This window comes from Embleya sp. AB8 (assembly GCF_049739465.1).
Taxonomy (GTDB): Bacteria; Actinomycetota; Actinomycetes; order Streptomycetales; family Streptomycetaceae; genus Embleya.
Window position 1 is genome coordinate 1 of record NZ_JBMHHY010000008.1, and the last position, 57,174, is coordinate 57,174.

Consider the following 57,174-nt stretch of genomic DNA (forward strand, 5'->3'; position numbering starts at 1 on the left):
AGTTTGAGCAGTGACCAGGCGTCCTTGGCGTAGTACGTCTCGTCGAATATCACCGCCTTCGGCTTGCCCAGGTTCCAGAACCGGATGAAGCCGGCCAACAGCGTCACCAGAATGCACGGCAGCCAGCCGCCGCCGGTGTACGCGCTGTTGTCGGTGTACGAGGGCACCAACCGCTCACGCAGCGAGGTCGGCGGCCGGTCCCGATAGCCGAATCGGGCCAGTGACCAGGCCCACCCGCGAGCCTCGGCCTCGGCACGTGTGGCACCGGGGGAGTCGGGGAACTCCGCATTGTTCTGCGGTAGTTGCCCGCGGGTCGGCTGACCGGTCGCCACGTCACTCGTCACCCGAGCATGGTAATGATGTACGAGCCGGCCGATCGTCGCTGCGCGACGTCCTGAACCACAGTTCGCCGAGCAGAGGTGGAACACCATCCGACCCATGCCCCGTGGCCCGATGGCGCATGGCACGCCACCGCCCCGCGACCTCGGTTCGGGGCGCGGGGCGGTGGCGTCGGTCGGGGAAGTACCGAGCGGAACTATTCGGCGGGACTCAGGTCGTCGAGGTACGCCGACGGCGGACCAGGAAGGTACCGGCGCCGAGCACCACGACGCCGGCGGCACCCGCCGGGAGCGCGATGTCGGTTGCCGAGTACCCGTTGTCGTGCGATGCGGCGGCTGTGCCCTGGGTCGACGAGAAGCCGCCCAGCTTGCCGGACTGTTGGTAGGTCGAACCGGCCAACTTGTCGCCGTACCGGCCGTGTACGAGCTTTTGGTACGCGGCCACGGAGACGCCCTTCGCGCCGACCGAGTCGCGTGCCGCCGGGTTCAGCGGCAACACCCGGCCCGCGTGCACGTGGTACCACGCGGCGATCTGCGGTTCGGTGAACACCAGGTCCCCGGCCGCCTGTCGGGCGAAGGTGACCTCGTCGGCGCCGGAAAGCACGTTGGCGATCCGCCAGTTGTGCGATTGCCGATCGCGGACGGTCCACACCGTCGCCTCGACCCCGGCGGCCGACCGGGCCTCGGTGGCCAGATAGGCGAAGTTGGCCACGGGCACGGACGACTTGCCGCGCACGAAGTCCGCGTTCAGCGAGTACACGGGCACCGCGGCACCCACGAGTTGTGGTGCCTGCGCCGCGGCGGCCTCCGGGGCGACCTGCGACTGTGCCACCGCGCCCGGCCCGCCCGCGGTGCGCTGGTCGAGGTGTACGAAGAAGGTGGCCAGGCGGCTGGTGGTCTCCGGGGAGACCAGCGTCTGCTGGGCGGCGCTGCGGTCGGCGGCGGAGGGCGTGTCGCCGCCCGCGAGCGCCGCGTTGTCCGCGGCGGATGCGGTGGGTGCGAGCATGAGCACCGCGCCGATGCCGACGGCGGTGAGTACCCCGGCGCGACGGCCGAGGCGACGGGAACGATCGAGCCGGGAACGGAAGATGTCGGTCATCACTCTCACGCCTCTCCGTACAACGACTCGGCCCACTGGAACTCGCCGTTGCTGACGTACGAGTTGTAATCCATCTCGCCGTAGCGCGGGCTGGCGGGCCACGGGTCGGCGTACATCATGATCCCGGAGTTGGTGTCGTAGCCGTACAGGACGTTCGCGTGGCCGCCGCCCGCGGTCCAGTAGATGCCCACCTCGATGGGGGAGTTGGCGTCGATCGAGGATGCGACGGTGTTGAAGTCCAGGACACCGGTCACCTGACCCGGACTCAGGCCCAGGCTCTGCCAGGCCCGTTGCACATCGCTGAGTTCGCCGGGCTGGTTGGGGCAGGGGGTGCCGGCGGGCAAGCCGCGGGCGTAGTCGCAGAAGGTGTTCTGGTCGGCGCCCTGGCCGTGGCCGAGGTACTCGACCACGGACAGACCGGTACCGGCCCAGCACCACTGGTCCTGGTCCTGGGTCTGCTCGTTGAAGTTGAGCTGCTTGGAGCCGGCCGCGGCGTGCGTGCTGATCGGAGCGGTCTTCAGGGGGGCGGCGACGGAGGGATGCGTGGGGGTCGCCGACGCGCTGCCGGCGAAGGGCACCGCAAGACATACCGCGGCGGTCAGACCGGCGCAGACGGTCTTCCAACGCCGTGACGGAGTGGGCGGTATGTCCGCGGCGCTCCGGGACGTACCGCGATTCCGCAGAATCATCGTGTCTCCTTTTCGTCCGGTGTTTGGGGACGCCGGACGGAGATCGAGGGGGACGCGACCGGCGAGGGCAACACCGCGAACGAAGGGGGAGCACGCGGCACCGGGCATCCCGGACGGTCAGGTGCGAACCGCCGTCCGGGACACGCGGGATGCCCTTCGCTGGTCGGGCGGAGGGAACACGAGCAACGCTGATCCACGACCGGCCGGCGGGGAACCCCCCACCCGAAATGCAGGGGGTTCCCCGGTGGCCCCCTCGGGCGCCGCCCCGAATCGGCGGGGGGTGGGGGTCGCGGCGCGAGCGGGCGTCCGGCCGGGCCCTGGCGGCGACTCGGGCCGATTCGCGGGCGGGACGCGCTTCGGCCCGGCGCCCGCCCCTTGGCACCTGCGGCGGCTTCTCGGGACTGGTGGCGACGCCGGTTCGGCGCCCGGCTCTTGGTGGTGGGGTGGGCGGGTCTTCGGTGTGCCGGCGCCGTCGCTCGGTGCATGGCTCGGCGGTGTCTCCGGCCGCTTCTCGGCGTGGCGCCGCCGCTGTTGCTCGGGCCCGGCTCGTGGTGGTGGGTCGGGCGGCCATTCCGCCTGGTGGTGCGCCCTTGCCCGGTGCCCGGCTCGGCGATGCCGGCGACCGCTCCCTGGCTCGGCCCGGCTCGGGCCGGTTCGGGGGTCGATGCTCGGCCGGGCGGTGCGTGTGATTGCTCGCCGGCCCGGCCGCGCCCCCGGCTGCCGCCGGGCTCGGCTACCTCGCCGTGTCCGGGGCGTTGGTCGGGCCCAGGGACAGTTTGATGAGTTCGGTCCGGGAGCGGATGCCGAGTTTGCGGTACACCCTGGTCAGGGTGGATTCGACGGTCTTGGCGGACAGGAACAGGCGGGTGGCGATCTCGCGGTTGGTCGCGCCCTCGCCGACCAGTTCCGCCACCCGGTGTTCGGCGGGGGTCAGCGCGCGGGCTCGGGACGTGGTCGGCTCGCGGCGCGAACTCCCGTCGTCCACACACGTGATGCGCTCCAACTCGGCCCGAGCCCGATCGCGCCAGGGCCGCCCGGCGGTCGCGGCGAACACCGCCTCGGCCGCGCGCCACGCGGCCAGTGCCGCCGCCGGGTGCCGGCGCCGCAACTCCACCGTGCCCAGCGCCAACAGGTCTCGGCCGTGCTCGATCGGCAGGCCCAACTCGTGGTGCCGCGCGGCGGTTTCCCGCAGGCACGCCGCCGCTCCGGCCAGGTCGCCGGCCTCGCCGCGGACCAGCGAATCGGCCCGGGACAACGACGCCGAGACGCCGTGCCGATCCAACCGGGCCGCCGTGTCCCGTACTTCGCGTACCACCGCTCGCGCCTGGTCGTGATCGCCCACCGCGACCAGCGCCTCGGCCAGATCCACCGCCCACGGAATCGCCGCCGGATCGACGATGCCGCGCCGCGTCGCGATCGCGCGGGCCCGACTCAGACAGCCCACCGCCGCGACCGGATCACCGGTGCGTACCTGGATCTGCCCCAACACGCACAGTGCGAGCGGGAGATAGATCTGGTCCTGCTCGGCCCGCGCCACCCGGACGCTCTCGCGCGCCAACGCCGCGCCCCGGTCCAGGTCCCCGCCGGCCGCCTCCGCGACCGCCGCCGCGTAGTACACCTGGCCGAGGTGGGCCCCCATGTCGCGGGCCAGCCGCAACGCCTCGTGCGCGGCGGCCATCGCCCGATCGCAGTGCCCGGCCCGCACGTCGACGTCGATCTTGCCGCACAACATGAACACCCGTTCCTCGGCATCGTCCGACTCCTTGGCCCGGCGCAACATGCGATCCAACTCGGCGCTCGCGTCGGTGAGTCGGTCGGCGAAGAAGTCCAGCCGGGCCTTGACCCCCCGAGGACCCGCATGGCGCCCGGTCGGCCCGGCGTCCTGCGGGCGGGCCAGCGCGCGGACGAGCGGTTCGCCCGCGTCCGGGCGGCCCTGGAGGGTGCCGACGAACGCCTGCAGGGCCAGCGCGACCTGCTCGGTGGAACGATCCCCGCCCTGCCGGGCCAGCGCCGCGGCGCGGGCCGCCTCGGCCCATGCGATGGCCGAATCGCCGTCGCTGATATGCGCCTTGCAGGCACGCAGGTAGTGCAGCCGGGCCCGCCCGCACGTGTCGTCGCCGACCTGCGCGAACGCCTCGGCGAACACCTCGTCCAGATCGTGCAGCGCCTGGTTGGCCGCGTTGATGATCAGGATGCAGGCGCGGACGCGTTGCGCGGGGGTGGCCCCGAGGGCGAAGACGCGGTCGGCGAGTTCGCGGCACAGCTCGTAGTCGGTGGCCGCGTACGCGTGCCCCGCGGCGTCGAGGCAACGTTCGCAGCGCAGGGCCGCGTGGTCGTCGGGGGTACGCGCGACGGCGAGCCGGGCCAACGCGGCGGCCTCGTCCGGCATGCCGCGCCGCCGGGCCTGCTCGGCGGCGGCCATCAGGGTGCTCGCCACGTGCTCGTCCGGGTCGGGCGAGGCAAGCGCGAGGTGTCGGGCCCGTTCGATCGGCTCGATCGGGAGCTGGGCGAGCGCGGCATGCGCGGCGCGGCGTTCGTCGGTGCTGCCGTCGGCGTACAGCGCGGCGGCGAACAACGGGTGGGTGAACCGGAGTTGGTCCCCGTCCTCGGCAACGTCCAGAATCCCGGCGGCGATCGCCGCGGTGGTGGCGCGACGGGCGAGCTGGTGGTCGGCCCGGTCCACGGTGCCCGTCGCGTCGCCGATCGCCTTGTCGGCCAGGTCGACGGCCGAGCACAGCAGTTCCACGGTCGGCCGGGTGGTGGCACCGGCCAGGAGCAGCAGCCGGCGGGCCTCGGGGGCCAGGCCCTCCAGGCGCGCGGTCAACAACCGGCGCAGCCGATCGGGCACCGGCAGCGGTTGGTCGCGGGCCGGAAGTCGGGGCAACCGGCGCAGCGCGCGGGCGAGTTCGAGCGCGTACATCGGATTGCCCGCGCTCGCCTCGTACACCTGCCCGCCCAACCAGTGCGGCAGTGGTTGTTCGGCGGCGTGTTCCGGATCGCTGCGGTCCTGGTCGAGCAGTTCGCGGGTTTCCGGCAGGCCGAGCGGCGGCAGTTCCAGGTCGGTCGGGGTGCCGGGGCAGAAGCGGGTGCCGTGGATCGGTCCGGCGGGCGGTTCGGTGGTCTCCGCGACGATCACCCGGATCCGGGCGGGGTCCAGGCGCCGGGCGGCGAAGGCCAGCACGTCGGCGCTGGCCGGATCGACCCACTGCGCACCGTCGATCGTGAGGAACACCCGGCCGCGCGCGGACACCGCGCCCAGTACCGCCAGTACGCCCCGGCGCAGCGCGAGCGGATCCGGGCCGTTCGGCTCGGGTGGTTCGCGGCACAACACGATCCGCAGCGCGGACCGTTGCGGTGCGGGCAGGGCGCGCAGCACGTCGTCGGCCACCGGATCGAGCAGGTCGGCGAGCGCGGAGAAGGCCAACTCCCGGTCGGCCGGGGCCGGTTCGGTCCGCAGTACGGCCTCGCCCGGCTCGGCGGCGGCCACCAGGGTACGCAGTACGAAGCTCTTCCCGATGCCGACCGGGCCATGCAACACCACGCCGCCCGAGCCGAGTCGGCGCCGGGTCAGCAGCATGAGGTCGTTGCGGGTGAGGTCGGTGTGCGCCACGATTCTGTCCCTCGCCATGCGCTCGCGCCGGCCCGCACCGGGGGCACGGCCCTTGGGCCGTACCTCGACTGGACCCATGGTCACGGCCCGCACCGCCCGCCGTCAACGGTCGCGAGGCCGGGCCGTTGCGTACGGCCGACGGCCGACGGCCGACCACCGACGGCCGACCACCGACGGCGGACAGCGGACGACGGACGGCGCGCGACGCCGGTCCCCCGACCGTCGGTGCTCGAACTCTCCGGCCGGTCTCCCGCCGGTCTCCTGCCGGCCTGCCGCCGGCCCGGGGCCGGCCCGCCGCCGGCTTCCGCTGATCTCCCGCTACGGGATGTCCTGTTCGGCCCAGACGATCTTTCCGTTCCGGGTCCGACACGAACCCCAGCCCCGGCACAACATGTTGATCAACTGCAGACCCCGGCCGCCCTCGTCGCTCAGCGAGGAGTGTTGGATCTGCGGCAGGTCGGGGCCGGTGTCGGAGACCTCCACCACCAACCGGTCGTGCCGCAGCAGCCGCAACTGCCCCGGCGCCCGCCCGTAGCGCAGCGCGTTCCCGACCAGTTCGCTGACCACCAGTTCGGTGACATCGGAGAGATCGGCCAGGTGCCAGACCTCCAACTGCTCCCGGACCAGCTTGCGCGCCATCCCCGCCGCCGAACCGTCCGCCGGCAGGTCCCAGGTCAGCAAGTCCGTGCCGAGCAGCGGCTGTTGTGAAGCGGCCACCAGCATCACGGCCTCGTCGAACCGGGCCCCGCCGCCGGGCGGGAGATCGCCGAGCGCACCGGCGTCCAACTCGTCGGGGCTCAGGGTGGCGGCCAGCGCCCGCAGCCGGGCCAGCTGTACGTCGATGTCCTCGGTCCGCGACTTGACCAACCCATCGGTGTAGAGCACGAGCCGGCTGCCCGGCGGGATGGTCAGCCGCAGTGGGTCGTAGGGGATGACCCCGGCCCCGATCGGCGCGCCGACCGGCACGTCCAGGAACGAGGTCTTGCCGTCGGGGGTGATCAGCAGAGGTGGCGGATGACCCGCGCTGACCAAGGTGTACGCGCCCTCGGCCGGATCGAAGACCGCACACAGACACGTGGCCACCTGGTCGTCCTCCAGGTCGCGGGCGGCCAAGTCGAGCCGGGCGAGCATGCGTTCCGGCGTCATGTCCTGCGCCATCAGCGTCCGGGCCACCGCGCGCAGGACACCCGTGGTGGCCGCCGCCGCCATCCCGTGGCTCATCACGTCGCCCACCACCAGGGCCGTGCGCCCGCCCGGCAGCGGCGCCACGTCGAACCAGTCGCCGCCCACCCCCAGCGGGTCGGCGGTCGGGATGTACCGGGACGTGGTGAACAGGCCCGGGGTGCGCGGGGTGACCCGGGGGAGCAGGTTGCGCTGGAGCCGGGCCACGTGTTCGCGTTCGCGTCCGTACAGCCGGGCGTTGTCCATGTCGACGGCGGCCTTGGCGGCGAGCTGCATGGCCAGTGCCAGGTCCGCCCGGGTGAAGCCGGGCCGGCCGCCCGCGCGGATGAAGTCCGCCGAGCCGAGCAGCACACCGCGCGCGATCAGCGGCACCATCAGATAGCTGTGTACGCCCGCCTGCCGCAGCTTGGCGGCGGCGGCGGGGGTCGGTGCCAACTCCTCGTAGTCGTTCGGCCCGAAGCTGCCCACGAGCAGCGGCCGACCGTCGGCCAGCGCCCGGGTGAAGCGCGAATCCCGGCCCGGCGGGGACGTGGACAACTCGCCGATCTCGTCGGGCTCCAGATCGGTGAGCCGCTCGATCGAGGCCAGGGCCATCGCCCGGCGCACCGGTTTGCCTCGGCCGCTGGGGCGTTGCCCCTCCTCCCCCTGGAGTACGGATTCGAGCAGATCGACCGCGGCGCCGTCGGCGAACCACGGGACCGCGACGTCGGCGATCTCCTGCGCGGTGGTCTTCAGGTCGAGCGTGGTGCCGATCCGCAGGACCGCCTCGTTGAGCCAATTGAGTTGATCGCGGGTGGCGCGGGTGCGGGGGCTCAGACCCTGGGCCGTGGCCGCTCGGCGGCGACGCACATGTTTCCGCCCGTGTCCGCCGTCCACTCTCCTGCTCACCCGCACCTCTTTCCGTGGGCACCGGATCGTCGCATCCGACTCAACTGTCGTCGCGCCGCCGCAACCACTGTATGAGTGGTTCGGTCGGCCGGCGTGTGGGATGCGACTGTACCCGCGCGGTGTTGCGATTGCATCGACTCGAACCAGGTCGAGGGCACCTGGTTCGATCTCGTCCGATCACCGTGGCGCCGCGACGGTGCCCGGCGGCCGACGTGAGGGCGGGGGCGGATCGGGCGGCGACGGGTTCGGTGGGCCGGGCGGCGGGCCGGCTCGCCCACGACGATCCGGGCCGGAACTCCCGTCCTTCGGTGCGCCGATGCCGGCCCTCGGCACCCGCGCGTGCCGTCGGCCCTCGGACATCCCCGGCACCCCCGCCCTCGGTACCGGGGAACTGCCCGTGCCGCGCCGTCCCGTCGCCGAGTCGGGCGGTACCCGGCCGAGATGTCGCCCGCTCGGAGGCCGCCGATCACGGCCGGGAGCCATCCGGGAGGGGGACGTCCTCGGATCGGGCCGGAGCGTCCGGGGTGATGTCGTGGGATCCGAGCAGGTGCTCGGCCGGCTGGTGCCAGCCGTCCGGACCGGCCAGGCCGGCGGCCTCGGGCGGGCCCCAACTCCCCACCGGGTAGCTGATCGGCGGCTCGTCCGGGTCGAGGATCTCGGCCACGATCCGCCAGTTCTCCTCGATCGCGCGGAAGGACGCGAAACCGCCGGCGTCGCCGATGACGGCGGCGTGCAGGATGTTCTCGTACGGCAGCGCCTGGCGCCCCAGCACCTGCCGGAAGTCGATGCCGATCGGGAACGGTACCGGCGGTTTGCCGGGCGCGGGCTTGCGGGCCATGAGTTCGAACGTGATGCCGGGGTCCGGCTCGATCCGGATGCGGATCAGGTTGGGCGGGATGTCGTGGCCGAGGCGGCGGAACAACTCCGCCGGCGGTCGGCGCAGCTGCAGGACGGCCTCCGTGGCGGAGAGGGCCAGGGACTTCCCGCTGCGGATGTGGAACGGCACACCCGCCCAGCGCCAGTCGTCGATGTACAGGGTCAGGGCCAGGTACGTCTCGGTGGTGGAATTCGGCCGCACGCCGGGGACGTCCAGGTAGCCCTGGTACTGGCCGCGCACCGTGTCGGCGGGTTCGACGGTGCGGACCGCGTGCAGCACGCGCCACTTCTCCAGGGCCTGCGCCTGCGGGTCGGCGGCGTCGGGGGCGTCCATCGCCAGCAGGGCCAGCACCTGGAACAGGTGGTTCTGTACGACGTCGCGCAGACAGCCCACCGGGTCGTAGAAGGAGCCGCGGTCGGCGACGTCGAAGTCCTCGGCGAGGGTGATCTGCACGTTGTCGATGTAGGTGCGATTCCACAGCGGCGCCAGCAGCGTGTTGGCGAACCGGAAGGTCCCCAGGCCCTCGACCGACTCGTCACCGAGGAAGTGGTCGACGCGCAGCAGGTGGTCGCGGTCGAAGTACTTCTCCAGGTCCGCCTCCAACTGCCGGGCCGAGACCAGGTCGTGACCGAACGGTTTCTCCACCACCAGCCGCGCACCGCGGTTCAGCCCGACCCGGGCCAAGCCGGCCGCGACCGTGGCGAACAGGAACGGCGGAATGGCCAGATAGTGCACCGCGAAGCCCTTCCCGGTCACCGCCTCGGCGATCCGGCCGTAGGTCGCCTCGTCCTGGAAGTCACCGGTCACCATGGTCAGACCGGCGGCCAGCCGGGCGAAGACCTGCTCGTCGAGGTCGCTCCCGACCGCGGTGACGATCGCCGCGCGCGCGTGCTCGCGCAGCGCCGCGTCGTCCCAGTCAGAGGCGGCGACCCCGATCACCGGGATGGTGAGCAGGTCCCGTTCGGTGAGCCGGTACAGGGCCGGCAGCAACATCTTCTTGGCCAGATCGCCGGTGATGCCGTAGAGCACCAGGACGTCGGCGCGGTCCAGGTCGGTGGGCATCGAGGTGTCGATCATGCGGAGATCCCTTGCTCGAAGCGGACGGGACGGCGGGCGACCGTCCGACTCTGGGAGTGCGCGAGGCGGCCGACGTCAGCCGGCCGTGATCCCCCACGAACCGGTGTACCCCGTGCCCGGCGCCAGGCGGATGAGGTCGGTGCCGCTGCCGAAGGCGTTCGGGGGAGCGGTCATCGGCTCGACCCCCAGCCCGCGCCGCCGCCGGTCGAGCGGGACGTGGTCGGCGGTGTAGATCTCCAGCCATGGCTGGGCCTCGTCCAGCCACAGCGAGGTTCGGCGGTCGGTGCCGGTCAGGTGGACCCAGGCGCGGCCGTCCGGACCGTACTCGAGCCCGGTGTACGCCACGTCGATCGCCTGGTCGCCCAGCCGCCGGCCGGCGCGCAGGTCGTATTCGCCGCCGTCGACGGCCAGTTGCGGCCCGGAGGGGATCATCCGGCGGTCGACCGGCTGGTATCGGCTGCCCGGGACCCGGACCGTGCAGCCGTCGATCGGCTCGCCGACGGTGAGGTACGGATGGGCGCCGTGGGCGTAGGGCAGGGGCCGGGAGCCCCTGTTGGTCGCCGCGACGGTGACGGTCAGCCCGGCCTCGGCGTCGAGCCGGTACTCCACCTCGACGTCGAGGCGGAACGGATATCCGGTGGAGCCGTGCACGGCACACGCCATCCGTACCCGGTCGGCGGCGCGCTCGACCGGTCGCCAGGTCGCCCAGCGGACCAACCCGTGGATGGCGTTGCCGAGTTCGGGCTCGGAGACGTCCAGTTGGTAGGTCTCGCCCTCGAAGGTGTACCGACCCCGGTCCACCCGGTTCGGCCACGGGATCAACACCTGGCCGAACGCGGCCGGCGCGGGTTCGTCGGCGGTATACGACAACACGAGAGGCTGCTGCTCGCGCGTCAGCTCCCGGAGACCGGCCCCCACCTCGGTGATCGTCGACCAATAGGGCCCGGCCGTGATCTCGAACTGCTCTCCGGTCACGAAATCAGACATGCGTCCTTCGTAACCCGGGATGCGCGGGGTCCGTCCCGGACGCGCCGATCCATGCACCCGATCGGATGGCGAGACTCAGTCGGTCGGCTGCCGGCGCGACCCGACCGCATGCGGTGCGGCCCTTTGCCGACACGGCGAGCCCACCCCGGAACGTCGATCGCTCGGCTACGCCAGGTCGCGGGCGCGTTGGGCCCGGTCGCCGTGGATGACGCTGTCGAGCAGCCCGGGGAACAGCGCGTCGAGGTCCTCGTAGCGGAGCCGACTGACCCGGGCGGTCCCGCGCTTGTGCTGGCTGATCACGCCCGCCTCGCGCAACACCCGGAAGTGATGGGTGGCGGTGGACTTGCTCACCGGCAGGTGGAACGAGATGCACGACATGTCGCTGCGGCCGACGGCCAGGTCCCGCACGATGCCCATCCGGACCGGGTCGGCGAACGCGTGCAACACGGTTTCGAGGCGGATCTGCTCGCGGGCGGGCTGGTCCAGCAGATTCGGATCGGCGATCGGGATGCTGCTCCGCGTACTCATGGAGCCATCGTACGACACACGTCGTAGTTCGAGAGAATTCGTTGTACGAGACCTGACGTAGTTTGACGATCCACGTAGTACGAGATCTATAGTACGAAGGCGCCTCGGGCTCATCGGCCCGATCCCGCGCGCCCATGAACAGCAAACAGGCGGGACGCGCGACCCGCGTCCCGTCCGAACCATCGAGGAAGCACCGTGAGCACCAACGACACGCCCGCCACCGCCACCCCTGCCCCCGCAGCCGCCCCCGCGCGGCCGTCCGCGCACCGCAGCGCGTTCATCGTCTGGCTCGCGGTCTACCCCACCATCACCATCGCGCTCGCCCTGCTCACCCCGCTGGTCGGCGAACTCCCGCTACTGCTCCGGACGTTGATCCTGACCGCGATAGTCGTCCCGATCGCCGCCTACGCCCTGATCCCGCTCCTGCACCGCCTCAACGCCTCCGCCGTCCGCGCCACCCAACGCCGACGCCTGGCCACGCGCTGAGCCCCCGACGGGGGCGCACGACGTAGGCGAAGCGACGCCGCGCGCCCCCGCGGCCGTCCCGGACCGCCCGCCGGCGGGTGGCCGAAGCGCTGGTCGCCCGGCTAGTCGCGGGTCAGGGCGCGGAAGCTCTCCAGCGTCGCCAGTAGGCGGCGGGCCTCCTCGTGGGTGGCGGGCGGTAGGCCGGCCAGTAACTTGCCGACCGACACCGGCTTCCGGTCGGCGAGTCGGCGTAGCAGTGGTTCCAGCTGCCGCCGGGTCAGGGCGGTGTGCAGCACGTGTCCGTTGGCGGCGCACAGCAGCGCCTCGCCGACCGGCTCGTACAGCACCCGGGCGCGGGCGCGTACCGCCGTGTCGTCGTCCAGGGGCCTCGGCGTTTCGGGCGGCGGGACCGGACACAGGCCGGACGCGCTCCAGTTGCGGAGCGAGAGCGAGGCGAGTTGCTCCCGCATCCGGTCGGGGTCGCGGTACTCCTGGAAGACACGCAGGGTCTGCTCCAGTGCTTCGGGCAGCGCGGGCAGCGCGCCGTCCGTGGGCGGTTCGGGCACCGACAGCGGGGCGGTGGCGGCGGGCAGCCGCACCAGGCCGGCGTCCGGGTCGACCATCGTGTCCGGGGTCTTGCCCAGCAGCAGGTCGTCCACGTCGTAGATCGCGCGGTGCGCCTCGCGCGGCACGCCGACGTTGACGCTGGTCGCGGCCCCGCCGTCGATGCTCTCGCCGACGTGGTAGTAGTCCGAGGGCCAATACAGCAGGTCGCCGGGCTCGGGCTCGGCGGTGAACGAGGTGGCCAGGTAGGGCTGGTAGTCCAGCACGGTGGTCACCGGCTCGGTCCACGGGCGCGCCCGCCAGAACCGCATGCGCTTGCGGCCTTCGAGGGCGAACAGGAAGGTCGCGAAGCGGTCCTTGTGCACGCCGACCGGGGTGTGGTCGTAGTTGCCGTGGAAGAGCGTGGTGATCGCCCCCGACAGCGGCAGCCCGACGCGCTCCCACAGCGGCTCGAAGAACGCCCGCTGGCGCTCCCACTGCCCGGCGTGGAAGGCGTGGAAGGCGTGTACGACCAGCGCGTACCGCCGCTCCTGCGCGAACGCCGCCAACTCGGCGTCCAGCCGCCGCCGGTAGCCGTCGAACGTGCCGTCCTCGGCGCGCGGGAACCAGTTCGCGGGCTCGGATTGTTGGAAACGTCCGACGGCGAACTGGGCGTTCGGCGGCATCAGATACGAACCGGGCGGCCGGGTGGCGAGCGTGGTGGTGGCGAAGACCTCGCGCAGTTCGAAGGGCGCCGGGCGGACGGCCTTGATCAGCACCGGGCGCCGGTCCCAGTAGCGCGCGGTGAACTCGTCCCAGTCGAGGGGGCTTTGCACGATGGCCAGGTCGCTCACGGGTGTTGTGGTCATCCGTCCGTCCGCTCGGCGTCGATCAGGTCGATCCCGCGCAGCCGGTAGAGCTTGCGCAGCAGCGCGGTCACCACGGCGTTGTCCTCGTCGGCGCCCGCCGCCCGGCACAGCTCGCCGACCGTGAGTTCGCGGCCGGGCCACAGCTGCCGGGCGATCCGCTCCCCGGCTGCTCCGCCGATCGGGAAGGCGTGCCCATTGACCGCCCAGATCCGCCGGCCGGGCCCGTCCGGCAGCCGGACGATCGTGCGCACCACCCGCAGCCGCTGCCCGGGGGCGAGCGGGACGTCGGCGCGCGGCTCGGGTGCGGGTTCGAGGCCGGCCGAGGAGCACCAGGCCGCCCATCGGGTGCGCAGCGCGGCGGGCAGCGCCGCGCCCCCGGCCGCCGCGCGGGCCGCCGCGCCGACGGCGAGCATGGGGGCGGCCGGCGCGGCCGGCCCGTCGGTGGGCGGGGGGTAGGGCAGGTAGGGCACCGCGCCGTCGTACTCCAGGCGGTCCCGCACGTCCTCGGCCAGCAGGTTCTTGACCGCGCCGGTGGCCAGGCGCTGCGCGCGGGGGACGGAGATCCGCAACATCGTGCAGCCGTCGAGGTGGTGTTCGCGCCAGCGGGAACCCTCCGGCCAGTACAGCAGTTCGCCGGCGGCGGCCCGCAACACGCGCGGTTCGCCGTCCGCCGCGTGCAGTTCGGCCTCCAGGGCGCCGGCCAGGACCCAGGTCAGCACCGCGTGCTCGGAGGCGACGGCCAGGCCCCGAACGCGGGTGAAGTCGTCCCCCTCGGTCAGCTCGGCCTCCACCGGCAGGCACGGCAGGCCCACCCGGCGCCACACTGCGGTGAGGGTGTCGCGGACCGCCGACCACAACGGGTAGTCGGTGTGCAGGGGTTGACGCACGCTCAGCAGGAATCCCGCGTCCGGCCCGCTGCCGGGCGGCTCGCGGCGCAGCCGGGCCCGGTAGGCGGCCGGCGTCGGGTCGCCGGCGTCGGGCAGCAGCCGCCCCGGCGCGCCGAGCCAGCCGAGCGGGGTGTGGAAGCGGACCTGCGGGACGGTTCGGAACACCGTTCCGGCGCGGAAGGACGCACAGGCGGCGACGATCGTGCGGTGGACGTGCGCCGGGTCCGCCGGGGCGGCGGCCGGGAGCAGGGCGGGCTCCTTGCCCCAGGCGCGGGCGAGGGGTTCGGTCCAGTCGGTCGCGATCACGCCTGTACCTCTTCGATCTCGGGCTGTACCTCGTCGTTCGCGGGTGCCGGGTACTTCTGCGCCAGCAGGGCCGCGTAGTCGGCGAGCGGGCCGAGGCCGACGGCCGCGCGGCGCTCGTCCACCCGGTCCTCGTCCTCGATCGGGCACGGCCGCAGTTCGCCGCCCGCGACCCGTTCGAACTTCGTGCCGTACAGCTGGGGGCGGCCCTCGGCTCGGCGCAGCGAGTCGGTGAGGTAGGCGGCGTCGCGCCGGGGCATGTCGCCGTGCTCGGCCGCGGCCTCGATCAGGGCCAGGCACTCGCGCCGGAACGCGAGGTCGCCGGAGTGGTGTTGGAGCAGCGCGCTTGCCGCCGTGGCGGCTTCCGCACCGACCAGGCGGTGGCCGGGCCAGCCGTGCTCGGCGACCACGCCGCGCAGCCAGTCGATCCCGGCGCCGGTGAGCCGGTCGAGCCTGGCTTCCAGTTCGGTGTCGGTGAAGCCCCCGGCGGCCCAGGGGGCGCGCAGCGACGCGTCGATCCGGCCCAGGCGCAGCAGCCGTTCGCGGATCTCGGCGGCGGCCGGCCCAGTCGGCTCGGCCGGGCCGGTCAGGGAGTCGATGCGCAGCCGCAGCTTCGCCTCGTCCCAGACATAGGTGATCCGGCGGGCCGCCTCCGGCCAGTCGAAGGACACCTCGCCCTCCCGCGGGCCGCGCAGCCCGAGCCGTACGCCGTGTTCGGGGTCGTGCAGGTCGGTCTGCTCCGGGTCCAGGTCGCCGTGCACGTGCTCGACCGCGTCGCGCAGGGCGATGCCGAGCTTGGCGAGGTCCAGCTTCCCGCCCTCGCGGACGGCGGCGACCGGCGGCCAGGGTTTGTCCGGCCCCCACCCGGGGGCGTCGGTCGTATACGTGCGCAGCTCGCGGCCGGGCGGCATGCGGATCGCCAACAGTGGGCCGCCGTCGGCCGCGCGGAAGAAGTACGGGACGTCGCCGCGCGCGAGCTGCTCGAACTCGCCGTCGGTGAACGGGATTTCACCGCCGTCCGGGTAGTCGGCCGTCGGGCGGGCGATCACCCGCACCACGTGCCCGGCGGCCCGCTCCGCGATGAACTCGGCGATCCGGGCGCGGTTTCGGCACATCAGCGTCCACGCGTCGAACATGCCGCGCAGCAGCGCCGTCAGGTAGGGGCCGTATCCGGTGCGGCCCTCGGTGTCCCCGACCACGGTGCGGGTCTCGGTCCGGGTCAGGGACAGGGTTCGCCGTTCCAGTCGCAGTGAGCCGTCCGGCTGTGGGCGCCAGCAGGTGGCGGGGCCGTCCAGCTCGCACCAGCGCGCGACGTTCTCCAGGCCGGCGTGGTGGTGCGCGGAGACTGCGGGATCGAACAGCAGCCCGGTCTCGAACAGGCGGTCCAGATCGGCGAAGTAGGCCTCCAGGTCGACCGGGAACGGCAGCGGCTCGCCGTCCCCGGGGCGCTGCCCGATCAGTACGTTGCTGCCGATCAGGTCGGCGATCCCGAACGCGAACGCGGCGGCGGCCAGCGACCCGGTGTGGTGCCAGTAGCGGGCCGCCGCCCGGGGTTCGAGGACGGCGCCGCGCAGGCTCAGCTCGCCGTCGGTACGCAGGACGCCCCACGCGTTCGGCGGTTCGATCCATTCCTGCCAGGAGTAGCACGCCCGGTCCGGGCCACTGCTCATCCAACTGCGCATGGTCGGCAGCCGGATCGCCCCGGACACCGGGGGCAGCGTGTTGAGCAGGGCGAACAGCGAGCCCTCGGTGGCCAGGAACAGGATCTCGCCGGTCGCCGGGCGCGGCTTGTACGCGAGCCGGGCGCCGTCGGCGAACTCGACGCACAACACCCGCTGGCCGCCGTTGTGCGTCTCCTCGCCGTTCGCCCACAGGCCGGTGACCCGGCGGTCGGCGGGCTGGTCGCGGGCCAGTCGCTCCAGGAACAGGGTCAGAAAATCCAGGTACTGTTCGGCCCGTTGGGCGATGAAGGTGGCCGCGCGCTCGGGCACTTCGGCCACGCAGGTCTCCAGGGCCTCGGTGAGCAGCGGCCCGAACAGGTCCGCGTTCTCCGGCCGCAGCACCTGCGGATCGAACCGCCGGGCGTCGGCGTCGATCCGCGCGGACCAGGCGTCGATCCGCCGCAACACCTCGTGCAGCGGCGCGAAGCGGACGTCGGCCAGCGCATGCGCCAGGGCCCGCGCGTCGGACGGGCCGCCCAACGGGCGTTCGACGGCGAGCGTGCCGTCCGGCCCGGGGCCGGCCACGGGCGGGAACGCCCGGCCCGCCCTGCCCTCGGCCAGGACGGTGATCAACCGCCGTGTGGTGGGCGGGAGTTCGGGCGCACCGGTGGCGCCGCCGGGATCGCGCAGTTCCATTCAGCCCCTAGCCAGGCGGTCGAGGTACGCCCGCGCGGCGCGGCCGGTTCGGCCGGCGCCGCGCGGGGTTGTGGTCTGCGCCGTACCTGGAAGCACTAGAAGCAGCAGTAGACGCCCGCACAGGACGAGGAGTGCGGGAAGCTGTCCATTCTGGTCTGCCGGTGGTCCGGAACGTCCTGCTCCAGGTCACCGATCACCAGGTCGAACTCCTCGTCCGCGGTGAGGGTGTCGCCCTGCTGCGCCTGCATGACCGAAGTTTCCATCGATATCCCCTGACGGTAGAAGTGCCACAGCAGAAGTCGGGTGCCGCCGGATTCGGTGGCACCGCGACATCGCTCGGAGGGCGCTGTTCCTAGGGAAGGGGGAAGGCGTCGGAAACGCTTACTACTACGCCTACTACTACGCCTACTACTACAGGATGCAGTAGACGCGGTGACAGCTGGTCGCGTCCCGCATGCCTTCCGGAGCATCCTGCTCCAGCTCACCGATCACGAGGTCGAACGCCTCGTCGGTGATGGGGGTGTCGCCCTGCTGCGCTTGTACGGTAGGAGCTTCCATGGAGAGTCCTCCTGACCCAGGGGTGGCGCCACAGGTCACCACGATCTCCGATGACCGGGCGTGGTGCGGTTTCGCTGCATATCCCTTGGTCGCGGGTGCCGCGACCGCCAGTCAGTCTGACCCAGCCGAACCGCACCGTCAACAGAACTTCCGTACCGATATGCCGACTTCGGTCACCCGGGCATCGACCGACGACCGAGGCCCGGGACCCGCCTGCCCGCCGGGCGGAACGGCGAACGCCCTCGTGGGATCGTCCGGACCTACCACGCACACGGGTCCAGTACGAAGACGGGGATCACCCGGTCGGTCTCCTGCTGGTATTCCGTGTATGTCGGATACGCGGCGACCGCGCGCTTCCACCACTGGGCCCTCTCGTCGCCGGTGACCTCACGGGCCGTCATGTCCCGGCATACGGCGCCGTCCCGGAGTTCCACGTGCGGGTGGGACCTGACATTGAAGTACCAGTCCGGATGACGGGGGAAGCCGCCCTTCGAGGCCACGGCCGCATACCGTCCGTCGTGCTCGACGCGCATCAGCGGGATCTTGCGAAGCTTGCCGGTCCGCGCACCGCGCGTGGTGAGAATGACGACGGGCAGGCCCGTGTCCCACAGCGTCGTCCCCCGCGTGCCGTTCGAACCCTCGTATAGCTCGACCTGTTCGCGGATCCACGGAGCCGGACTCGGCACGTACTCGCCCTCGAGAGGCATGGTGGCCACCCCGTCGTCGTTTGCGAATCATGCTGCGCAGTCCAACCGTTGCATGGCAAGTGACCGTTTCCGCCGGGTGGGGGTGCGTGTCGAGCGGATCCGCCCCAAGGGGCGGAATCCATCGATTACGCCCCCCGGCCGTACTCGACGGGCCCTCGCCGCCGGGCGGAGTTGCCGCCGTCCCCTGGGTCAGTCGGAGCCGTGGGCGGGTTTCGGTGCCCCGGCGGGCTGGTGTGCGCTGCCGGGGTTGGTGGGGGTCGGCGCGCTGCTGCCGGTGTAGGAGGGGAGGTCGGCTACCAGCTGGGTGAGGGCCGGGTCGGCGGCGTAGCGTCGCGCGTGTAGGTCGGCGATCTTCCGGGCGATGTCGGGGTCGTCTGCGTCGGTGGTGTCGTAGGAGACGAAGGACTCCACCAGCGGCAGACCGATCCGGTCGGTGTGCGCGTGCGAGGGTGCCATCAGGTACTCCCAGTAGCCGTCGAGGTCCTCGAGGACGAAGACGGCGCCGTACTCGAACTCGCCGCCGATGTCTCTGCCGACGACGTACCGTGCGACCGCGTCGATCGACTCGCCCTGGTTGCGCAGACTGGCCAGGGCCTCCTCGCGCTGTTGGGCGGTGGCAGTCGTCTTGAAGGTGAAGCGGTTGTGGTGATAGATCATTTCTCTCCCTTGACGGTCTGCGGGCCGCGGCCTTCGGGGTTTGCGGTCGAGGCCGACCAGTAGCCGAGCAGTGCCGTGACCGCCTGGTCGGCCAGGCGCAGGGCGCGGTCGAAGCCGATGTCCTCGACCGACCCGATGCACGCGAGGCCGTGCAGCGTGCCCCACAGCAGGTCGCAGGCGTCCTCGATACTGGCCGGCTCGGCAGCGGTCTCGACCGCCCATGCGCCGATGAGTTGCCTGGTGAAGGCGATCACGTCGGCGGCGGCGGCGCGGCGGGTGGAGGCGTCGACGTCCGTGCCGGGTGCGCCGGACATGAGCTGGTACAGGCCGGGCCGCGACCGGGCGAACTCCAGGTACGCGACCGCCGCCAGGTGCGGACCCCGTGCCGCCGGCTCGCCGGCCACCGCGGCCCGCATCTGCTCCGCCAACTCGCCGTTGACCCGTTCCAGCAGCGTGTGCAGTACGGCCTCTTTGCTCGGGAAGTGCTGGTAGATCACCGGTGCGCTGTAGCCGATCTCGGCGGCGATCCGCCGGATGGTCACCGCTCGCCAGCCCTCGGCCTCGGCCATCCGGCCCGCTGTCTCCAGGATCTCGGCGAACGTCCGCTGACGGACCTCTTCCCGCTTCCCCACCACAAACCCCTAACGATGTTAGGACATCTAACGTCGTTAGTGTTCTGCGTGCTTCCGAACCTAATAAGACCCACCGAGGCTCCATCCGGCAGACTCGGTGCCTGGTAGCCGCCGGCAGGTGAGCACTCTTTCTTCCCTGGACTCCGAGTCCTGTTGACAGATCGTGCCCCTGCTGGTCGGCCAGGAGCGAAATCGCTGATGGGATGTCGTGCCCGCCCGGTTGCGGCGTGAGCACAGCCTTATTAGGTCGCTGATGGTTCTCCTGCGGGCTACTGCCGATCGAGGTTGATGACGGAGGATGAGTTGCTGTTCGTTGGGGACGACTGGGCCCAAGACCACCACGACGTCGAGGTGATGGACGCCGCAGGCCGTCGGTTGTCCAAGGCTCGGCTACCGGAGGGCGTCGCGGGCATCGAGCGGCTGCACGCGATGATCGGTGCGGAGCTCGGCGAGGACAGCAGGGCCGAGGTCGTGATCGGGATCGAGACCGATCGGGGCCCGTGGGTGCAGGCTCTGATCGCCGCCGGCTACACGGTGTACGCGGTCAATCCGCTGCAGGCATCCCGGTACCGGGAGCGCCTGGCGGTGTCGGGGGCCAAGAGCGACGGGGCCGACGCGCACATGCTCGCTGACATGGTGCGTACCGACTCCCATCAGCTCCGCCCGATCTCCGGGGACACCGCCGACGCCGAAGCGGTCAAGGTGGTGACACGCGCGCATAAGACTCTGATCTGGGAACGCACCCGCACCACGCAGCGGCTGCGGCACGCCCTGCTCGACTACTTCCCCGCCGCCCTGGAGGCGTTCGACGACCTCGACGCCCCCGACACCCTGGAACTACTGGCCAAGGCAGCCGATCCGGTCGCCGCCGCAAAGCTGACGACCACACAAATCAGTGCGGCCCTCAAGCGCGCCCGCCGACGCGGCGTCCCCGACAAGAGCATCAAGATCCAAGCCGTACTGCGCGCCAAGCACCTGGGCCAGCCCACCGCTGTGACGGCGGCCTACGCCGTCTCTGTGCGCGCGCTCATCGCGATGCTGGTCACCTTGAACGAGCAGGTCAAGTTCCTGCACGAGCAGGTCGAGGACTTCTTCGGCCGGCATCCGAACGCCGAGATCATCCGTTCCCAGCCCGGACTCGGTGCGATGCTCGGCGCCCGGGTACTCGCAGAATTCGGCGACGACCCCCACCGCTACGCCGGCGCCAAGGCCCGCAAGAACTACGCCGGCACCAGCCCGATCACCCGCGCCTCCGGCAAGAAGAAGGTCGTGACCGCCCGGCACGTCCGCAACGACCGGCTCATCGACGCCCTGATCGCCCAAGCCTTCTCCGCGCTGCGGGTCTCCCCTGGCGCCAGGGCCTACTACGAGAAGCAACGGGCCCGCGGCATCGAGTTCAATGCCGCCCTGCGCCAGCTCGCCAACCGGCTCGTCGGCATCCTGTACGGCTGCCTCAAAACCGGCACACCATACGACGAGGCGACCGCGTGGTCCCAACGATCCCACGTGCTCGCCGCTTGACGCTCCAGCTCAGCTCAGACCGCGACCAACGCCGGCGCTGAAATCGCTCGTTGCAGGCACCAGGGATTCGGCAGGATGTCGGGCATGGATCAGGTGTTCGCAATTGCGTGGCAGTACGTCGTCGGTCTTGTCCCGCCCGAGGATCTGCCGATGGAGGCGGCTCAGTTGCTGGCCGTCGGCTTGGATTCTCCCGCGCTGTGTGACTTGGCGGGACGTAATCGACGCGACGACACCGCTGAGATCGAAGGACTGTTCCGGCAGGCCGTGGGCGAGCTCGGCACTGCCATCCCCGACGAGGAGACCGCCGAACGCTGCCTTCTCCACTACCTGGCAGGCCAGCCGGCGGCCGGCACCAAGACGCCCGGTGAGGTAGCGGGCAGGGTCTGGCAGGGCCTGACGGCCGCGCAAACCGGTCCCGAACTCGCCTTTCTTCTGGCTGTGGGCGACGAGTACTACGTTGACTTGATCTCGGACGGGCATCCTGACGCCTTCCATGCTTGGGACCGCGCTCCGCGCGGCAGCGGAGCGGCTCAGCCGGACGACCTCCGCCGCGGTCAGCGCCCTCAATGGAAGATCACGCTTGGCAGCAGGCTGACAACAGCCAAGGTGGCGGACCGTCCCGGACCGCCGATCCCGCCGTGCCCGCGCGCTCTCGTTGAAGCGGATGGTCGGCATCAATCGGGCAGGTTGCGGGGCGCCGATAGGATCGGCGCTCTTATGGGGAGTGCGATGCGAACAGTAGGTCAGGATAACCAGGGGCGGAAGTACGCTCTGACCTCGGACGAGGACGACGCCGACTTCTGGGGCTTTGCCCAGGGGGCTGATGGGTTGTTCACACCGCTGCCAGCGGACGAGGGAACGCGGCGAGTGCACCTCGCGGGTTGCTTCCCGCAGGGTGGTCTGCTGAAGAGCGTTGATCTTGTCGGCACTCGTCGCGCCATGGCGGGGAACGCCTGGTTCGAAATCCTCGGTGCCGACGGCGCCACTATGGGTTCCTACTTCGTCGGCGGGGTCACCGTCGTCGATGTTCAGCCCTCCGCGCACGGAGCCGGCCTCATCGACCTCACGGTGACGCTGTGGTGCGAGAACGCCCTGCCGGGGGCGGACGGCATATGGGACCTGGTCCGTGCGGGTCGCATGAATCGAACCGGCATGTGGCACGAGCTGGACCCTGAGGGCAAGCGAGCGTGGCTGTCGGTGGCGCTGTGGTCCCATCAGTACCGACGACAGGGGAAGCCCGACGTTGCCGCCGGCCAGATGTTCACGCTGAACGGTCGGCACGTCGTTGACGAGGACAGCTTCTACTGCGCGATGGGTGAAGCCATCAACGGGCCCGGCGGATACTTCGGCTGGAACCTGGACGCTCTGGACGACTGCCTGACGGGCAGGTGGGGCGCAGCCCCGCCATTCACCTTGCAGTGGGAGTCCTCGGACGAGGCCAGGGCGCGGTTGACGGAGCGTGTGCCCACCCGCGATGGCGAGGCATCGCTGTTCGACCTCATCGCGGAAATCTTCGAGAGACGGGGCATCTGCGTAGTCCTGCGGTGACGGCTGGTCGCTTGCGACCCTCGACTTGGAGAGTCACGCCCTCTCCTTCGGGCGCCGCGTGCAGGCATGGCGAGGCCGACAGTTGGCCGCTGGGTGCCACCGGGCCATGGACGGCAGACATCAGCCCGTGATGGCACTCTTGAAAGCGGCTCTGACCGTGCTTGCGTGACCCTGCTGTCGGGTTGTGGAGCGGCCTCCGCTGGACCAGAGGACTGCGTGGCAACCGGGCTCACGCACTCGCCGGTTGACTCTTCAGCTCATGGGATGTCTGTCAAGCCGGTACGGCTGGCTCGGGCGACACGGCCGGCGGCCTCGGCGGGACCTGAAGTGCAGGTCGAGCTCGTTGAGTTGGTGGCGTCCCGGCGTGTCGCCGTGCTCTGCGGGCCATGCCGACAGGGCGATCCGCTCGGTGGCGGGGTTGTCGGTGCCGAATCTGGCAGGATGCGGGTTTCGGACGAGGTGGGGGCGGGTTCGGTGCGGCGTGCGGTGATGGTGGTCGTGGTGGTGACTGCCGTGGGGCTGATCGGGTGTTCGCGGGCGACTTCCGAGCGGCGGTCCGCGTCGCCGGCTGCCTCGGATTCGCCGACGGTTGCCGCGAGTTCGGTGGCGTCGGCGAGTGTCGAGCCGCCACCGGCGCGGCCGGCGGAGGACGAGGTTGTCGCGTCCGCACCCGTGGTCGCCGCGACGACGAGTGCGCCGTTCGTGCCTACCCAGGCGGAGTTGAATGCCGCGATCGCGCGGGCCCACGCGGCGCAGGCCGCCGGGCGGGATCCGGCCGCCGATCCTGCGGTGAAGCGGATCGACGACGTTTGCCTGGCTCTGCGCAGCACGAGTTGTGCGGGCTATTTGGCTGAGCGCGGGATCGGCCCGGCCGTCGAGGCGGCCAAGTCGTACGCGCCCAGGCCCACGTTCAGTGTGATTCCGGTGTGCCTGATGACCCCGCCGCCGGATCCCAGGACGAGGTACTGCCCGAATCTGCCCCGGCCGACCGACGTGCCGACCATCCCCAATGCTCCGATCGTGCGTTAGGAAGGCCGTGCCGGCTCCGGCAGTTGGGTGAGGACGCCGGCCAGGAAGCCCGGGAAGCGGGCGTCCAGGTCCGCCCGGCGCAGCGTCACGTAGCGGGAGCGGCCTTCGATGGTGGTCCAGGTGAGGCCGGCTTCGCGGAGTACCCGGTAGTGGTGGGACATGGTCGTCTGGTGGACATCCATGCCCTCGTTGATGCCGGAGCAGCTTTCCCGGCGCCCGTCGGCCAGGTGGGCGACGATCTGTAGGCGGGCCGGGTCGGCCAGCGCGTGGAGCACTTCGACGAACGTGATCTCGTCCCTGGACGGTTGTGTCAGCTCCCGCATCTGGTCCCTGCCTCCTGGGTTCGGCTGTCGGGGTCAGTCTAGCCCACATATTGACGCATGGACATGTGTCCATATGATCGAGCCATGTACAAACGATTGCTCCCTCTTGCGCTTGCCACGTTCGCCGTCGGCACCGACGGCTTCGTGCTCGCCGGGCTGCTTCCGTCCATCGCCGACGACCTCGACGTCAGCGTCGCCCGCGCCGGTCAGCTGGTGACCGCGTTCGCGCTGACCTTCGCCGTTGCGGCGCCCCTGCTCGGCTGGGCGACCAGTGCCCTGGACCGGCGTACCGCCCTGCTCTGGGCCCTGGGCGTGTTCGTCGTCGGCAACGCCGCGACCGCGCCGGCCACGCAGTACGGTGCGGTCCTGGCCGCCCGCGTCCTCACCGCCGTCGGCGCCGGCATCATCACCTCCACCGCGTCCAGTGCCGCAGCGGCCGTCGCGCCACCCGAACGGCGGGGCCGGGCACTGGCGTTCGTGCTCGGCGGGCTTACCCTCTCGACCGCCGTCGGCCTGCCGCTCGGCACCCTGATCGGCCGCGGCGACTGGCACGTGACCCTGTGGGCCGTCGCCGCACTCGGATTGGTCGCGGCGCTGGGCGTCGCGGCGGGCATCCCTCGGATCACCCTGCCCGCCATCCCGTTGCGCGCCCGCCTCGCGCCGCTCCGGGAACGGCTGGTCCAGCGGGTGCTCGTGGTGAGCATGCTGGCCATGGCCGGGACGTACCTGCTCTACACCTACATCGGCGCCGCCCTCGTGAAGGCGACCGACGACTCCGAGGGTGTCCTGACCGTGGCCCTGTTCGGATACGGGCTCGGCGTACTGAGCGGCAATCTCCTCGCCGGACACCTCTCCGACCGTCACCCGCCCGAGCGGGTTCTGGTCGCCGGCCTCGCCGCCGCCGTCCCGGTGCTCGCGGTCGGTCGCGCGGCGGTGGAGACCCTGCCCACCGCGCTGGTCTGGGCGGCGCTCTGGGGGGTGTGCGTGGGCCTGCCGGTGGTGCCGCAGCAGCACCGGCTGGTCGCCCACGCGCCCGCCGCCACGCCGGTGTTGCTGGGGCTGAACTCCTCCGCGCGCTACCTCGGCGTGGCCGCCGGCGGCGCCCTCGGCGGACTCGCCCAGCAGTGGATGTCACCGCTCTGGCTCGGCCTTCCCGGCGCCGCGGTCACCGCCCTCGCGCTCCTGATCGCCGCGCCCCGCACCGGCCGAAGCGCACACCCCGTGCCGGAGAAGGAGGTTGCCGCCGAGGTCCGGCTATGAACCGTCCGGTGCCGGGGACGGGGTGATGCCCACCCACCCCTGGTTGGCGTCGATCGTGGTCTGCGGTGCGACGGAGGTACCGCCGGCCGTGCCGAACGCCACGCAGGTCGGGGCCGTCGTGTCGATGGTGATCAGCGGGTTGCGGATGTTGGTGTCGAGTTTGTTGAACAACAGGAGTGCTCCGCCACTGCTCTGGGTGGGATCGCCCGGCGCGACATTCACCGTCTGGTGCCACTGCCAGGCGCCCCACGTGATGGTGGCCTCGGTCGGCCGAGGCTCCGCGCCGGGCGTGGCGAGGAGGACGTACACCTGGCCCTGGTAGGCGTGGTCGAACTGGTACACCCACCGGGTCCGGGTCGCGCAGCCCGACCCGGTGGCCGGCCAGGGCGGCGGCGTGGACATCGGGACGATCACCACCGTCGGCATCGCCTTGGGCGACGCCGCGGGCGCGGCCGAGGCGTCGTGCGCGCGCGGGAGGTTCACCCCGGTCACCAGCCCGGTGGCGATGCCGACGGCCAGGGTCGCCGCGGTCCGGATGCCGCGCGTCGACAACAGCCGTCGCCGGCGCGCGGGCGAGGGCTCGGGCGAGGCCGTCGCCGCGGCGCCGGCCGAGGCGGGTAAGAGCGGCGCCGCGCCGAGGAGTTCGCCCACCCCGGGCCCGACGTCGGGCACACCGCTGGCCCCCGGCCCCGCACCCGCCGTCTCCTTCAGCGCCTCGCGAGCCCGCTCCCAGTGTTCGAGCCAACACGCGGTGTTCGTCTCGCCGCACGCCTGGACGAACGCCTCCACCGTGGCCCAGGTCGGGAATTCCACCCCGCCGGCCGCCTCGGACAGCGCCGAGGTCGATCGATGCGCCCGTCTGCTCATCGTGGCGAAGGTGGGGTTTCCCGCGCGCTCGCGCAATCCCCGCAGTTGCAGAGCGAACTCGGCCACCGGGCCTGCGGTCGGGTTCAGGGTGCGTTGTTTGCGGCCCATCTCGTCTTCTCCCCTGGTAGCGGCTCCGGAATTGATTGTCCGCGTCGGGAAAGGCGGTTGACCCGCGTTGGCCGGTTTTCCGGGATTCATTGTCCGAAGAGAGTCGCTGTTGGTTCCGCTCCTCGACGCCCGCACTGTGGTTGCCGCGCCGGGGTGCCGCCGGGCACGTCCGAAACCCCGGACGGACGCCGCCGGTACGGACCACACACCGACCCGGACGACACCGACTCGGACAATCTGGAGAGCACGTGAAACAAACAGGAATGTGGCTGGCCCGGCTGCTCACCGCGCTGGCCCTGGTCGGCAGCGGCCTCGTGCTGTTCGCCGGTTCGGCACAGGCGACCACGATCTGCGGCAACACGCCGGTACCCCCGGGGATGGTGATCACCTCGGCCGGTACCAGCAACAGCTGTGGTGGCTATCTCGTCGAGACGATCGACCTGCCGTACAACGGGGTACGTATTTGCGGCAATTCGCCGATCCCCGGCGGCTGGGTGATCACCTCGGTCTACCAGACCAACAGCTGTGGCGGGTTTCTCGGCGAGACCCTCACCAACTCGACCAACAGCGGGTCCACCATCCGTATTTGCGGCAATTCACCGATCCCGGACGGCTGGGTGGTGGCCTCCGCCTATGTGACGGCCACCTGTGGCGACTACCTGGGCGAGTCGATCACCAATGCCCTGAGCAACGGGATCCGGGTCTGCGGCAACACGCCCGTGCCGGCCGGTTGGGTGGTGACCTCCGCCTACCCGAACAACAGCTGTGGCGGGTACCTCGGTGAGACCCTCACCAACTCGGCGAACAGCGGTTCCAGCATTCGGATTTGCGGCAATTCGCCGATCCCGGGCGGCTGGGTGGTCACTTCCGTCTACGTGACGAACAGCTGCGGCGGGTATCTCGGCGAGACCATCACCAACGCCCTGAGCAACGGCATGCACGTCTGCGGCAACTCGCCGATCCCCGGCGGTTGGGTCGTCACGGCCGTCTATCAGACCAACTACTGCGGCGACTACCAGACCGAGAACATCACCAAGGTGGCATGATCCCCGCACCCGCTTCGCGACCCCGGCAGGATCGCGGCACCATCGTGCCTCCCTCCTGCCGGGGTCGACCGCCCGTGGGCGAAGCTGCCCGTCACGCCCGTGCGTTGCGTCGGGCGTGGTGTTCGCCGGCGCAGGACAGGGCGGTGATCGTGCTGAAGGCGGCGCCCAGTACGCAGGCCGCGGTCCAGCCGGCGTGACTCCAGACCACGGAGGTGAGCGCGGATCCGGTCACGCCGCCGAGGAAGTAGGTGGTCATGTAGAGGGAGTTGAGTCGACTGCGGGCGCTCGGGTCGAGGGCGTACACCACGTTCTGGTTGCTGATGTGCACGGCCTGGACGGCCAGATCCAGGAGCAGGACGCCCGCGAGGAGCGGGACGAGGCCGTGTTTCCCGGCGGCCAGCGGGGCCCAGGACAGCAGGAGCAGGACGGCGCCGGCCTCGGTGACGGTGCGGGCCCGGCCGCGGTCGGCCAGGCGGCCGGCCAGTGATGCCGCCAACGCCCCGGCGGCGCCCGCGAGTCCGATCAGGCCGATGGCCGGCGGCGACCAGCCGTAGGGCGGTCCGGACAGCAGGAAGGTCAGCGAGACCCACAACACGGTGAACGCCGCGAAGCTCGACGCCCCGATCAGGGTCCGCCACCGCAACACCGGGTGCCGGCGCCACAGGCGGGCCATGGTGCGGAACGCGGAGCGGTACGGCGCGGGGTCGACCGCCGGGAAGCGCGGCAGCGTGCGGCGCAGCAGTACCGCCATCGTCGCCATCAACACGGCGTTCACCCAGTAGACCGTGCGCCAGCCGCCGAGCGCGGACAGCCCGCCGGCGGCGGTCCTGGCCAGCAGGATGCCCAGGAGCAGCCCGGTCATCACCGTCCCCACGGCCCGGCCGCGCATCCGGGGGGCCGCCATGGTCGCCGCGAACGGCACCATCACCTGCGCGCCGACCGAGCACACCCCGGTCAGGATCAGCCCGACGAACAACAGTGCGGTGTTCGGCGCGAGGGCGGTGCCGGCCAGGCCGACGGCGGTGGCCGCGCACAGGGTCACGGTGAGCCGGCGCCGCTCGACCAGGTCGCCGAGCGGGACCAGGAGCACCAGGCCGCATACGTAGCCGATCTGGCTGACCGCCACCACGAAGGCCGCCGTGCCGGAGCCCATGCCGAACCGTTCGGCCATCACATCCAGGAGCGGCTGGGCGAAGTAGTTCGCGCCCGCGGACAGGCCGGTGGCGATGGCCATCAGCACCAGCGTGCCGCGGGTGAGGATCCCCTCGCCCGCCGCCGACGGCGCCCGCGAAGCCGTCGGCCGGCGCCCCTGTTCCTCAGGACCCACTGCGCGTACTCCTCACCAGGTGACCGGCAACGTCGCCGGGCATGCGAAGAAGCTGTCGTCCGCCTTCTCGACGGTGTGTGGTGCAACGGCCAGGCGCAGGCCCGGAAGGCGGGCGAAGAGCACCGCGTAGGCCGTCGCGACGACCACCTGGGCCAGTACCGAGCCCAGGCAGAAGTGTGTGCCGGCGCCGAAGAAGACCGAGCCCTTCTCGGTCCGGCGCAGGTCGAACACGCCGGGATCGGCGAACTCGCGCGGGTCGTGCGCGGCGGCGAGCGTGGAGGTGATCACCCCCTCGCCCTTGCTCACCCGGATCCCGTGCAGGTCGATGTCCTCCAGGGCCACGCGCGGGAAGTTGGTGATGCCGTTGTTGTGGTAGCGCAGCACCTCGCGGGCGGCCTCCGGCCACAATCGCGGATCCCGCCGGCACGCGGCGAGTTGGTCGTCGTGCAGGAGCAGTGTCATGGTGCCCACGGTGAGCGGCGGGACCAGCGGATCGGTCACGTTCATCAGCAGGAGGCCCGTGGTCCCGACCGCCTCCCGTCGGCTGATCGTGCCCTCGCGAGCGGCTTGCGCGAGGGTGCCCACCGGCCCGCCGGACCTGCCGGGTGTGTGCCCGTCGGCCCGGTCCACCAGTTCCTCGGCCAGGGCCGCCACGGCCGCGGTCGCCGCCCGGATCTGCTCGGGAGTGCCCGACAGGTCCAACTGGCGGCGGATCTGCACCTGCGCCCGGGCGTGTTCGTCGTTGTCGATGCCCATCAGCTCGGTGGCGAACCGGGCCACGAGCGGTTCGCTGAACGAGGTGACCAGGTCGACGGACCCGGCCGGCCCGGCCCGTTCCAGGCGATCCACGAGGTCGTGCGCGTGCCGCTCCGTCGTCACGCGCCACCCGTCCGCCGTACGGCGGGTGAAGTACGCGCCGAGCACGCTTCGCAGGTGGGCGTGATCGTCGCCTTCCATGTTGAACAGGGAGCCCTCGACCGAGGTGAGGTCGTCGCCGGCCATCCGGGGTGCGCCGGCGAAGACCAGATCCCGGGAGAAGCGGGGATCGTGCATCACCAAGCGCACGTCCGCGTAGCGGGTGACCAGCCACAACCGGTTGCCACTGGGCATCACGACCGGACACAGCGGCCGGTCGTCGCGCAGGGTGGCCAGGATCGGCGGAATCGTGAAGAGTGGTCCCGGGGGGAAGTCCTGGGGAATCCTCAGTACTTCCGTCTCGGCCAGATCGGTGAGAGCCACGCCTGTTCTCCGTCCCTCGAACACGGACCGTATCGTGTGGATCACTCTACGGGGATCGCCCGCCGACCGGTCACCGCGCCGCCGGCTCGAATGCCGCGATCAGGTCGCGTTGTTCGCAGCGCACCCCACCGCGAAGCACCGACGTCGTGCGGATCATCGAGGCGAAGTCGGTGAACGGATCGCCGGCCACCAGGGTGAGGTCGGCCAGTTTGCCCGGCTCCAGGGTGCCCAGGTCGCGGTCGGCGCCGAAGAGCCGGGCGGGCAGCACAGTGGCGGTGCGCAGCGTCTCGGCGACGGACAGCCCGCCGCCGTGCAACGCCCGCAGGCCGAGATGCAGATGCAGGCCGATCGGCACCAACGGCGCGTCGGTGCCCAGCGCGACCAGGCCGCCGCCGCGCAACACCCGCCGGTAGATCGCCATTTCGGTGTCCAGGGCGGTCGTCTGCGCGCTGCTCGGCGGGTGTGCGGCGAGCTGCCGCACCTGGTCCCGGTCCCAGGGCGGCATCAGCACGGTGACCCGTTCGTCCTCGGCCAACGCGGGATCGAGGCCGAGCAGGGCCGACGCGGTGAACGGGGTGGCGATCATCGCGAAGTCCGTCGCGGTGTAGATCTCCTCGACGTCCTGGTACGCCCGGCCGGCGGCGGAGACCGCGCGGCCGAACTCGACGCGCTGGGTGGCCTGGAGGTGGGTGGTCAGATCCTGGCCCAGCTCGATTCCCGGCGAACACAGGTGACTTCCGGCCGGGACGCCGAGTTCCTCGTGCGCGTGGCGGGCGGCCTCGGCCATCAGCCAGGCCGGGGCCCGGACGTAGGTCTTGACCATGTCCCAGTCGAGCGCGGCGGCGCGCTCCAGGGAGCGGGCCAGGCCGTCCCGGGTGCGGTGCGCGCGGCCCATGCTGTAGGCCACCCGGGCGCCGTCGAGCAGTTCGCCGGTGGTCAGCAGGCGCGGACCGAGCAACTCCCCGGCGGCGAGCGCGTCCTTGAGCCGGGCCTGCTCGTACGCGAAGCCGCCGAGGGAGACCGCCGTGGTGATGCCGTAGGCGAGTTGGATGCCGGTCTGCCGGCCGCCGTAGGTGTACTGCCAGGGGTGGGTGTGCGCGTCCCACAGGCCCGGCACGACGGTCTGTGCGGAGGCGTCCACGAGCCGCTCGCCGGCCCGGCGGGTCCGGTGCGGCTCGATCGCGGTGATCCGCCCGCCGCGCACCAGGACGTCGACGTCGTCGCGGACCGTCTCGCCGGTGCCGTCCCAGCACCGGCCGGCGTGTACGACGACGTCGACCGGGGTCGGCCGCCGGTAGTCCAGAGCCACGGGCACCGTGCGGGCCGGACCGGTCCCGGGCGCGTCGAGCAGGCGCAGTCGCCCGGCGGACAGGTACAACAACCCGCCGGTGGCCCGGGCCCAGGACGGGTGGTCGGCGGACTCCGGGCCGAGCCCGCGCAGTTCGCCGGCCGGGCTGCCGTCGGGGTGTACCGGCAGCAGGCACAGCGCGGACTCGACGACGACGGCCATCGTGCGCCCGTCGGGGGACCAGACCGGACCCGAGTCGTAGCGGTCGGCGATCGAGGTGTGCGGCGCGACCGCGAACAGCCCTGCCGCGCCCACCGGTTCGGCGCTCGTCGGGTCGCCGGCCGGGGCGTCGAAGGTGTCCACGACCCGGATCAGGTTGTAGCCCTCGCGGAACCGCCGGTTGAGCCGGTTGCGGTCGCACAGCGCGAGGTAGCGGCCGTCCGGCGACCAACTCGGCCGCCCGGGCAGTCCGCCGCCGCCCATCGGCGCGGCCAGGATGTGTTCGGTGCCGTGCGCCAGGTCGGTCAGCACAAGATTGCCGGACATGTCCAGGGTCGCCAGCCGCGTACCGTCCGGGGACAGCGCCGGATGTACCCGGCCGCCGGTCGCCAGTACCGTCTCCGCGCCCGAGGCCAGGTCCAACCGCCGTACCGCGAACAGACCGTCCCGGTCGTCGGCGAACACCAGAGCCCGCCCGTCGCTTGTCCAGGTCGGCGCCAGCACATAGCGGGTCGGCGGGACCGAGCGCACCCGCTGTGGCCCGGCCCCGCCCGAAGTCGGGACGATCCACAGGGAGTTGAGCGCGGCGAAGGCCACCTCGGAGCCGTCGGGGGACAGCGCGGGCAGATGGATCCCACGCACGGGCCGGACCCGGTCCTCGTCGAACCGGTGCTGCTTGGCGCGTCGGCGCGGGCGATCCAGGGTGAGCGTGGCGCGGAACGGGATCTCCCGGCTCGCGGTCGGGGTGTCCGGCGAGCCGAGCCGAAACCGGCCGTCCACGTTCAGCAGCAGTTCGCGATCCGAGGCCCAGCGCGGCGGCACCGGGAGCACGTCGCCGTCGATCGCCACCGGTGCGCCGTCCACGATCAGGGCACCCGACCCGGCCTCGGTACCGTGCCCCGCCGTCCCGGTCGTGCGCAGGTAGGCGAGCCGCCCCGTGGGCGACACGGCCGGCGTCATCACCTGCACGCCGGCGGTGGTGTCGGTGTGCTCGACGGTCACCGGGCCGAGGCCGTCGGCGCGCACCGACAGGACCCGGCGCGCGTCGGGGGCGGGCCCGGAGGTGTCGGCGCGGACGAACAGGATGCGCTCGCCGTGCGGGGCCCAGGTCGGGTCGAAGTCCTCCCAGGCACCCACCTGCGCGGGCCCGTCCGGCCCGTCCGGCCCGGGCGAGCCGCCGACCGTGGTCAGGGCACCGCTACGCAGGTCCAGGACCCAGATGCGGTACGGACACCCCGTCACCGGATCGCCGCCGCGTTCGGACGCGAAGGCGAGCCGGGTGCCGTCGGGGGACCACGCGGGACCCCGGTCGTCCCACGCACCGTCGGTGAGCCGGCGCAGCCCGGTGCCGTCCGGCCGGATCGTCCACACGTGGAACGCGCCGTCGCGGTAGGCGGAGAACGCCAGCAGCCGCCCATCCGGAGAGAACGTCGGCCGAGTCGGCTCCAGATCCGGCGTGGTCAGCGCGCGGGCCGGACCCCCGCGCAGCGGAATCGACCACAACACGCCCTGTACCTCCGCGATCATCGCGTCGGCGGCCGGGTGCATGGTCGCGGCCCCGTTCGTGGCGGCGGTGAAGGTGAGCGACGCGGAGCGCGATCCCGCGTCGAGCGCGAGGGCGTCGCCGGCGAGCAGGCCGACCACGGCGAGGCCGCCGACACCCTGCAGGAATCGACGCCGGGACGGCGGCCGGTCGAGCGGCCCGGCGAGCGAGCGGTCGGGATCGGCGGGGTGGGCGGGACCGACGGTATGCAGGGCGCACCTCCTGACAAGGGGCCTGCCGGGCCCGATCGTCCACGACGAGTGGGCGGCCCGAACCGGTGGGCGGGGCGGTCGGCGGAAAACTATCGGCTCGTCCCGGTCGGCACCCGGGCACGGAACGCCCCGGCGCGCCGAATCACCACAACGAGTGAGCCCCGGTGACTCCGCAGCGCCACCCGACTCGCGGGCGGCGCACCGGGCGCGGCGCCGCCGGTGAGCGTCGGCCCGTCGCCGGGCTGAAGTTCGCCGGATCGGCACTTTGCCGTCATCGGGCGTTGTGCGGTCCCCGCTAGGTTGGCGAAGGCACGCGCTCCGGGAAGGATGGCACATGGAATTCCGTTACCTGGAGTCTTTTCTCGCGATTGCCGACGAACTGCATTTCGGCCGAGCCGCCGAACGGCTGCATCTCGCGCAACCCTCGCTGAGTCAACAACTCCAGCGCCTCGAAAAGGAACTGGGCGTCGTATTGGTGGCCCGCACGTCGCACGAGGTACGGCTGACCCCCGCCGGTCGGGTGTTCCGCGCCGAGGCGCAGGGCATCGTCGAACGGCTCGCCAAGGCCGCGGACCTGGCCCGCGAGGCGGCGGCCGGGCGGGTCGGCACGGTCAAGGTCGGGTTCAACTTCCCGGCCGGGCAGCGGGTGCTGCCGCCGACCCTGCAGCGCCTGGCCGAGGACTATCCCGGGGTGGTCACCTCACTGTGGGAGAAGCGCAGCGGACCGCAACTGACCGGGCTGCTCGCCGGAGACCTGGACGTCGCGCTGATCTTCGGCCGGCCGTTGAGCGCGCGGTTGCGCTCACGCCGGCTGTTGTCCCTGCCGCTGGTCGCGGTGGTCGGCGACGGGCATCCGTGGGCGCGACGCGAACAGGTGGCCTTTCGCGAACTCGCGCACCAGCCCTGCGTACTGTTCCAGCGTGAACAGAGCCCGGCGATGTACGACACCATCGTGCGCGCCGCCGAGGACAGCGGGATCAGCCTGACCATTGCCGACGAAGTCGACGACACCGGCGCCACCGGCGTGGTGGTCTCGACCCGGCCGGTGGTGGGTTTCGCCTCGGCCGCGGTCCGCGCGATCCAACCGGCCCGGCAGGGGTTGAGCGTGGTGCCGCTGGTGGATCCGGTGCCGATGTTGAGCCTGGACGTGGTCTGGCGCGCCGACGACCACGATCCCGTGGTCGAGGCGTTCCTGGACAGCGTCGAGACGGTCGAGGTCGCGCACGCGTAGCCGGTGTTCCTCGGCGTATCGACGGGCCCGATCGAGGGCGCCGAGCCATGGCCCGGTGCCGCGTTCGGCGATTGTCCGCAGCAATGGCGCGTTCGGCGATTGCTCATTGCCGGGGCGGAGCCGGTGAATCACGATTTCGGTGCGAAGGCAGTGCCTTTCGCGTCGACTCGTAGATCGGAATCGGAAATGCAACTCACCGTGCTCGGATGTCGTTCGGGCATGCCGGCCGACGGGCAGGCCAGTTCGGGCTATCTCGTCACCTCGGCCGGCGCCCGGATCCTGCTCGACTGCGGACCGGGCGTGATGACCGGCCTGGGCACGGTGACCCGGCCGGACCGGCTCGACGCCGTGGTGATCAGCCACATGCACCTGGACCACTGCTACGACCTGCTCCCGCTCGGCAAGCGGCTGTTGGCCGCCACCGTGCCCTACCCGGGCGACCTGCCCGAGTCGTTCAAGCGGGCCGCGCTGCCGCCGCGGCGTGCCGATCGGGGGCGGTTGCCGCTGTACGTACCGGCCGGCGCGCGTGATGTGCTCGACCGGCTGGCGGCGCTGTTCCCGGTGACCACGATGCCGCTCCTGGACCAGGCGTTCGAACTTGCCTTCGAGGTCCGCGAGTACACCTCGGGCGACGACTTCGCGGTGGGCGACTGCCGGGTGGACGTCCGGGAGTTGCGGCACGCCGCGCCGAACTGCGGGGTACGGGTGACCGGCCCGGACGGGACGCTCGTCTACACCGGCGACACCGGCGTCACCGACGCACTGCCGGAACTGGCCCGGGACAGCGATCTGCTCCTGGCCGAGGCCACCTTGGAGCAGACCGACAACGGCGCGCACGGCCACCTGAGCGCCGCCGACGCGGGCCGCGCCGCGGCGGCCGCGGGAGCCGGGCAGTTGGTGCTGACCCACTTCGTCACCGCCGACCCGGACTGGCTGGCCGCCCGCCGGGCCGAGGCGGCGGCCGTCTACGCCGGGCCGGTGCTGCTGGCCCACCCCGGGGCTCGATTCGACGTTCGGAAGGGTTCGTAGTGAAGGCGATCGGCAGTATCGGAAGCAGCGGCAAGGGAAGCGGTGGGCCGGTGTTGGCCCGCCGATCCGTGCTCGGGTTGCTCGGAGTCGCCGGGCTGACCGGGCTGACCGCCGCGTGCGGTGGCGGCGGGGGAGGGGGCGGCGGTGGGAAGACGGTGACCCTCGACTTCCTCTCCTACAACTACGGCACGCCCGACCTGGGCGGCCAGGGCACGCAGAAGCTGATCGACGCGTTCCACGCGGCCAACCCGGACGTCCGGATCAAGCCGCAGGGCGTCGCGGTCAAGGACGTACTGACCAAGCTGCGCACGGACACCGCCGCCGGCAATCCACCCGACGTCGCGCAGATCGGCTGGAGCAAGATGGCCGAGGCGTACGCGAACCTGCCGCTCGTGCCGGTCCAGGACCTCCCCGCGCCCGCCGACTGGCAGGCACACGTCGCCGGGATGTCGGCGGGGGTGCTGGCGGCCGTCCGGCACGACGGCAAGGTCAAGGCGATGCCCTACACGATGTCCATCCCGGTGTTGTTCTACAACGCCGACCTGTTCCGCAAGGCGGGCCTCGATCCCGACCGTGCGCCGCGCTCGGTCGCCGAGATCAAGGACGCCGCGCTGGCCGTGGTCCGCTCCGGTGCCCAGGGCTGCTACTTCGCGGTGGCCGACGCGGGCAAGTCCGACTACCTGACGCAGTCGGTGATCGCGAGCAACGGCGGTACGCTGCTGCGCCCCGACGGCAGTTTGGCGCTCACCGATCCGGCCGCGGTCGGCGCGCTGACCGCGCTCCAGGACCTCACCGTCTCCGGCGCGGCACCGGCGGTGTCCGCGAACGACGCGGTCGCGGCGTTCGCCGGCGGGAAGCTGGCGATGATCGTGCTCAGCACGGCGGCGCTGACCAACTTCGAGAAGGCCGCGAGCGGCAAGTTCGATCTGCGCACGGCCGGTTTCCCGCGCTTCACGGACGCACCGGCGCGGCCCACCTACTCGGGGGCGGGCCTGGCGGTGCTGACGAAGGACAAGGCTCGGCAGCGGGCCGCCTGGCGGTTCGTCAGCTTCCTGACCGGGGCCCAGGGATTCACCGTGATCACCCGGGACATGGGCTATCTGCCGCTGCGTCAGGCATTGGTGAGCGATCCGGCCTACCTCGGGGGCTACTTCGCCGAGAACAAGCGGCTGCTGCCGGCACTCGACCAACTCGACTCGGTCACGCCGTACACGTTCTTCCCCGGACGCAACGCCAACCAGGCGGTGCTGGCCCTCCAGGACGAGGCGGTGGAGCCGATCGTGCTGCGCAAGGCCGATCCGGCGAAGACGTTGGCCGAGGCGGCGGCCAAGATCCGCTCGCTGGCCGCACGATCGTGACCGCCACACTGGTGGAGGGCGCGCGCGGGGAGACCGCCGCGGTGCCGCGCGCGGGCGGGAAGCGCCGGAGCGGGCGGCTCGGGCCGTGGCTCTACCTGTCGCCGATGTTGCTCTCGCTGGTGGTGTGGGTCTACGGGCCGCTGGTGTTCACCGGGGTACTCAGCTTCCTGGACTGGGACCTGACCTCGGATCAGCACCCGTTCGTGGGCACCGACAACTACGAACGACTCTTCGGCGAACCGGAGTTCCCGCGCGCGATCCGCCGTACCGTGCTCTATGTCGCGCTGATGGTGCCGTTCGCCACCTTCGTTCCGCTGGGGCTGGCGATCATGTTGTGGAAACGGCCCGGCCGGATGTCCGAGATCTATCGGGCACTGCTGTTCCTGCCCGTGGTGCTGGCCCCGGTGGCCACCGCCGTCTCGTGGCAGTTCGTCCTGAATCCCCTTCAGGGAGTGGCCAATGCCGCACTGGGCGGTCTGGGCTTCGCCGACGATCGCAACTGGCTCGGGGACCCGGACACCGCACTGCCGGTGATCGTCGCCGTCACCGCCGCGAAGATCATCGCGCTGAACATGCTGCTGTTCGGCGCCGCCCTGGCGGCGATCGACCGGCGCGGGATCGAGGCCGCCCGGATCGAGGGCGCCACCGAATGGGAGATCACCCGCTTCGTGGTCTGGCCGCAACTGCGCCGCACCACCGTGCTGTTGGGCTTCGTGTGTGTCGTACTCGCCGGACAGTGGGTGTTCACCAACGTCGCGGTGCTCACCCAGGGCGGGCCCGACGGCAGCACGGACAACGTCTACCACCGGCTCTACGTCTACGGGTTCACCTTCTTCGACATCGGCGCCGCGTCCGCGGCGGCGGTCGTCATCGTGCTCGCGCTCACCGCGCTCTTCGGCCTGCGGATCGTGGCCGGGCGCCTTGCCGGGAGGTCTGCTCGTGCCGAGACGCGATAGTACCGTCGAGCCGGTGGTCAAGGTCCTGCGAGCGGTCGGGCGGCATGCCGTGCTGATCGCCGTCGCGGGGGCGATGTTGTTCCCGGTGTTGTGGGCGCTGATCACCTCGTTCAAGCCCGCCAACGACATCTACGGCACCGACCCGCTGCCGGTGCCCGCGAGCCTGGAGCACTACCGGACCGCGCTCGACGACTTCCCGATCGGGCGACTGCTCGTCAACACCTTCCTGATGGCCGCCGGGGTGACCCTCGCGCAGCTCGCGGTGGGCGTGCTCGCGGCCTACGCGCTGGTGCGCTTCCGGGTCCCGCTGCGCGGCTGGATCATGGGCGCACTGGCGGTGGCCCTGGTCGTCCCGGCCCAGTCGCTGATCGTGCCGCACTTCCTGATGTTGGCCGAACTCGGTTGGCGCGACTCGTATCCCGGACTCGTCCTGCCCCAACTCTCCGGCTGCGCACTGGCGGTGCTCCTCCTGCACGAACACGTCAAGGCCATCCCGCCGGGGCTGATCGGGGCCGCCGCACTCGAGGGCGCCACCCCGTGGGAGACCCTGCGATTCGTGGTACTCCCGCTTTTGCGCCCGGCGTTGGGCGCGGTCGCGGTGCTGGTGTTCATCAGCACCTGGAACGAGTATCTGTGGCCGCTGCTCGCCGCGCCGAGCCGGGACCACACCACCATCCAGGTGGGACTGCAACTGTTCCAGAACCAGGAAGGGCCCAACCCCGGGCCACTGCTCGCGGCGGCCATGTTGTCGACGCTGCCCGTCGTCGCCGTCTACCTGCTCGCCTCCCGTCGCATCGCCGACGCGTTCCTCCACTCCGGATTGCGGTGACCCCCGACATGACCGACCGACCCGCCTCCGGCGGGATCGTGCTGCGCGATCTCGTCAAGTCCTACGGCGACCATGGCGCCGGTGGCCGACCGGCCCTGGATCTGCCCGAACTGACCATCCCACCACGATCGTTCACTGTGGTGGTCGGCCCGTCCGGCTGCGGCAAGTCGACCGCACTGCGGCTGATCGCCGGCCTCGAGACGGCCGACGCCGGGCGGATCGTGATCGACGGCGTCGATGTGACGGACCTGCCGCCCGGGCGACGCGACCTGTCCATGGTGTTCCAGGACTTCGCGCTGTACCCGCACATGACGGTCGCGGAGAATGTGAGCTTCGGGCTGCGGATGCAGGCCCGGCACGATCGGCGTCGGGGGTTGGCGGCGCGGTTGACGCCGAGGGTGGGGGTGGGGGCGGGGGCTTCGGATGCCGCCACTGCTGTCTCTGCCGCCCGTGTTGGTTCCCCCGTCTCTCCCGCCGCTCCCGCCTCGCGGGCCGAGATCGCCGAAAAGGTGCGCCAGGCGTGCGCGTTGGTGCGCCTCGACGGCAAGGAGCAGCGCCGGCCGACCCAGCTGTCGGGCGGCGAGCGGCAACGGGTCGCGCTGGCCCGGGCGTTGGTGCGCGGTCCGTCGGTGTTGTTGTTGGACGAGCCGCTGTCCGCGTTGGACGCCCAGTTGCGGCAGCACGCGCGGGCCGAACTGGTCCGGCTGCATCGGGAGTTCGGCTGTACTGCGGTGTTGGTGACGCATGATCAGCTCGAAGCGTTGTCGATGGCCACCCATCTGGTGGTGTTGGACGGGGGACGGCTGTCGCAGGCCGGGTCGCCGCAGGAGGTGTACAGCCGACCGGCGAATACGTTCGTGGCCGGATTCCTCGGTAGCCCGGCGATGAACCTTCAGGAGGTAAAGGCGGTGGAGGCGGTTGCCGGGCAACCGGCCGGGGTGCTGGAGGCGCCGGGGTTGCGCGCGCGACTCTCGCCGGGTGGACGGGAGGTGCCTGCCGGGGCGTTGTTGCTCGGGTGGCGGCCGGCGGATGGTGTGTTGGCGGACGGCGGTGCGGGGGAGGGGCTCGGCGGGGACGGGCTCGTGTCGGACGGGCTCGTGTCGGACGGGCTGGTGCTGGACGGGGTGGTCGACATCGTCGAGTACACGGGCGACGGGCGGGTGCTGACCTGCCGAAGCGCCGTCGACGGCGGCTCGTCGTGGGCGGTCACCGTGCCGGCCGAGGGGGTGTTCCGGGCGGCGGGGGATCGGGTTCGGGTGCGGGTCGCGGCCGAGCGGCTGCACCTGTTCGGGCCGGACGGGCTGCGCGTCCCGGTGGACACCGCCGCTGCCGACGCCCGGCTCGGGCAGACGGTGCGGGCGTGATGGCCGACATCGTCGTGTGGAGCGACTTCGGTGGCGTGCTGACGTCGCCCCTGGACGAGGCGCTGGCCCGGGTCCTGGCCGCCGCCGAGGTCCCGGCCGAGGCGTTCCTGGACGCGGTACGGCGCGTCGCGCTCGACCTCGCGCCGAGTACCGGATGTACCGCCGCGTTCGAGGCGATGGAGCGCGGGCGGGTGTCGCAGGCCGAATGGGGCCGTCGGGTCACCGCGGCGCTCGGTCCCGCAGGTACCCCGCGTATCGACCTGGGCCGGTTCGGCGACTACTGGTACGAGGGCCGCCGGATCGACACCCGCCTGCTCGGCCACCTGGAGGTCCTCAAGCAACGCGGGTTGCGGATCGGCCTGTTGACGAACAGCGTGCTCGAGTGGGAGCCGCACCGACAGGCCCTGCTGCACGAGGCGGCCCCGCACCTGTTCCCGGGCCTGTTCGACACGGTGATCGCCTCGCACGTCTGCGGCCTGAGCAAGCCCGATCCGCAGATCTACGCCCTCGCCGAGACCACGGCCGGCGTCCGTGCGGACCGATGCGTGCTGATCGACGACGTCCCGGCGAACTGTACGGCGGCCCGGGAGCGGGGCTGGCGGGCGATCGAGCACGTGTCGACGGAGGCGACGATCGCGGCGCTGGACAGCCTGCTCGCTGCGGACGCGGAGGCCGATTCGTCCGGATCGGCCTCCGCGAGGTGACCCCTTCGTCGTACCGGGCTCACAGTTGACGCCGGGCGGCCTCGACGCTGTCTCCGGCATTGGTGTTGAACGCGATGGCGGCTTGGGGCGCATGACGGCGAATCAGGTTCACGATGTGCTCGAAGAAGGTGAGCAACTGCTCGGCCTTGCGGATGCCACCCCCGATGACGACCACATCCCACGGCTGCCGGGCCAACGCCGCCACCAGGGTGGCCTCGGCCGCCTCGTCGAAGACGACCAGGGACAGCGCCGCGTCGATGCCCTGCTCGGCGAATCGCACGAGTTCGTGGTCCAGGACGGCGAGAACGGACTTGCCGTCGATGCCGGGTATCGCTTCCGGGTCGTAACCGATCACCAGTACTGAAGACATGTGGCGAGCCTATCGGGCGAACGGACGGCCGCCGTGGGGGTTTTCGATCGGCTGGTTGGCCGGTCGCGCGGTCACCTGATCCCCGACTGCTTCTCGTTCGCGCGGTCACCTGATCCCCGACTGCGTCTCGTTCGCGCGGTCACCCGATCCCGACTGCGTCTCGTTCGCGCGGTCACCCGATCCCGACTGCGTCTCGTTCGCGCGGTCACCCGATCCCGACTGCGTCTCGTTCGCGCGCAGCGAGACCGGCCCGGGGAGGACCACCGACCTCGGCTACGCTCGTGCGGCCGGCGATGCGGTGTCGTGGGCCGCGAAGGCGCCCGGCAGTCGTCCGCGTCCTAGCCCGGTGTCCGGCTTTGCCTGACACGATGGGCGGTATGCCCATGGTGGAAGCGTCAGTCGAGGTACCCGTCGCCATCGCGACGGCGTTCGCCGTGTCGCAGACGACCGGCGCCGTGCGCAAGCGGTGGGACCCGTTCATCCGCAGTCAGCGCTTTCTCCACGGGGCGACCGAGCCCGGCAAGGGCGTACGTACCCTCACCGTGCACCGGGTCGGCTTCAGGATGATCAGCGAGTACGTCTCCTACCAGCCGCCGACCAACGTGGGCATGAAGATGGTCGAAGGGTCCTGGTTCTTCGCCAGGATGGGCGGCGGCTGGCGTTTCATCGCCGTCGAGGGAGAGCCGCAGCGCACGCGCGCGATCTGGCGCTACAACTTCGGTACTCGTCCACGCCTACTGGTGCCGATCGCCGATCGGATCGGAGCGTTCGTGCTCGGGCGCGAGATCGAGCACCGGATCGCCGGATTCGCGCGCGCCTGCTCGGACCCGGTCGTGCTGGCCGCTGTCCGCGACGCCGAGCCGCCGGTCCCGCCGCGACCCTGAACCCCGTCGCGACCCTGAACCCCGTCGCCCGACCGGTTTCCGGCGCGTCGGCATTCGCATGACCCGGCCCCGGGAAGACGCATCCGCCTGACCGACAACTTTTTTTGTCTTGACAAGTTTTACCGTCGGGTCGATCCTGGAGGAGTGCTGGACGTCGCTGTGATCGAAGAACCCGCCGCGGCCGAGGCGTCCCTGGACCCGATACGGTCCCGGATCCTCGCCGCCCTGGCCGAGCCCGGCTCGGCCGCCATGCTGGCCGTCCGTCTGGGGCTGCCCCGACAGAAGGTCAACTACCACCTGAAGGAACTGGAACGACACGGGCTGGTCGAGCTCGCCGAGGAGCGACGCAAGGGCAACGTCACCGAGCGGGTGTACCGCGCCACCGCCGCCTCCTACGTGATCTCCCCCAGTGCCCTGGCCGCGGTCAGTCCGGATCCCTCCCGAGCTCCCGACCAGCTCTCCGCCCGCTGGCTGCTGGCACTGGGGGCCCGGTTGGTACAGGAGGTCGGGATGCTGGTGACCGGAGCCGCCCGGGCCAAGCAGCGGGTCGCGAGCTTCGGCATCGATGCCGAGGTGCGCTTCGCCTCGGCGGCCGACCGGCGGGCCTTCGCCGACGAACTGGCCCGGGCGGTGGCCGGACTTGTCGGTCGCTACCATGACGAATCGGCCCCGGGGGGGCGGCGGAACCGGGTGATCGTCGGGCTCCACCAGATCCCCGAGCGGCAGTTGGCCGGCGGGACACACGAGCACGAACCGGCAGCGGAACAGGAGGAGAAGAAACCATGACGCACCCGTTCGAAATCGAGCTGGAGACAACCCTTCCGGCGAGCCCGGAACAGGTCTGGGCAGCGATCGCGACCGGACCGGGCATCGACTCCTGGTTCATGGGTCGCAACGAAGTGGAGCCACGTGCGGGCGGCATCGCCGCCATGGACACCGCGGGTCACCGCGAGGAGGCGGTGATCACCGCCTACGAGCCCGGCAAACGTTTCGCGAGCCGGACCACTCCGGGCGAGGACGGCCGGTTCATGGCCTTCGAGTACCTCATCGAGGGAAGGGACCGCGGCAGTACCGTACTTCGCGCCGTGCACAGTGGCCTGCTCGGCGACGACTGGCAGGACGAGTACGACGCCCTGCGCCGCGGCTGGCCCTTCCATCTCCACACGCTCCGCGAATACCTGACCCACTTCCCCGGACGCACCGGGGTCCCCGTCTTCGCCATGGCGCCGGCGCAGGGGAAATCGCCGCAGGAGGTGGGGGCGGCCCTCAGCCGCGGGCTGTCGCTGCCGGCTCCGGTCGTGGTGGGTGCGCGGGCGCACGCCGAGCCGGCCGAACTGCCGCCACTGGACGGTGAAGTCGTCTGGTCCGACGGTGAGCGGGTGGCGGTCCGCACCGCCGACGGGATCTACACCTTCCACTACGGCTCCGGCGTGGCGGTGATGTTCCATCACCTGTTCGGGCCGGATACGGACGGGGCCGAGGCCGCCTGGCAGCGGTGGCTGAACGGCATCCTCGCCTGACCGCGGCAGTGCCCAACAGCCGCAGGCAGTCCAAGAATCGACACGAGACACCAAGGAACAAGCTCATGCGCACCCTGATCAGCACCGCGTTCATCTCGCTCGACGGCGTCGTGGAGGCCCCGGGCGGCGAGCCCGGCTACCGCAACGCCGGATGGACCTTCAAGGACATCGAGTTCCTCCCCGAAGCGTTCGACCTCAAGGTGCGGGAACAGCAGGAATCCACCGCGATCCTGATGGGCCGGACCAGCTATGAGGCGTTCAGCCCGGTGTGGCCGGACATGGCGGACTTCGCCGACTACAAGACGATGCCGAAGTACGTCGTCTCCACCACCCTCACCGACGACGACCTGGTCTCCAACTGGGGCGAGACCACGATCCTGCGCTCGCTCGACGAGGTCGCCGCCCTCAAGGAGACCGAGGGCGGCCCGATCATCGTGCACGGGAGCGCGTCGCTGAACCAGGGCCTGGCCGATGCCGGCCTGATCGACCGCTACCACCTGCTCGTCTTCCCGCTGCTGCTCGGCGCGGGCAAGCGGCTGTTCCCGGCCACGGACAAGGACGCGCAGAAGCTGAAGCTGGTCGAGCACGCCGTGTACGCCAACGGTCTGCAGATGAACGTCCTCGACGTCGTCCGCTGAACCGGGCACGCAACAGCCCGGACCGCGGCCGCGGTCGACCCGGTGCGCGCCGGGCTTCGGGACGACAGCGGCGAGTTCGGCTCACCCACGCCGAACGTAAGCCGCACCCACGCCGAACGGGAGCCGGACCCGCGCCGAACGCAAGCCGGACCCGCGCCGAAGGTAAACAGTCCGTTGCCACTTTGGCCATCGGGGGCGAGTCGTGGTCGCCGGCGATCTACCGTGGTCCCGAGGGGCTGTCGGGTGGGGTGGGGTCGGCGGTGGGGGAGGGTGTATGCACAGCACCATGGTGGTGGGCTATCAACTGGCCAAGCCCGGCACGCGGATGCAGGTCACCGCGGTGGTCGCCGACTCCGGGCGGATGTACCGGAGCAACGGGCGCGTGGGGCACCCGGGGCGGTGTGATCGGGACCGGTTCGTCATCGGTGAGCATCCGGTGCATCGTTCGCTTCGGCTGCTGCGGGCGCGCTATGCCGAGCAGCGGGACGCGGGGTACACCCGGACGTTGATCGCGCCGGTGTTGCGGACGTTGCCGCTGTACGACGAGACCGCGACCGCCGCCGAGGTGATCGCCGCGTTTCGCCAGGACCCGCCCGAGGGTGGGCCGATCGACCAGGTCACGCGCGGGTTCCTGATCGCCTGCGGGCTGCCCGCACCGCCGCCGAACCAGGGCCGTGCCGCCCGCGCGTACAACGCCGCGCCGCCCTCGCGGCGGTTCGGGCAGACCGAACTGCGCCGCCTGGTACACGGCGAGCCGGTGCGACACAGCGGCTCGGCAATCGAGTTCGCGGTCACCGCCGACGAGGTACGCGTGGCCGTCGGCGGAGTCGGCGCCGTGCTCACCCCGGCCGACATCCGAGCCCTGTACGGCGCCCTCGACGCGCACCTGCGCCTGGGCACCCACCCCCGCCCGTGACCGCCGCGCAACGTGGGCGCTGCTCGTCGATCAGGGGTTGGGGCGAGAAGGTGCGGTGTTGCCGGATCCGGCGGGAGGGGTCTTCCGGGTAGGGCGTCTAGCCAAGCCAATCGCCGATCCCGTCCCAGGACACTTCCAGTTCGCGGGCTCGGGCGGCGCCCAGAGCCTTGCGGACGGCCGCGTGCGCTTGCCGCATCGACTCCATGCCGCCCGTCTCGTTCAGTGCGGCGCCGATGGCCTGGATGCGTTCTCTGAGTTCCGATTCCCGAGGCGCCAAGAGCGCCCCCTCCGACCTGCCGATCGCGATGAGCTGATCGATCGGATCCGTGTTCTTCGGTGTAACGCCCTCGGTGGCGCGGACGGCGACCGCCGCCTTCGCATTCGGATACGCATCGAGGACTCGCGGATCGGTCGCGAGCGTGTCCCGGATGAACGCCAGCAGTTCCGGATCGAGCGTGCGTTCGCGGGCGATTTGGTCCAGCTCGTCGACCGGGTCCCCGACGGACGCGCCCTTCGCGGCGGCCCGGCCGGTCGCCTCCCGGATCAGCGCGACCCGCTGCTCCCGGGTTCCCGGCCGCGTCGGCTCATCCGGCGGCACGGAGGCGGTGATCCAGTCCGCCGGTTGTGCGCCCAGTGCCTCCCGGTAGGGCGACACCGCCTGCACGCCGGCCTCATTGATCCGGATGACCGTCGCAAGCTCCCGGCCGTCCTGACCCAGTGGCTTCACCCGCACGGTTGTGAGCCGCCCGGAGCGGATGACCACCTCGAAGATGAACCCTTTCGGTGCGGCATTGCCACTGCCGTACAGCCAGCACTCCAGATCTTCCCTCTCCCCGTCCCAGGTGATGCTGTGCATCCCCTCGAACTGATCGGTGGTCATGGAAGACGTCGGCGGCCCGATCCGCCGGGTCACCTCCGCCTTCCGCATCCCCACGCGAAGGCTGCACACCGGATGCTCCGTAAGCCCGGGCCCGGTCGCTGTGGTCGCCCTCGACTGCGCGGGCTGCTTCGTCTTGCGGCCGAAAAGACCCATCGGGTGGTTTCCATCCTGAAGTTGCCGGTCATGGAACTGGCGTGGCGTGGCGTGGAGTCGGGGTGCTCTTGCCGGTCAGGCGGGTGATCGCCGGTGGAACCCGCCACCGCGCCCGGCCGGCGAACGGGGCCGGGTACACCCCGGCCCGACCGAAGACATCGTGTTCATGCAGACGTCCCTCCCCATGCAGACCCCTGTTCAACTGCCCGGCGCCCCGCCATGTGCGCCGGTGTCGAAGTCCATCCGCGCCCATCGCCAAGTCGCCAGGCGTGACAGTATGGTTCGCCACACAGTCGATGTGAAGCATTGTTCTAGAAAACTATTCTAGTCTTTGACCGCACTAGGCTGTTCGTCATGACGGACAGCAGCACGACAGGCGTCGCCGGGGGCGAGGACAGTACCCGTTCCCGGCGGGGCAGGGCATCGGCGGGACCCCGTCTTGTCGCCTAAGCAGCAGCGCGGTGAGGCCACCGTCGACCGTCTCCTGACCGCCGCACTGGATGTGTACGCCTCATCGGGCCAGTCGGGGTTCACGGTCCATGCCGTCACCAGGGCCGGCGGGGTCAGCCTCGGCAGCCTCTACCACCACTTCGGCAGCTTCGACGGTCTCGCCGCCGCCCTGTACACCCAGTGCATGGAGCAGCTGTTCGACGAGATGATCGCCGCCGTGACCCGGGCCCGCACGGCCCGTACCGGGGTACGCGCACTCGTGACGGCCTACCTGCGGTTCACCGAAGAGCACCCGGACGCGGCTCTGTTCATCCACGGCTCCGCCTACTCCGGCTACCTGTCGGCACATTCCGACCGGATTCGTACGGCCAAGGCCGCCAAGCTGGCCGTGATCGCGGACTGGCTGCGGCCCAGGATCGAAGCGGGAGAGATCGCACCCATGCCCGCGCCCCTGATCGAGGTGCTGGTCATGGGACCGGTCGCCGAGGCCGCACACCGCTGGCTGTCCAGCACCTACGACATGGATCTCGACCAAGCCGTGCGGATCCTGCCCGATCGGATCTGGCGCTCCCTGCAACCGGATTAGCACTGCCGCACGAAGGCCCCGCGTGATCCTCCACGGCACCGACTATGCGGCCTGACGCCACGTGAGGGTCAAGCACCTCACTCACGGCGGCAGCAAGAGCAATGCGAAGCAGCGGTCCGACCCGCCCGCCTCGCGGCTGCCGGGCAACGACCCGGCCGCCGTGCGGACTTCGGGCCGGGACGTGCGCCGGCGATCTACCCGAGATCGACCCCGATCGGCGCAACGACTCACGCGTCGGCCGCCGGGCCGCCTGCCGCGCCGCCGTCAACGCCCCGAGCCGCGTCCCCGGGCGCGCTCCCCGTCGCCTCGCCCGACAGCAGCGTGCGCTCGAACACCGTGCGCAGCACGATCGTGGTGCCCGTGCCGCGGATCACCGGGATCGCCCGGATCCGATCCAGCGTGTCGGCCAGCGTGGCCGTGGAGGCGACCCGGACCTTGATCCAGAAGCAGTCCTCGCCCGCCACCTCGTGTGCCTCGAGTACGGCCGGCTCCCGGCGGATCGCCGCCTCCACCTGATCGCGCGCCGCCCGGCCGGCGTCGAAGCGCAGCGCGATGAACGCGGCGGTGCCGGCGTCCACCGCCTCCGGGGCGAAGTTCGCGTGGTAGCCGGTGATCACCCCGTCCCGCTCCAGTCGTTGCAAACGATCGCGGACCGCCGGTTCGGACAGGTCCACCGATCTGGCCAGCGCGCGTACGGTCTGCCGGCCGTCGTTGCTCAGCGCCCGCAGCAGGGCTCGGTCGATCTCGTCGAGCTGCCGTGTCATCGAAATCCTCTTGTTTCCGTACGCGCGGTGGTTCTACTCTGTCGATCTACTCCATAAAAAAGGCTATCAGCTCGGCTTGCCTAACTTACTGAGGCATGGGGATTGCTTTGGCTTCTCTATCGCGAGAACGTCGCCTGTTGCCCTGGGTCGCACTCGTGACCGTGTGGATCCTGTGGGGGTCGACGTATCTCGGCATCCGCTACGCGATCGAGACGATCCCGCCGCTGCTCCAGGCGGGCGTGCGGTTCCTGGTCGCGGGGTTGTTGATGCTCGCGGTGGTCGGTCCGCGACACGCGCGCGGCGCCGAGCGGCCCACCTGGCCGCACCTGCGCTCGGCGGCGATCATCGGCGGGCTGCTCCTGGTCGGCGGCAACGGTCTGGTGAGTCTGGGCGAACAACACCTCGACTCGGGGCTCGCCGCGCTGATCGTGGCCACCGTGCCGGTGTGGATGGTGCTGATCAACGCGATGGTGACCCGGACCCGGGTGTCCGGCCCGGTCCTGCTCGCGCTGGTCATGGGCACGGTCGGGATCGGCGTCCTGGTCGGCGGGCCGGGCGGCGAGGTGAACGTGGGCGCGGCGGTGATGATCCTGATCGCGTGCGTGTTGTGGGCGGCCGGGTCGATATACGCGCGCACCGCGCCGTTGCCCAGGCATCCGCTGGTGGTGGCCGCCCTGGAGATGATCACGGCGGGCCTCGCGCTGCTCGTACTGGCCGCGCTGCGCGGCGAGTTCGGCCGCTTCGAGCCGGCCGACATCTCGCTCGCCTCGTGGCTCGGGCTGACCTGGCTGGTGTTCGCCGGCTCGATCGTGGCGTTCAGCGCGTACATGTACGTCAACTCCGCGCTGCCCAACGACACGGTGGCGACGTACGCCTACGTCAACCCGGTGATCGCGGTCCTGCTCGGCGCCGCGATCGCCCGCGAGTCGATCGGCCCGAACGTCTACCTCGGCGGCGCGATCATCGTCGCCTCGGTCGTCCTCATCGTCGCCACGCGCGGACGCGGGCCGAAGCCCGCGCCCACACCGAACGACACGGCCCAACCGACGCCCACGCCCACCCGAGAGCCCGCGCGCATGCCCCGGCCGACCGAGGAGCCGACCGGCGACATGCCTGCGGACGACACCTCCGCCGAGGCCGAACCCACCCGCTGACCCCGCCGTGTACTCCGTCAGCGGCGCCCCATCCGGAGCGGCGGTTCCAGTCGTCCGGTGCGTTGTGGGCGGGCCCGGTCGCCGTCGCCGCGGAAGCTGTATGGGCCGGTGTGCGGCAGCGGGTGCAGTGGATCGGACAGTGCGACCAGGAACGGCAGTTGCTCGTGCGGGTCGGCCGGCTCCTCGAACTCGACATGTCGGCCCGCGACCACGACCACCGGGCCGGACTGCCGGCAGCGGGTGTAGTCGATCAGGCCGGAGAGATCCTCGGCCGAGGGCACCCCCTTCGCGCCCGACGGCGACAACCCCCGACGGCACGCCTGCCGTTCGCGAGCGGACGCCTCGGCATACCCCGCCACCCGGATGCTCCAGTAGGCGTGGATCGCCTCCCACAGGACCGACTCGGGCGCGGTGACCACGCCGTCGGTCCAACTCCGTCGGCAGCCGACGTGGAAGCTCAGGAAGCCGCTGTCCCAGTCGTTCGGTCGGACCTCGGCGATGCCCCGGGCGCCCGAGTCGTCGAAGCCGAGCAGGTGGTGCGGAACATCGAGATACAGGGCCAGACCCTTGTTGACCATCGCCCGTTCGTGCCGCCGGCCATCGGCGGTGAACGCTTTCTTCTGCCTGTCCGCGAACTCCTGGCAGCCCGCCACGGCTTGCTCGTAGTTCGCGGATGTATCCGAGCGTCTGGTCCACTCGCCGTACAGTTGAACGATCACGCGTGACCCCTTACCCAAGCGTGATAACCGACAGAAGTCACTCAATCACTATCCGCAAGGCTCGCACAGGTAGGTTTTCCGTCAAGGTCCGGCGCACGGCCGAAAACCGCCCACCCGACACGGCAACAAAACGGTGGTTTGCCAGAATCGACCGCATGACGCACGAAGACCCGACGCAGTACATACCGAGTCCCGCGACGCCGGACGCCCTGGTCGTGGTGGCGGCGGTGATCGTTCGGGCCGGGCGGCTCATGGTGGTGAGCAAGCAGGCGGCCCCCGAGTTCTTCTACCTGCCGGGCGGCAAACCGGACCCGGGGGAGAGCCCACTGGAAACCCTGCGCCGCGAACTGGACGAGGAATTGGGCGCGGGCCTCGTCGCCCCCCGGTTCCTCGCCGAGATCGACTCGGTCGCCGTCCTGGAGGACCTCCCGATGCGGCTGACCGTCTTCGAAACCCGGCTCGACCGGGAACCGGTTCCGGCGGCCGAACTGGCCGCCCTGCGCTGGACCACCGGCCACGACGGGGACCTGCGCCTGGCCCCGGCGCTCACCGACCACATCCTGCCCATGTTGCGCCGCAGCGGAGCCCTGGCGGCCTGACCGAGGGCCGTAGACGCGGTACGGCGCCGACCGGCCCGTGCCGACCCCCGCGCCGGAACGGCCGTACGCACGCGGGCGATCCCGCCGACACCATGATCCGCCCGCGTGGTTGTCGGTGACCGCTACTACGTTCGTGGTCGTCCCGCCGGTTCGGTGTGGGGCTTCCCTCGGCTCATGCGTAGAAGGAGATGGTGTGTTGTCCGGTTGGGAGGAGTCGAGCACGGCGCGGGTCGTCGCGCCCGCTCGGCCACGCAAGTTGGCCAAGGTGCCGTTCGTCGAGTTGGCGGACGGGCGGTTGCAGGGGGTGGTTTCCAGCGGCTCGGACTTCGGGCGGGTCTATGTCTCGTCGGTGGCCGCGGGCCACTATGCCTTCGCGTGCAGTACCAACAACAATCGACCCTGTGGCGGCGCGCGCGGGTCGTTCTGCAAGCACATCGGGGCGTTGATCGACGAGTCGGTGGTGCAGTACGGCGCCGAGCGGGTCGCGCGCTACCTGCGGATCGAATGCGCAGACACCGCGCCCACCGCGAGCGGAATCGCCTTCGCGATGAGCAACACCGGGCCGCCGCCGGCCGACGCCACCGCCGCCGCCTCGGTCTTCAGCCGTTTCCTGCGCCAACTGGCCTACCTCGAACTCGCCCCGACCACCTCGCCGTTGCCGGAGCTGCAGTGGTTCCCGCCGACCCGGGCGGTGGCCTGATGCGCATCGACGCACTCGTCGAACCCGTCGCCGGACTGGACGAACTCCTCGCGGTCGTCGAGGCGTTCGACCGCACCCTGATCGGCGGCCTGCTCCGCCCCCAGCCCGCCCAGGCCGCCGCGCTGACCGAATTGGCCGCCGCGCTCGCCGGCACACCGCTCGCCGCGCAGGTCGCCGAGGCGGCGGAGAAGGCGGTGGCCGGTGCCGCGAGCGAGGACCACCTCGTCGTCCTGGCCGCCGCCCGGACCGCCCTCCTCGGCGCCGCGCACGACGCGCTCACCGCCCGCGTGGACGAGGCGACCGGGCGCACCCGAAGCGAGGGGACCACCCCGCAGCCGGACGCCGCGCCCGCGCCGAACCTGCTGATCGCCGCCCGCTCCTGGCTCGCCGACCTGGCCCGCGCCGGCTGGCAGGGCATCGACCACGACCTGATCGCCGGCTCCGCGCCGGTGGTCGCCGCGATGTTGCCGGACCCGGCGCTGCGCCGGCCGGCCACGCTGCTGGACGGCTTCGCGGCCGAACTCGCCACGTCCTGCCCGGGAGCGGCCCTGGACCGGGTGCCGGTCCGCCGCTGGGCCGACCTGTGGTCGCGGGCGCTGTTGCTGACCCGGCCCGGCGCCGCCGGCGCGTCCACGATCGGTACGGCGACCGGCCGGCTGCTGCCGCTGGGCGTCGACGTACACGAGCACGCGACCGCCGCCCAGGCCCAGGTACACGCCGTCCTCGAGCCCGCCGACGGCGGCCCGCCGTACCTGGTCCGGGCGAGCGTGTCGGTGCCCAAGCCGGACACCGTCGTCGGAGTCGGCGTGTGGCAACTGCTGCGCCCGCACCTGTCGCTCCTGGCCGCCGCCGGCGACGGCCGCTCGATGGACCTCACCGACATGCCGATCACCGGCGCGGGCGACCTGATCTGGAGCAACGCACACGCGCGCGTCGGCAAACCCGCCGACGCGTTCGCCACCGCCCGGGTCGCGCTGCCCGCCGCCGGCGCCGTCGCGACCGCACCACTGGACCGCCACCCGGCGAGCCTGGCCGCACCGGTGTTCCTGGCGGACTACCAGGTCCAACACGCCGACGAGGCAACCACGTTCACCCTCGCCGGCCACCGACTGGCCGTCGACACCGACCGTATACCGACCGCCGGCCCGCTCACCCCGGAAGCGGTCGCCGCGTCGAGCGCGTGCATCGGCCTGTTGCGCTGGGACGCCGGGACATTCCACCTCCAGCCGCTCGCCGTGGAGACGACGGTGAAGAAGAAGGTCGTCGCGATCCACGCCGGCGGCTGGGCCGGCGGAACGGACGACAAGCAGGGCGCCAAGGCCGAGAAGGCCGCCACGGAAGCCGTCGCGGCGCTGCGCGAACGTGCCGGAAAGTTGCTGCGGAGATGACCGATCCCACGAGTGCCCAAACCCCCGAAGCCACCGGCGCCGACGAGAACCGCCGCCAACTCCTCTACTGGCGACTGCTCGCCCGCGTCTTCGACCACGAGGAGCAGGCGTCCCTCGAAGCGGCGAGCCTGGCCGTCGTCGAGGACATCGGGCTGCCGACCGAACTGCTCGACCCACGCGTCTCGGTCGACTCGATCGTGCAGCGCCACCCGGAACTGGCCGCCGAGTTCGACGGGCTGATGGTGCCCGAGCCCGACGCGGACGACCGGGACCGGGCCGCCGAGGTGCGCCGCGCCGCATTGGTGTCCAAGGTGCTGCTCAACGTCCTGGCCACCGGATCGGGCACGGTCAGCGCCGGGCAACTGTCCGCCTGGCAGGCCGACGCGGGCTGGCTGGAGCGCGCCGTGGGCTGCCGGCCGGGCGAGTTGCGCGCCGGCCGTTCGGGAGCTCCGGGAGGTGTTTCCCCGACCGGCACCGGCGGCGCCGCCGGAACTCCCGATCTGGGCAACCTCATTCCCACCATCGGCCCCGAACTGGCCGCCATCGAGGCCGATCTCGTCAAACGTATGCAGCTGCGCGAGGTCCTCGCCGACTCCCGGCTCGCCGCGCAGCTGACCCCGAGCATGTCGCTGATCGAGCAACTCCTGCGGGACAAGAACAACCTCTCCGGCGTCGCGCTGAGCAACGCCAAGGCGCTGATCCGCCGCTTCGTCGACGAGGTCGCCCAGGTGCTGCGCACTCAAGTGGCCAAGGCCAGTGTCGGTGCACTGGACCGGTCGGTGCCGCCCAAGCGGGTGTTCCGCAATCTCGACATCGACCGCACGATCTGGAAGAACCTCACCAACTGGAGCCCGGAGGAGGAACGGCTCTACGTCGACCGCCTCTTCTACCGGCACACCGCCCGCAAGACCACACCCGCACGGCTGATCGTGGTCGTCGACCAGTCCGGCTCGATGGTCGACTCGATGGTCAACTGCACGATCCTGGCGTCCATTTTCACCGGCCTGCCGAAGGTGGACGTACACCTGATCGCCTACGACACACAGGCCATCGACCTCACCCCCTGGGTGCACGACCCGTTCGAGACGCTGCTGCGCACCAAGCTGGGCGGCGGCACGGACGGCACGGTCGCGATGGCGCTGACCCGACCGAAGATCGCCGAACCGCGCAACACCGTCGTGGTGTGGATCTCCGACTTCTACGAATGGCGCACCGAACCGCTCTTCGAGAGCATGGCCGCCATCCACCGCTCCGGCGCGAAGTTCATCCCGGTCGGCTCGGTGACCAGCTCCGGCCGCGGGAGCGTCAACCCGTGGTTCCGGGAGCGCTTCAAGGACCTCGGTACGCCGGTGCTGTCCGGCCACATCAACAAGCTCGTCCACGAACTCAAGTCGTTCCTCGGGTAGTTCGGCCGGCTGTCGCCGGCTCGTGAGACCGCACCCCCACCTTCCTTTCAACCGTCCGGAAAGGCCACGTCATGTCCGACCTGTTGCGCGCCCCCGCCGAGCTCAAGTACGCCGAGGAACTCGACTGGCTGGAATCGATCGACGACGGCGCCAAGCCGTTCACCTGGCGACTGTCGCCCAAGATGGTGCGCCTGTTCGTGCTCGGCGCCGAGCGCGCCGACGGCCTCGATCGTGAGATCACCCAGAAGTGGTTCGGCGACCGCAGCATCGTCGAACGGGCCATCGTCACGTTGGCCTCCGACCGCGGCCTGCTGCTGATCGGCGACCCGGGCACCGGGAAGAGCTGGCTGGCCGAACTGCTCGCCGCCGCGATCTGCCGCAATTCCACGCTGGTCGTGCAGGGTACGGCCGGCACCACCGAGGACCACATCAAGTATTCCTGGAATGTGTCCATGGTGATCGCCAAGGGCCAGTCGCGCGAATCGATGATCCCCTCGCCGATCATGACCGCGATGGAGTCCGGCGCGATCGGCCGCTTCGAGGAACTCACCCGCTCCACCAGCGACGTTCAGGACGCACTGATCTCGATCCTGTCCGAGAAGTACGTCTCGGTGCCCGAACTCGACAGCGACGGCATCGTCTTCGCCAAGCCCGGGTTCTCCGTCATCGCCACCGCCAACAGCCGCGACCGGGGCGTCAACGACCTGTCCTCGGCGCTCAAGCGGCGCTTCAACTTCGTCCGCATCCCGGTGGTGACGAACAAGAAGAGCGAAGCGGAGATCGTGCGCTTTCGCACCGAGGAACTGCTGCGCCGACACCGGATCGAACTCGACGTGCCGCCCACCCTGTTGGACGTACTCCTGCAAAGCTTCGCCGACCTGCGCGCGGCGGCGGCCGCGGCCGGCAGCGACGACGAGAAGCTGGAATCGGCGCTGTCCACGGCCGAGCAGATCGGCGTCCTCGAAGACGCCATCCTGCACAGCAACTTCTTCGGCGAGCGGGCGCTGACCGCACACACCCTCGCCGCCTCGCTGGTCGGCTCGCTGGCCCGGCGCGAACCGGAGGACCTGGCCATCATCAACAAGTACCTGCACGGCGTGGTCGAGCCGCGCGGCCAGGCGGAGGGCGGCCCGTGGCCGGAGTTCCTGGAGGGTGGTCGGACCGCGATCGCCGCCCTGTCGTGACCCCGGCAGCCCGCGTCGCCAACCCGACGCCGCAGCCCGAGTTCGACGGCCTGCGCAACCAACTGCGGGAGGCCGCCGCGACGTTCGCGGACGGACCGGACGCGCTCGCCGGCATCCTGCTCGGCATCGTCGACGACGTCGACCGCGCGGTCCGCGAGCCGCTGGAGATCTTCCCGGTCTGCCACCACTCGCCCGCCTCGGCGATCGCGATGGCCCGGCGGCTGCGCGACAAGCAGCCGAAGGTGGTGTACCTGGAACTGTGCGAGGACATGGCCCCGCTGCTGTCCGAACTGCGCAACTGCACACTCCCGGTGGCCGTCCAGGCGTACGCGACCGACATCGACGGTTTCCCGCTCGACTGGGCCCCGCTGTCCGTGGTCGCCCCGATCACCGAGGCCTCCGCCGAATACCAGGCGATCGCCTACGCGTTGGACACCCCGGGAGTCGAACTGGTCCTGGTGGACCGCTCCTCGGACCACGTCTTCCAGTGGGAACCGCGCGCGACCGGGACAGACCAGGCCGGCGAATCGGCCGACCCGGACGCCCCGCCGAGCGACGACGAGGCCGCGCTGCACGGCGACGCGGTCGGCCTGGAGATCGGCGACCTGCGCCCGCGCTTCGCCGAACTGGAGGAACACCTGCTGCGCCACGGCCGGGTGCGGCACTGGTCGGAATGGTGGCACCAATACGTCGAATTGCCGCTCGGCGACAGCGACCACGACACCTACCGGCAGGTCATGCTCCTGATCGGCAGCCTGTTCCGCCGACTGGCACCCGGCGACGCGCGGCGGGTGCGGGTGGACGAGGACCGCGAGCGGTACATGTGGACCCGGATGCGCGAGCACCTGGCCGCCACGGGGACCGATCCGGCGGACTGCCTCTACGTCTGCGGCGCGTTCCATGCGGCGTCCGGGGTCGCGGAGTTCGGCGTCGACGGTGTTGCCGACACGTTCGAGATCGCGCCGCGTACCGCGACCACGTGGCAGCACGGGTTGATCCCCTCCAGCCATGCCGCGATCGAGGCGCAGTTCGGCCTCGCGGCCGGGTCGGTGTCGATCGCGGCGACGGTGTGGGCGAAGAACCTCAAGCGCACCCGGGTCGCGCCGTTCCGACTGGCCGGGCAGGCGGGCGGGAAGCAGGCCGCACAGCCGAAACGGGGTGGGACGGCTGCCGTCGTCGTCGCTCCCGAGCCGGCGCCGGCGGCCGACAAGCTGTCCGGCTTCCTGCAACAGCCCCCCGTCCTGGACCGACTCGACGAGGCCGAACTGCTCGGCTGGTCCGTGGAGATCGTCCGCGCCGCGCGCCGCAACGGCTATCTCGCCTCCACGGCCGATGCCATCGCGGTGTTCGAGACGTCGATCCTGCTGGCCGGGATGCGTGACCGGGCCAGGCCCACGCCGTACGACTTCCAGGACGCGGCGGTCACCTGCATCGAGAAGGACACCGTGCCGGGCCGGCGGGACGTGCGTCGGATCGTCGAGAGCATGCTGGGCGGCGACCGGATCGGCAAGGTCGGCTACGACGCACTGCCGCCGCTGGCCCGCGACGTGCACGACCGGCTCGCGGGACTGGGCCTGAACCTGGAACAGCGCGGCGTGCGACGGGCGTTGCTGGACATCGCCGGCCGACCCGAGCTGGCACCGTGCTCGGACGTGTTGTGGATGTTGCGCTACCTGATGCCCCCGGACGCCGTGCGACCGATCATGGGCGAACGGCGGCTCGGCGAACGGCCGATCCAGGAATCGTGGGACCTGGCCCTGGGCACCCACCAGCGGGCGCTGATCGAACTCGGCTACGAGGGCGTCAGCATCGAACAGGTCCTGGAACAGCGGCTGCGCCGCGCCGCCTACGGCCCGCAGGCCACTGCGGCGACCGTCCTGGCAGCCGTCGAGGACGCCACGCTCTATTTGCGCGGCGGCGGCCGGCTCGCCGAGGAACTCGGCATCCGCGCCCTGGAGGTGCTCTCGATCGAACGCGGCGTCGACGGCGCGCCGGAAGTACTGCGCCGGGTCCGGCGGTTGCTGGCCTACTACCGGACCGCACAGCCGGTACTGCCGGGTTGGATCGAGGCGTTCGTCAAGGCCGGATACGCGCACTACTGCACGCTGCTGCCGACCGCGTTCGCCGACGAGGACGCGACGGTGCGGCAGGTCGCGGCGATGCTGGGCTTCCTGTTCAGCATGGAGAGCCTGGCCCTGTCCCTCGGCTGCGATCGCACCCAGCTCGAACTGGCCGTGGCGCAGGCGCATCCGGAGGAACCGGCGAAGGTGGCGCTGCTGTGGACGGCGCAATTGCAGCTGGGCGGGCTGACCCGGGCGGAACTGCGCTCGCGGTGCGACGAGTTGTTGGGCAACCCACTGGTCCTGCCCGCCTATCCGCGCTACCTGAGCGGATTCGTGCACGCGCTCGAACCGGTTCCGGGACTGGCCGACTTCGTGGTGGAGGCGATCTCGAACGCCTTCGCACGGCTGCCCGATCCGGTGTTGCTGCCGTGGCTGCCGACGCTGATCGGCACATTGCGGGCGGGCGGCGCGGAACTCGCGCCGCTGCTGATCCGCGAGGCGGGCCGGATCTTCCCGGGCCGGTTGGCGGCGCTGGACGCGTGGGTG

General features: G+C 71.4%; 50 protein-coding genes and 1 pseudogene (1 of these 51 only partly in view). 26 read left to right on the top strand and 25 right to left on the bottom strand.

Features of this window, described 5'->3' with window-relative positions:
- The 8 genes and pseudogenes from ABIA38_RS13055 to ABIA38_RS13090 form a co-directional block, all read right to left on the bottom strand.
- Window positions 1-344: pseudogene (locus ABIA38_RS13055) on the bottom strand (phospholipid carrier-dependent glycosyltransferase); the annotation flags it as partial.
- A gap of 205 nt (window positions 345-549) precedes the next feature.
- On the bottom strand, window positions 550-1,437 hold the full coding sequence (locus ABIA38_RS13060; RefSeq protein WP_424638736.1) for a hypothetical protein: 888 nt from the start codon (window positions 1,435-1,437) through the stop codon (window positions 550-552).
- Window positions 1,438-1,442: 5 nt separating this feature from the next.
- Window positions 1,443-2,126, bottom strand: a complete 684-nt coding sequence (locus tag ABIA38_RS13065; RefSeq protein WP_424638737.1) for a papain-like cysteine protease family protein — start codon at window positions 2,124-2,126, stop codon at window positions 1,443-1,445.
- A gap of 733 nt (window positions 2,127-2,859) precedes the next feature.
- A complete protein-coding gene (locus ABIA38_RS13070; protein ID WP_424638738.1) occupies window positions 2,860-5,736 on the bottom strand; it encodes an AAA family ATPase in 2,877 nt (958 codons plus the stop codon).
- A 318-nt stretch (window positions 5,737-6,054) separates the two neighbouring features.
- Window positions 6,055-7,812, bottom strand: a complete 1,758-nt coding sequence (locus tag ABIA38_RS13075; protein ID WP_424638739.1) for an ATP-binding SpoIIE family protein phosphatase — start codon at window positions 7,810-7,812, stop codon at window positions 6,055-6,057.
- A gap of 460 nt (window positions 7,813-8,272) precedes the next feature.
- Window positions 8,273-9,760: a glucose-6-phosphate dehydrogenase gene (gene zwf / locus ABIA38_RS13080; RefSeq protein ID WP_424638740.1), complete on the bottom strand. Its 1,488-nt coding sequence runs from the start codon at window positions 9,758-9,760 to the stop codon at window positions 8,273-8,275.
- Window positions 9,761-9,835: 75 nt separating this feature from the next.
- A complete protein-coding gene (locus tag ABIA38_RS13085; protein WP_424638741.1) occupies window positions 9,836-10,747 on the bottom strand; it encodes an aldose 1-epimerase family protein in 912 nt (303 codons plus the stop codon).
- A 165-nt stretch (window positions 10,748-10,912) separates the two neighbouring features.
- The gene (locus tag ABIA38_RS13090) at window positions 10,913-11,275 is read right to left on the bottom strand and encodes an ArsR/SmtB family transcription factor (RefSeq protein ID WP_424638742.1); all 363 of its coding nucleotides are present in this window, start codon (window positions 11,273-11,275) and stop codon (window positions 10,913-10,915) included.
- Window positions 11,276-11,470: 195 nt separating this feature from the next.
- Between ABIA38_RS13090 and ABIA38_RS13095 the strand changes: the two genes are divergently transcribed.
- Window positions 11,471-11,761 (top strand): hypothetical protein, encoded by a 291-nt coding sequence (locus ABIA38_RS13095; RefSeq protein WP_424638743.1) that lies wholly within the window; start codon window positions 11,471-11,473, stop codon window positions 11,759-11,761.
- A 101-nt stretch (window positions 11,762-11,862) separates the two neighbouring features.
- Here ABIA38_RS13095 and ABIA38_RS13100 read toward each other — a convergent pair whose 3' ends face one another.
- From ABIA38_RS13100 to ABIA38_RS13135, 8 genes are all read right to left on the bottom strand, one after another.
- Complete coding sequence (locus ABIA38_RS13100; protein ID WP_424638744.1) at window positions 11,863-13,152, bottom strand: JmjC domain-containing protein; 1,290 nt, start codon at window positions 13,150-13,152, stop codon at window positions 11,863-11,865.
- On the bottom strand, window positions 13,149-14,345 hold the full coding sequence (locus ABIA38_RS13105) for a hypothetical protein (RefSeq protein WP_424638745.1): 1,197 nt from the start codon (window positions 14,343-14,345) through the stop codon (window positions 13,149-13,151). Before ABIA38_RS13105 ends, ABIA38_RS13100 begins: the two co-directional genes overlap by 4 nt.
- The gene (locus tag ABIA38_RS13110) at window positions 14,342-16,699 is read right to left on the bottom strand and encodes a DUF4135 domain-containing protein (protein ID WP_424638746.1); all 2,358 of its coding nucleotides are present in this window, start codon (window positions 16,697-16,699) and stop codon (window positions 14,342-14,344) included. Before ABIA38_RS13110 ends, ABIA38_RS13105 begins: the two co-directional genes overlap by 4 nt.
- 95 nt (window positions 16,700-16,794) lie before the next feature.
- On the bottom strand, window positions 16,795-16,962 hold the full coding sequence (locus ABIA38_RS13115) for a hypothetical protein (protein WP_424638747.1): 168 nt from the start codon (window positions 16,960-16,962) through the stop codon (window positions 16,795-16,797).
- Window positions 16,963-17,110: 148 nt separating this feature from the next.
- Complete coding sequence (locus tag ABIA38_RS13120) at window positions 17,111-17,257, bottom strand: hypothetical protein (protein ID WP_424638748.1); 147 nt, start codon at window positions 17,255-17,257, stop codon at window positions 17,111-17,113.
- 260 nt (window positions 17,258-17,517) lie between these two features.
- The gene (locus tag ABIA38_RS13125) at window positions 17,518-17,964 is read right to left on the bottom strand and encodes a nitroreductase family deazaflavin-dependent oxidoreductase (protein ID WP_424638749.1); all 447 of its coding nucleotides are present in this window, start codon (window positions 17,962-17,964) and stop codon (window positions 17,518-17,520) included.
- Between the two features lie 189 nt (window positions 17,965-18,153).
- A complete protein-coding gene (locus ABIA38_RS13130) occupies window positions 18,154-18,621 on the bottom strand; it encodes a Dabb family protein (RefSeq protein WP_424638750.1) in 468 nt (155 codons plus the stop codon).
- Complete coding sequence (locus tag ABIA38_RS13135; RefSeq protein ID WP_424638751.1) at window positions 18,618-19,253, bottom strand: TetR/AcrR family transcriptional regulator; 636 nt, start codon at window positions 19,251-19,253, stop codon at window positions 18,618-18,620. The genes ABIA38_RS13130 and ABIA38_RS13135 overlap by 4 nt, the downstream gene beginning before the upstream one ends.
- 303 nt (window positions 19,254-19,556) lie before the next feature.
- Here ABIA38_RS13135 and ABIA38_RS13140 point away from each other — a divergent pair, with 303 nt between their 5' ends.
- From ABIA38_RS13140 to ABIA38_RS13150, 3 genes are all read left to right on the top strand, one after another.
- Window positions 19,557-20,774: an IS110 family transposase gene (locus ABIA38_RS13140; protein WP_424638975.1), complete on the top strand. Its 1,218-nt coding sequence runs from the start codon at window positions 19,557-19,559 to the stop codon at window positions 20,772-20,774.
- Between the two features lie 84 nt (window positions 20,775-20,858).
- A complete protein-coding gene (locus ABIA38_RS13145; RefSeq protein ID WP_424638752.1) occupies window positions 20,859-22,322 on the top strand; it encodes a barstar family protein in 1,464 nt (487 codons plus the stop codon).
- A 441-nt stretch (window positions 22,323-22,763) separates the two neighbouring features.
- Window positions 22,764-23,351 (top strand): hypothetical protein, encoded by a 588-nt coding sequence (locus ABIA38_RS13150; RefSeq protein ID WP_424638753.1) that lies wholly within the window; start codon window positions 22,764-22,766, stop codon window positions 23,349-23,351.
- On the opposite strand, the gene ABIA38_RS13155 is transcribed toward ABIA38_RS13150, so the two are convergent.
- Window positions 23,348-23,674 carry an ArsR/SmtB family transcription factor gene (locus ABIA38_RS13155; protein WP_424638754.1) on the bottom strand — a complete coding sequence of 109 codons (327 nt, stop codon included), beginning with the start codon at window positions 23,672-23,674 and terminating at the stop codon, window positions 23,348-23,350. The genes ABIA38_RS13150 and ABIA38_RS13155 overlap by 4 nt on opposite strands.
- 84 nt (window positions 23,675-23,758) lie before the next feature.
- On the opposite strand from ABIA38_RS13155, the gene ABIA38_RS13160 reads away from it, so the two are divergent.
- Entirely contained in the window at window positions 23,759-24,934 is a 1,176-nt protein-coding gene (locus tag ABIA38_RS13160; protein WP_424638755.1) for an MFS transporter, read from the top strand.
- Here the strand turns inward: ABIA38_RS13160 and ABIA38_RS13165 are convergent.
- Window positions 24,929-25,909, bottom strand: coding sequence for a helix-turn-helix domain-containing protein (locus ABIA38_RS13165; RefSeq protein ID WP_424638756.1), 981 nt, complete (start codon window positions 25,907-25,909; stop codon window positions 24,929-24,931). The genes ABIA38_RS13160 and ABIA38_RS13165 overlap by 6 nt on opposite strands.
- A 248-nt stretch (window positions 25,910-26,157) precedes the next feature.
- Here ABIA38_RS13165 and ABIA38_RS13170 point away from each other — a divergent pair, with 248 nt between their 5' ends.
- Window positions 26,158-26,955, top strand: coding sequence for a hypothetical protein (locus tag ABIA38_RS13170; protein WP_424638757.1), 798 nt, complete (start codon window positions 26,158-26,160; stop codon window positions 26,953-26,955).
- Window positions 26,956-27,046: 91 nt separating this feature from the next.
- On the opposite strand, the gene ABIA38_RS13175 is transcribed toward ABIA38_RS13170, so the two are convergent.
- From ABIA38_RS13175 to ABIA38_RS13185, 3 genes are all read right to left on the bottom strand, one after another.
- The gene (locus tag ABIA38_RS13175) at window positions 27,047-28,282 is read right to left on the bottom strand and encodes an MFS transporter (RefSeq protein WP_424638758.1); all 1,236 of its coding nucleotides are present in this window, start codon (window positions 28,280-28,282) and stop codon (window positions 27,047-27,049) included.
- 12 nt (window positions 28,283-28,294) lie between these two features.
- Window positions 28,295-29,521 (bottom strand): cytochrome P450, encoded by a 1,227-nt coding sequence (locus ABIA38_RS13180; RefSeq protein WP_424638759.1) that lies wholly within the window; start codon window positions 29,519-29,521, stop codon window positions 28,295-28,297.
- A gap of 70 nt (window positions 29,522-29,591) precedes the next feature.
- Window positions 29,592-32,672 (bottom strand): amidohydrolase family protein, encoded by a 3,081-nt coding sequence (locus ABIA38_RS13185; protein ID WP_424638760.1) that lies wholly within the window; start codon window positions 32,670-32,672, stop codon window positions 29,592-29,594.
- Window positions 32,673-33,117: 445 nt separating this feature from the next.
- Here ABIA38_RS13185 and ABIA38_RS13190 point away from each other — a divergent pair, with 445 nt between their 5' ends.
- The 7 genes from ABIA38_RS13190 (at window position 33,118) to ABIA38_RS13220 (ending at window position 40,254) form a co-directional block, all read left to right on the top strand.
- The gene (locus ABIA38_RS13190) at window positions 33,118-34,014 is read left to right on the top strand and encodes a LysR family transcriptional regulator (RefSeq protein WP_424638761.1); all 897 of its coding nucleotides are present in this window, start codon (window positions 33,118-33,120) and stop codon (window positions 34,012-34,014) included.
- A 186-nt stretch (window positions 34,015-34,200) separates the two neighbouring features.
- Window positions 34,201-35,043, top strand: coding sequence for an MBL fold metallo-hydrolase (locus ABIA38_RS13195; RefSeq protein ID WP_424638762.1), 843 nt, complete (start codon window positions 34,201-34,203; stop codon window positions 35,041-35,043).
- Window positions 35,043-36,401, top strand: a complete 1,359-nt coding sequence (locus tag ABIA38_RS13200) for an ABC transporter substrate-binding protein (protein ID WP_424638763.1) — start codon at window positions 35,043-35,045, stop codon at window positions 36,399-36,401. Before ABIA38_RS13195 ends, ABIA38_RS13200 begins: the two co-directional genes overlap by 1 nt.
- Window positions 36,398-37,357 (top strand): carbohydrate ABC transporter permease, encoded by a 960-nt coding sequence (locus tag ABIA38_RS13205; protein ID WP_424638764.1) that lies wholly within the window; start codon window positions 36,398-36,400, stop codon window positions 37,355-37,357. Before ABIA38_RS13200 ends, ABIA38_RS13205 begins: the two co-directional genes overlap by 4 nt.
- Complete coding sequence (locus ABIA38_RS13210; protein ID WP_424638765.1) at window positions 37,341-38,186, top strand: carbohydrate ABC transporter permease; 846 nt, start codon at window positions 37,341-37,343, stop codon at window positions 38,184-38,186. The genes ABIA38_RS13205 and ABIA38_RS13210 overlap by 17 nt, the downstream gene beginning before the upstream one ends.
- Window positions 38,187-38,194: 8 nt before the next feature.
- Entirely contained in the window at window positions 38,195-39,550 is a 1,356-nt protein-coding gene (locus tag ABIA38_RS13215; protein WP_424638766.1) for an ABC transporter ATP-binding protein, read from the top strand.
- Window positions 39,550-40,254 carry an HAD family hydrolase gene (locus ABIA38_RS13220; RefSeq protein ID WP_424638767.1) on the top strand — a complete coding sequence of 235 codons (705 nt, stop codon included), beginning with the start codon at window positions 39,550-39,552 and terminating at the stop codon, window positions 40,252-40,254. Before ABIA38_RS13215 ends, ABIA38_RS13220 begins: the two co-directional genes overlap by 1 nt.
- Before the next feature lie 19 nt (window positions 40,255-40,273).
- Here ABIA38_RS13220 and ABIA38_RS13225 read toward each other — a convergent pair whose 3' ends face one another.
- Complete coding sequence (locus ABIA38_RS13225) at window positions 40,274-40,624, bottom strand: hypothetical protein (protein WP_424638768.1); 351 nt, start codon at window positions 40,622-40,624, stop codon at window positions 40,274-40,276.
- Between the two features lie 377 nt (window positions 40,625-41,001).
- On the opposite strand from ABIA38_RS13225, the gene ABIA38_RS13230 reads away from it, so the two are divergent.
- The 5 genes from ABIA38_RS13230 (at window position 41,002) to ABIA38_RS13250 (ending at window position 44,582) form a co-directional block, all read left to right on the top strand.
- Complete coding sequence (locus ABIA38_RS13230) at window positions 41,002-41,508, top strand: SRPBCC family protein (protein WP_424638769.1); 507 nt, start codon at window positions 41,002-41,004, stop codon at window positions 41,506-41,508.
- Window positions 41,509-41,652: 144 nt separating this feature from the next.
- A complete protein-coding gene (locus tag ABIA38_RS13235) occupies window positions 41,653-42,294 on the top strand; it encodes an ArsR/SmtB family transcription factor (RefSeq protein WP_424638770.1) in 642 nt (213 codons plus the stop codon).
- Entirely contained in the window at window positions 42,291-43,028 is a 738-nt protein-coding gene (locus ABIA38_RS13240) for an SRPBCC family protein (RefSeq protein WP_424638771.1), read from the top strand. Before ABIA38_RS13235 ends, ABIA38_RS13240 begins: the two co-directional genes overlap by 4 nt.
- 65 nt (window positions 43,029-43,093) lie before the next feature.
- Window positions 43,094-43,666, top strand: a complete 573-nt coding sequence (locus ABIA38_RS13245; RefSeq protein WP_424638772.1) for a dihydrofolate reductase family protein — start codon at window positions 43,094-43,096, stop codon at window positions 43,664-43,666.
- Between the two features lie 274 nt (window positions 43,667-43,940).
- Window positions 43,941-44,582 (top strand): hypothetical protein, encoded by a 642-nt coding sequence (locus ABIA38_RS13250; RefSeq protein ID WP_424638773.1) that lies wholly within the window; start codon window positions 43,941-43,943, stop codon window positions 44,580-44,582.
- 97 nt (window positions 44,583-44,679) lie between these two features.
- Here ABIA38_RS13250 and ABIA38_RS13255 read toward each other — a convergent pair whose 3' ends face one another.
- A complete protein-coding gene (locus tag ABIA38_RS13255) occupies window positions 44,680-45,462 on the bottom strand; it encodes a hypothetical protein (RefSeq protein ID WP_424638774.1) in 783 nt (260 codons plus the stop codon).
- 592 nt (window positions 45,463-46,054) lie between these two features.
- Between ABIA38_RS13255 and ABIA38_RS13260 the strand changes: the two genes are divergently transcribed.
- Complete coding sequence (locus tag ABIA38_RS13260; protein ID WP_424638775.1) at window positions 46,055-46,651, top strand: TetR/AcrR family transcriptional regulator; 597 nt, start codon at window positions 46,055-46,057, stop codon at window positions 46,649-46,651.
- Window positions 46,652-46,878: 227 nt separating this feature from the next.
- Here ABIA38_RS13260 and ABIA38_RS13265 read toward each other — a convergent pair whose 3' ends face one another.
- Window positions 46,879-47,415: an Lrp/AsnC family transcriptional regulator gene (locus ABIA38_RS13265; RefSeq protein ID WP_424638776.1), complete on the bottom strand. Its 537-nt coding sequence runs from the start codon at window positions 47,413-47,415 to the stop codon at window positions 46,879-46,881.
- A 137-nt stretch (window positions 47,416-47,552) separates the two neighbouring features.
- Between ABIA38_RS13265 and ABIA38_RS13270 the strand changes: the two genes are divergently transcribed.
- Complete coding sequence (locus ABIA38_RS13270) at window positions 47,553-48,569, top strand: EamA family transporter (protein ID WP_424638777.1); 1,017 nt, start codon at window positions 47,553-47,555, stop codon at window positions 48,567-48,569.
- Between the two features lie 17 nt (window positions 48,570-48,586).
- Here the strand turns inward: ABIA38_RS13270 and ABIA38_RS13275 are convergent, their stop codons facing one another.
- Window positions 48,587-49,288, bottom strand: a complete 702-nt coding sequence (locus tag ABIA38_RS13275; RefSeq protein WP_424638778.1) for a hypothetical protein — start codon at window positions 49,286-49,288, stop codon at window positions 48,587-48,589.
- Window positions 49,289-49,443: 155 nt separating this feature from the next.
- On the opposite strand from ABIA38_RS13275, the gene ABIA38_RS13280 reads away from it, so the two are divergent.
- The 6 genes from ABIA38_RS13280 to ABIA38_RS13305 form a co-directional block, all read left to right on the top strand.
- A complete protein-coding gene (locus tag ABIA38_RS13280) occupies window positions 49,444-49,887 on the top strand; it encodes an NUDIX hydrolase (protein WP_424638779.1) in 444 nt (147 codons plus the stop codon).
- A 196-nt stretch (window positions 49,888-50,083) separates the two neighbouring features.
- Window positions 50,084-50,587 (top strand): hypothetical protein, encoded by a 504-nt coding sequence (locus tag ABIA38_RS13285; RefSeq protein WP_424638976.1) that lies wholly within the window; start codon window positions 50,084-50,086, stop codon window positions 50,585-50,587.
- Window positions 50,557-51,975 (top strand): hypothetical protein, encoded by a 1,419-nt coding sequence (locus ABIA38_RS13290; protein ID WP_424638780.1) that lies wholly within the window; start codon window positions 50,557-50,559, stop codon window positions 51,973-51,975. The genes ABIA38_RS13285 and ABIA38_RS13290 overlap by 31 nt, the downstream gene beginning before the upstream one ends.
- Window positions 51,972-53,381, top strand: a complete 1,410-nt coding sequence (locus tag ABIA38_RS13295; RefSeq protein ID WP_424638781.1) for a vWA domain-containing protein — start codon at window positions 51,972-51,974, stop codon at window positions 53,379-53,381. The genes ABIA38_RS13290 and ABIA38_RS13295 overlap by 4 nt, the downstream gene beginning before the upstream one ends.
- Before the next feature lie 71 nt (window positions 53,382-53,452).
- Window positions 53,453-54,565 carry an ATP-binding protein gene (locus tag ABIA38_RS13300; RefSeq protein WP_424638782.1) on the top strand — a complete coding sequence of 371 codons (1,113 nt, stop codon included), beginning with the start codon at window positions 53,453-53,455 and terminating at the stop codon, window positions 54,563-54,565.
- On the top strand, window positions 54,562-57,174 hold the 5' portion of the coding sequence (locus ABIA38_RS13305) for a hypothetical protein (RefSeq protein ID WP_424638783.1). It continues 231 nt past the right edge of the window; the window shows 2,613 of its 2,844 coding nt (coding positions 1-2,613); its start codon is at window positions 54,562-54,564; the stop codon falls past the right edge of the window. The genes ABIA38_RS13300 and ABIA38_RS13305 overlap by 4 nt, the downstream gene beginning before the upstream one ends.

Coding starts and splice junctions, on each gene's coding strand:
- ABIA38_RS13060 (WP_424638736.1), bottom strand. CDS start 1,437: ATGACCGACATCTTCCGTTCCCGGCTCGATCGTTCCCGTCGCCTCGGC.
- ABIA38_RS13065 (WP_424638737.1), bottom strand. CDS start 2,126: ATGATTCTGCGGAATCGCGGTACGTCCCGGAGCGCCGCGGACATACCG.
- zwf (WP_424638740.1), bottom strand. CDS start 9,760: ATGATCGACACCTCGATGCCCACCGACCTGGACCGCGCCGACGTCCTG.
- ABIA38_RS13085 (WP_424638741.1), bottom strand. CDS start 10,747: ATGTCTGATTTCGTGACCGGAGAGCAGTTCGAGATCACGGCCGGGCCC.
- ABIA38_RS13090 (WP_424638742.1), bottom strand. CDS start 11,275: ATGAGTACGCGGAGCAGCATCCCGATCGCCGATCCGAATCTGCTGGAC.
- ABIA38_RS13100 (WP_424638744.1), bottom strand. CDS start 13,152: ATGACCACAACACCCGTGAGCGACCTGGCCATCGTGCAAAGCCCCCTC.
- ABIA38_RS13110 (WP_424638746.1), bottom strand. CDS start 16,699: ATGGAACTGCGCGATCCCGGCGGCGCCACCGGTGCGCCCGAACTCCCG.
- ABIA38_RS13115 (WP_424638747.1), bottom strand. CDS start 16,962: ATGGAAACTTCGGTCATGCAGGCGCAGCAGGGCGACACCCTCACCGCG.
- ABIA38_RS13120 (WP_424638748.1), bottom strand. CDS start 17,257: ATGGAAGCTCCTACCGTACAAGCGCAGCAGGGCGACACCCCCATCACC.
- ABIA38_RS13125 (WP_424638749.1), bottom strand. CDS start 17,964: ATGCCTCTCGAGGGCGAGTACGTGCCGAGTCCGGCTCCGTGGATCCGC.
- ABIA38_RS13130 (WP_424638750.1), bottom strand. CDS start 18,621: ATGATCTATCACCACAACCGCTTCACCTTCAAGACGACTGCCACCGCC.
- ABIA38_RS13145 (WP_424638752.1), top strand. CDS start 20,859: ATGGATCAGGTGTTCGCAATTGCGTGGCAGTACGTCGTCGGTCTTGTC.
- ABIA38_RS13150 (WP_424638753.1), top strand. CDS start 22,764: ATGCGGGTTTCGGACGAGGTGGGGGCGGGTTCGGTGCGGCGTGCGGTG.
- ABIA38_RS13155 (WP_424638754.1), bottom strand. CDS start 23,674: ATGCGGGAGCTGACACAACCGTCCAGGGACGAGATCACGTTCGTCGAA.
- ABIA38_RS13160 (WP_424638755.1), top strand. CDS start 23,759: ATGTACAAACGATTGCTCCCTCTTGCGCTTGCCACGTTCGCCGTCGGC.
- ABIA38_RS13165 (WP_424638756.1), bottom strand. CDS start 25,909: ATGGGCCGCAAACAACGCACCCTGAACCCGACCGCAGGCCCGGTGGCC.
- ABIA38_RS13190 (WP_424638761.1), top strand. CDS start 33,118: ATGGAATTCCGTTACCTGGAGTCTTTTCTCGCGATTGCCGACGAACTG.
- ABIA38_RS13195 (WP_424638762.1), top strand. CDS start 34,201: ATGCAACTCACCGTGCTCGGATGTCGTTCGGGCATGCCGGCCGACGGG.
- ABIA38_RS13215 (WP_424638766.1), top strand. CDS start 38,195: ATGACCGACCGACCCGCCTCCGGCGGGATCGTGCTGCGCGATCTCGTC.
- ABIA38_RS13220 (WP_424638767.1), top strand. CDS start 39,550: ATGGCCGACATCGTCGTGTGGAGCGACTTCGGTGGCGTGCTGACGTCG.
- ABIA38_RS13225 (WP_424638768.1), bottom strand. CDS start 40,624: ATGTCTTCAGTACTGGTGATCGGTTACGACCCGGAAGCGATACCCGGC.
- ABIA38_RS13230 (WP_424638769.1), top strand. CDS start 41,002: ATGCCCATGGTGGAAGCGTCAGTCGAGGTACCCGTCGCCATCGCGACG.
- ABIA38_RS13240 (WP_424638771.1), top strand. CDS start 42,291: ATGACGCACCCGTTCGAAATCGAGCTGGAGACAACCCTTCCGGCGAGC.
- ABIA38_RS13245 (WP_424638772.1), top strand. CDS start 43,094: ATGCGCACCCTGATCAGCACCGCGTTCATCTCGCTCGACGGCGTCGTG.
- ABIA38_RS13250 (WP_424638773.1), top strand. CDS start 43,941: ATGCACAGCACCATGGTGGTGGGCTATCAACTGGCCAAGCCCGGCACG.
- ABIA38_RS13255 (WP_424638774.1), bottom strand. CDS start 45,462: ATGACCACCGATCAGTTCGAGGGGATGCACAGCATCACCTGGGACGGG.
- ABIA38_RS13265 (WP_424638776.1), bottom strand. CDS start 47,415: ATGACACGGCAGCTCGACGAGATCGACCGAGCCCTGCTGCGGGCGCTG.
- ABIA38_RS13280 (WP_424638779.1), top strand. CDS start 49,444: ATGACGCACGAAGACCCGACGCAGTACATACCGAGTCCCGCGACGCCG.
- ABIA38_RS13295 (WP_424638781.1), top strand. CDS start 51,972: ATGACCGATCCCACGAGTGCCCAAACCCCCGAAGCCACCGGCGCCGAC.
- ABIA38_RS13300 (WP_424638782.1), top strand. CDS start 53,453: ATGTCCGACCTGTTGCGCGCCCCCGCCGAGCTCAAGTACGCCGAGGAA.